General features: G+C 52.8%; 42 protein-coding genes and 3 pseudogenes (1 of these 45 running past the window's edge). 14 read left to right on the top strand and 31 right to left on the bottom strand.

Annotated elements, in window-relative coordinates; all coding sequences use genetic code 11:
- A pseudogene (locus H0248_RS11615) lies at positions 1–264 on the top strand (cell envelope biogenesis protein OmpA); the annotation flags it as partial.
- Positions 265–417: 153 nt separating this feature from the next.
- On the opposite strand, the gene H0248_RS11610 reads toward H0248_RS11615, so the two are convergent.
- From H0248_RS11610 to H0248_RS11600, 3 genes are all read right to left on the bottom strand, one after another.
- Positions 418–882 carry a GyrI-like domain-containing protein gene (locus H0248_RS11610; RefSeq protein ID WP_180786052.1) on the bottom strand — a complete coding sequence of 155 codons (465 nt, stop codon included), beginning with the start codon at positions 880–882 and terminating at the stop codon, positions 418–420.
- 232 nt (positions 883–1,114) lie between these two features.
- Positions 1,115–1,444, bottom strand: a complete 330-nt coding sequence (locus H0248_RS11605) for a DHCW motif cupin fold protein (RefSeq protein ID WP_180786051.1) — start codon at positions 1,442–1,444, stop codon at positions 1,115–1,117.
- Between the two features lie 71 nt (positions 1,445–1,515).
- Positions 1,516–2,052 (bottom strand): rhodanese family protein, encoded by a 537-nt coding sequence (locus H0248_RS11600; RefSeq protein WP_275898518.1) that lies wholly within the window; start codon positions 2,050–2,052, stop codon positions 1,516–1,518.
- A 405-nt stretch (positions 2,053–2,457) separates the two neighbouring features.
- On the opposite strand from H0248_RS11600, the gene H0248_RS11595 reads away from it, so the two are divergent.
- On the top strand, positions 2,458–3,858 hold the full coding sequence (locus H0248_RS11595; protein WP_180786049.1) for an EmmdR/YeeO family multidrug/toxin efflux MATE transporter: 1,401 nt from the start codon (positions 2,458–2,460) through the stop codon (positions 3,856–3,858).
- A 44-nt stretch (positions 3,859–3,902) separates the two neighbouring features.
- Here H0248_RS11595 and H0248_RS11590 read toward each other — a convergent pair whose 3' ends face one another.
- Positions 3,903–5,087, bottom strand: a complete 1,185-nt coding sequence (locus H0248_RS11590) for an MFS transporter (RefSeq protein ID WP_180786048.1) — start codon at positions 5,085–5,087, stop codon at positions 3,903–3,905.
- Between the two features lie 344 nt (positions 5,088–5,431).
- Positions 5,432–5,947, bottom strand: coding sequence for an outer membrane protein OmpX (ompX, locus tag H0248_RS11585; protein ID WP_180786047.1), 516 nt, complete (start codon positions 5,945–5,947; stop codon positions 5,432–5,434).
- Positions 5,948–6,323: 376 nt separating this feature from the next.
- On the opposite strand from ompX, the gene rhtA reads away from it, so the two are divergent.
- Complete coding sequence (gene rhtA, locus H0248_RS11580) at positions 6,324–7,211, top strand: threonine/homoserine exporter RhtA (protein ID WP_180786046.1); 888 nt, start codon at positions 6,324–6,326, stop codon at positions 7,209–7,211.
- Here the strand turns inward: rhtA and H0248_RS11575 are convergent.
- On the bottom strand, positions 7,199–7,750 hold the full coding sequence (locus H0248_RS11575; protein ID WP_180786045.1) for an adenylate kinase: 552 nt from the start codon (positions 7,748–7,750) through the stop codon (positions 7,199–7,201). The genes rhtA and H0248_RS11575 overlap by 13 nt on opposite strands.
- A 341-nt stretch (positions 7,751–8,091) precedes the next feature.
- Here H0248_RS11575 and dps point away from each other — a divergent pair, with 341 nt between their 5' ends.
- The 4 genes from dps to glnQ all read left to right on the top strand — a co-directional run bounded on the left by dps (position 8,092) and on the right by glnQ (position 11,145).
- Entirely contained in the window at positions 8,092–8,595 is a 504-nt protein-coding gene (gene dps / locus H0248_RS11570) for a DNA starvation/stationary phase protection protein Dps (RefSeq protein ID WP_180786044.1), read from the top strand.
- 398 nt (positions 8,596–8,993) lie between these two features.
- Entirely contained in the window at positions 8,994–9,740 is a 747-nt protein-coding gene (gene glnH, locus H0248_RS11565; RefSeq protein ID WP_010294862.1) for a glutamine ABC transporter substrate-binding protein GlnH, read from the top strand.
- A 26-nt stretch (positions 9,741–9,766) separates the two neighbouring features.
- Positions 9,767–10,426 (top strand): glutamine ABC transporter permease GlnP, encoded by a 660-nt coding sequence (glnP, locus tag H0248_RS11560; RefSeq protein WP_010294864.1) that lies wholly within the window; start codon positions 9,767–9,769, stop codon positions 10,424–10,426.
- Positions 10,423–11,145: a glutamine ABC transporter ATP-binding protein GlnQ gene (glnQ, locus tag H0248_RS11555; protein WP_014914973.1), complete on the top strand. Its 723-nt coding sequence runs from the start codon at positions 10,423–10,425 to the stop codon at positions 11,143–11,145. Before glnP ends, glnQ begins: the two co-directional genes overlap by 4 nt.
- Before the next feature lie 51 nt (positions 11,146–11,196).
- Here the strand turns inward: glnQ and H0248_RS11550 are convergent, their stop codons facing one another.
- Together H0248_RS11550 and ybiB are read right to left on the bottom strand one after the other, a co-directional pair.
- On the bottom strand, positions 11,197–13,065 hold the full coding sequence (locus tag H0248_RS11550) for a M3 family metallopeptidase (RefSeq protein ID WP_180786043.1): 1,869 nt from the start codon (positions 13,063–13,065) through the stop codon (positions 11,197–11,199).
- 86 nt (positions 13,066–13,151) lie between these two features.
- Entirely contained in the window at positions 13,152–14,120 is a 969-nt protein-coding gene (ybiB, locus tag H0248_RS11545; RefSeq protein ID WP_180786042.1) for a DNA-binding protein YbiB, read from the bottom strand.
- A gap of 332 nt (positions 14,121–14,452) precedes the next feature.
- Between ybiB and H0248_RS11540 the strand changes: the two are divergent.
- Positions 14,453–14,941 (top strand): annotated as a pseudogene (locus H0248_RS11540) (IS5 family transposase); the annotation flags it as partial.
- Positions 14,942–14,956: 15 nt separating this feature from the next.
- Here the strand turns inward: H0248_RS11540 and H0248_RS11535 are convergent.
- The 6 genes from H0248_RS11535 to dinG form a co-directional block, all read right to left on the bottom strand.
- Complete coding sequence (locus H0248_RS11535; RefSeq protein ID WP_180786041.1) at positions 14,957–16,324, bottom strand: TolC family outer membrane protein; 1,368 nt, start codon at positions 16,322–16,324, stop codon at positions 14,957–14,959.
- A gap of 2 nt (positions 16,325–16,326) precedes the next feature.
- On the bottom strand, positions 16,327–17,655 hold the full coding sequence (locus tag H0248_RS11530; RefSeq protein ID WP_180786040.1) for an HlyD family type I secretion periplasmic adaptor subunit: 1,329 nt from the start codon (positions 17,653–17,655) through the stop codon (positions 16,327–16,329).
- 27 nt (positions 17,656–17,682) lie between these two features.
- Positions 17,683–19,410: a type I secretion system permease/ATPase gene (locus H0248_RS11525; RefSeq protein WP_180786039.1), complete on the bottom strand. Its 1,728-nt coding sequence runs from the start codon at positions 19,408–19,410 to the stop codon at positions 17,683–17,685.
- A gap of 17 nt (positions 19,411–19,427) precedes the next feature.
- The gene (locus tag H0248_RS11520; protein ID WP_180786038.1) at positions 19,428–19,739 is read right to left on the bottom strand and encodes a protease inhibitor Inh/omp19 family protein; all 312 of its coding nucleotides are present in this window, start codon (positions 19,737–19,739) and stop codon (positions 19,428–19,430) included.
- A 107-nt stretch (positions 19,740–19,846) separates the two neighbouring features.
- On the bottom strand, positions 19,847–21,277 hold the full coding sequence (locus tag H0248_RS11515) for a serralysin family metalloprotease (RefSeq protein WP_180786037.1): 1,431 nt from the start codon (positions 21,275–21,277) through the stop codon (positions 19,847–19,849).
- Between the two features lie 563 nt (positions 21,278–21,840).
- Complete coding sequence (gene dinG / locus H0248_RS11510; protein ID WP_180786036.1) at positions 21,841–23,940, bottom strand: ATP-dependent DNA helicase DinG; 2,100 nt, start codon at positions 23,938–23,940, stop codon at positions 21,841–21,843.
- A 182-nt stretch (positions 23,941–24,122) separates the two neighbouring features.
- On the opposite strand from dinG, the gene H0248_RS11505 reads away from it, so the two are divergent.
- From H0248_RS11505 to H0248_RS22620, 3 genes are all read left to right on the top strand, one after another.
- Positions 24,123–24,968, top strand: a complete 846-nt coding sequence (locus H0248_RS11505; protein ID WP_180786035.1) for an AraC family transcriptional regulator — start codon at positions 24,123–24,125, stop codon at positions 24,966–24,968.
- A gap of 52 nt (positions 24,969–25,020) precedes the next feature.
- Positions 25,021–25,668: a LysE family translocator gene (locus H0248_RS11500; protein ID WP_180786034.1), complete on the top strand. Its 648-nt coding sequence runs from the start codon at positions 25,021–25,023 to the stop codon at positions 25,666–25,668.
- A gap of 106 nt (positions 25,669–25,774) precedes the next feature.
- Complete coding sequence (locus H0248_RS22620; RefSeq protein WP_039291214.1) at positions 25,775–25,882, top strand: membrane protein; 108 nt, start codon at positions 25,775–25,777, stop codon at positions 25,880–25,882.
- Between the two features lie 74 nt (positions 25,883–25,956).
- Here the strand turns inward: H0248_RS22620 and idi are convergent, their stop codons facing one another.
- The gene (idi, locus tag H0248_RS11495) at positions 25,957–26,496 is read right to left on the bottom strand and encodes an isopentenyl-diphosphate Delta-isomerase (RefSeq protein ID WP_180786033.1); all 540 of its coding nucleotides are present in this window, start codon (positions 26,494–26,496) and stop codon (positions 25,957–25,959) included.
- A gap of 105 nt (positions 26,497–26,601) precedes the next feature.
- A complete protein-coding gene (gene bglX / locus H0248_RS11490; RefSeq protein WP_180786032.1) occupies positions 26,602–28,908 on the bottom strand; it encodes a beta-glucosidase BglX in 2,307 nt (768 codons plus the stop codon).
- 397 nt (positions 28,909–29,305) lie between these two features.
- On the opposite strand from bglX, the gene H0248_RS11485 reads away from it, so the two are divergent.
- Complete coding sequence (locus tag H0248_RS11485; protein WP_180786031.1) at positions 29,306–29,992, top strand: glutathione S-transferase family protein; 687 nt, start codon at positions 29,306–29,308, stop codon at positions 29,990–29,992.
- A gap of 77 nt (positions 29,993–30,069) precedes the next feature.
- Here H0248_RS11485 and pbpG read toward each other — a convergent pair whose 3' ends face one another.
- The 8 genes from pbpG to dusC all read right to left on the bottom strand — a co-directional run bounded on the left by pbpG (position 30,070) and on the right by dusC (position 37,133).
- Positions 30,070–31,017 (bottom strand): D-alanyl-D-alanine endopeptidase, encoded by a 948-nt coding sequence (gene pbpG / locus H0248_RS11480; protein ID WP_180786030.1) that lies wholly within the window; start codon positions 31,015–31,017, stop codon positions 30,070–30,072.
- Between the two features lie 149 nt (positions 31,018–31,166).
- Positions 31,167–31,676, bottom strand: a complete 510-nt coding sequence (locus tag H0248_RS11475; RefSeq protein ID WP_180786029.1) for a DUF6622 family protein — start codon at positions 31,674–31,676, stop codon at positions 31,167–31,169.
- Between the two features lie 61 nt (positions 31,677–31,737).
- On the bottom strand, positions 31,738–32,094 hold the full coding sequence (locus H0248_RS11470; protein ID WP_180786028.1) for an FMN-binding protein: 357 nt from the start codon (positions 32,092–32,094) through the stop codon (positions 31,738–31,740).
- Positions 32,095–32,154: 60 nt separating this feature from the next.
- The gene (gene cyaB, locus H0248_RS11465; RefSeq protein WP_180786027.1) at positions 32,155–32,697 is read right to left on the bottom strand and encodes a class IV adenylate cyclase; all 543 of its coding nucleotides are present in this window, start codon (positions 32,695–32,697) and stop codon (positions 32,155–32,157) included.
- Positions 32,698–33,095: 398 nt separating this feature from the next.
- The gene (locus H0248_RS11460) at positions 33,096–33,644 is read right to left on the bottom strand and encodes a hypothetical protein (RefSeq protein ID WP_180786098.1); all 549 of its coding nucleotides are present in this window, start codon (positions 33,642–33,644) and stop codon (positions 33,096–33,098) included.
- A gap of 16 nt (positions 33,645–33,660) precedes the next feature.
- Positions 33,661–34,608 (bottom strand): homocysteine S-methyltransferase, encoded by a 948-nt coding sequence (gene mmuM, locus H0248_RS11455; protein ID WP_180786026.1) that lies wholly within the window; start codon positions 34,606–34,608, stop codon positions 33,661–33,663.
- Positions 34,601–36,013, bottom strand: coding sequence for an S-methylmethionine permease (gene mmuP, locus H0248_RS11450; protein ID WP_180786025.1), 1,413 nt, complete (start codon positions 36,011–36,013; stop codon positions 34,601–34,603). The genes mmuM and mmuP overlap by 8 nt, the downstream gene beginning before the upstream one ends.
- Before the next feature lie 187 nt (positions 36,014–36,200).
- The gene (gene dusC, locus H0248_RS11445; RefSeq protein ID WP_180786024.1) at positions 36,201–37,133 is read right to left on the bottom strand and encodes a tRNA dihydrouridine(16) synthase DusC; all 933 of its coding nucleotides are present in this window, start codon (positions 37,131–37,133) and stop codon (positions 36,201–36,203) included.
- A gap of 372 nt (positions 37,134–37,505) precedes the next feature.
- Between dusC and pepT the strand changes: the two genes are divergently transcribed.
- The gene (pepT, locus tag H0248_RS11440) at positions 37,506–38,735 is read left to right on the top strand and encodes a peptidase T (RefSeq protein ID WP_180786023.1); all 1,230 of its coding nucleotides are present in this window, start codon (positions 37,506–37,508) and stop codon (positions 38,733–38,735) included.
- 82 nt (positions 38,736–38,817) lie between these two features.
- Here the strand turns inward: pepT and H0248_RS11435 are convergent, their stop codons facing one another.
- Positions 38,818–39,690, bottom strand: coding sequence for a helix-turn-helix domain-containing protein (locus H0248_RS11435; protein WP_180786022.1), 873 nt, complete (start codon positions 39,688–39,690; stop codon positions 38,818–38,820).
- Positions 39,691–39,805: 115 nt separating this feature from the next.
- Here H0248_RS11435 and H0248_RS11430 point away from each other — a divergent pair, with 115 nt between their 5' ends.
- Positions 39,806–40,705, top strand: a complete 900-nt coding sequence (locus tag H0248_RS11430; protein ID WP_180786021.1) for a DMT family transporter — start codon at positions 39,806–39,808, stop codon at positions 40,703–40,705.
- A 38-nt stretch (positions 40,706–40,743) separates the two neighbouring features.
- On the opposite strand, the pseudogene rhlE reads toward H0248_RS11430, so the two are convergent.
- The 6 genes and pseudogenes from rhlE to H0248_RS11400 all read right to left on the bottom strand — a co-directional run.
- Positions 40,744–42,193 (bottom strand): annotated as a pseudogene (gene rhlE, locus H0248_RS11425) (ATP-dependent RNA helicase RhlE).
- Positions 42,194–42,613: 420 nt separating this feature from the next.
- Positions 42,614–43,426 carry an IucA/IucC family C-terminal-domain containing protein gene (locus H0248_RS11420; RefSeq protein WP_180786020.1) on the bottom strand — a complete coding sequence of 271 codons (813 nt, stop codon included), beginning with the start codon at positions 43,424–43,426 and terminating at the stop codon, positions 42,614–42,616.
- Positions 43,416–44,267: an ABC transporter ATP-binding protein gene (locus tag H0248_RS11415; RefSeq protein ID WP_180786019.1), complete on the bottom strand. Its 852-nt coding sequence runs from the start codon at positions 44,265–44,267 to the stop codon at positions 43,416–43,418. Before H0248_RS11415 ends, H0248_RS11420 begins: the two co-directional genes overlap by 11 nt.
- Before the next feature lie 12 nt (positions 44,268–44,279).
- The gene (locus tag H0248_RS11410; RefSeq protein ID WP_180786018.1) at positions 44,280–45,311 is read right to left on the bottom strand and encodes a FecCD family ABC transporter permease; all 1,032 of its coding nucleotides are present in this window, start codon (positions 45,309–45,311) and stop codon (positions 44,280–44,282) included.
- Positions 45,304–46,293 carry a FecCD family ABC transporter permease gene (locus H0248_RS11405; protein ID WP_180786017.1) on the bottom strand — a complete coding sequence of 330 codons (990 nt, stop codon included), beginning with the start codon at positions 46,291–46,293 and terminating at the stop codon, positions 45,304–45,306. Before H0248_RS11405 ends, H0248_RS11410 begins: the two co-directional genes overlap by 8 nt.
- Positions 46,290–46,924: the 3' portion of an ABC transporter substrate-binding protein gene (locus H0248_RS11400; RefSeq protein ID WP_180786016.1), read on the bottom strand. It continues 385 nt past the right edge of the window; only the last 635 of its 1,020 coding nucleotides appear in the window; its start codon lies beyond the right edge, outside the window; it ends in the stop codon at positions 46,290–46,292. The genes H0248_RS11405 and H0248_RS11400 overlap by 4 nt, the downstream gene beginning before the upstream one ends.

Genomic DNA, 46,924 nt, shown 5'->3' with positions numbered 1-46,924 from the left:
AGCAAAGTGGAATCCCGCCCTGACATTACTGGTGCGGTAGGTGTCAAAATTATCAGTAAAGACAATACTGCCTCGTATATTCCCTTCTCTACCGATGATTCGCTGAAAGCCATCGCACTATCGTTGCAAGGTGATTTCAATTGCGATGATGAAAAGGATATTAATGTTTTAGCCACACGAAAATCTGACGGGGTTCAGTTAAACATCATCAAACAACAGAATGGGACTGTCATTAAGACTATCGATAACTCACTGATTAAGTGATGCATTACAACAGGCATTCATTGAGTGCCTGTGATAATGATAAATACCCTCACCATGCCAAGGTATACCATAATGTAATCTTTCACGGCGTATTAACAGTAACAATGCAGCTGCTCCGATATTTTATTTTTAAATCAATCTCAATAAACGAGCTTAATTCACTGTTTCAACAGACTGCCATATTTCAATTTCCCAATTACCGTTGCTTCCGTCGCACAAATAATTTTCATAACATATGTCGCCCGCCGGTCGATATCCTTGTGCATGAATGGCTTTATAAAAGTCATCCCAGGCTTTCGCAAAATCCCCCTTCTCCACAATGGTGTGCGTTACGGCATAAAGCCCACCGGGAATGATTTCCCTGCGTATTTCTGTCCCTTCCGGCAGCGTTGGCGGCATCTCTTTGCACGTAATCGCCACATCCGCCCGTAATTCATCCGGTTCTACTTTGCTGGGATCATCCCAGTAGAACGCCAAAGATTTATCGATGGAGAGATGATGCTCCCTTGCCCACGATAGTATTTCATCAAATCCTTGCGGTATTTTTTCGTAATAGGGACCGACGACCCGAAGACTCAACACTTCCATAGATTCTGCAAGTTCAATTCTGATAGACATGCTCATACACTCCTGATTCATGTAGATAATAAACTCGGCACCATTAACCATACTTAGTGTATGGTTATATACCAATATCGGCAACAGGCTTAGAGGCGAATTTCTTTCGTCTCTATCAACGGATTGAACATTTCTACACAGATTTTTTCCTGGCTTCGACGAACGCGACCCCAGATAGGATGAGCTAACTAATCAAGGGCTAATCCCCATACTCCAGATTAGCCCTCTGGCATCAATCCACAACAAACAGCTTCGCGCCCGTCTCGGTGTAGGAGCGATGAGCTTCCGCGTTATCCGCAACCTGATAGCTCATTCCCGGTTTGAGGACAAAAACACGGCCATCATCTAATTCCGTATGAAGTTCACCTTCAAGGCACAGCAGAATATGCCCTTTAGAGCACCAGTGATCGGCCAGATAGCCTGGCGTGTACTCAACAATACGAACCCGAATATCATCAAAACGCTGTGTTCGCCAGTAGGCGATCCCCGTCTCTCCCCTGTGCTCGGTGGGCTCTATTTGCGACCAGTCAGTCGTACCAAACGGAATGTTTTTCATATCCATATTACTGCCCCTATTCTTTAACGTTATCGGTTAACACTCCGCTTACTCTTCTGGCAAGCCATCCCAGCACATCAGCGTTTGGCGCCACAGTTCCACGGCATTTTCATCAACAGTCTTGCCATGCCACAAAAACCCGTGATCCCTGCAAACAGCAGCCCTGCTCCTACAAAACCAGAAAGCAGGAAGAAAGCGCTGTTTACGCTGTAACCCAGTAATACACCACCCAGAATAAAGACGCCAGCGACGATTTGAACCTGCCGCATGAGTTCAATCGGCTGCTTACGATTCACTTCCGTTGGAAATCCTGCCTTTTTCCATGCGGTCATTCCCCCTTCCAGAAGAAATACCGTTGCGGGTGAAACTGTCTGTGCCAGCAAGTCAGCATTCTGTTCCGAGCGCATGCCAGACAAACAATGGAAAATCACAACCTGTCCTTCTTTGTTATCATCAGGAAGGACATACCCAGCAGAGGAATTCAGCGGGTGCAACCTTGCCTGTGCGATGTGCTCGCGGGCATATTCTTCCGGCTGGCGAATATCAATGAGCACCGCACCTTCATCTAACAATTTACGAGCCTGAGCGGGGGAGATAGCAAGTGGCGTTGGCATGATCATAATCCTCTTTTTGAGCCGCTGAACCCCGTCATCATGCATCGTTCAGCGTAGTATTCAGTCAGCAAGGAAGGTGATATCGCTGATTGTTTGCGTGTCACCGTTAATTTAGATAAATCTAATTAAGTAAAATCTAAATTAAATAATGGGCACGTGCAACAACTTTCCGCGCGCAGAAAGCAATCCAGACTGGACATCGATTTAGCGGCTGATACTCTATAAACAGAAACGCTATTTTAAAAAACAGTCATGCTGCCGCGATCGTACAAAATGGATCGACAACAGTATGGATAAGTCACTGTATGCATAAGTACCGTGCAAAAATACTGCTATTTGCGAGCCACCCTGTGGCTCTGTTTACCGTGCCGACTGGGAAACTTGAGATACCGCTAAGATCGTTTCATGAAAAAATTAAAAGACACAGACTGGTATAAAAAGCGTTACTCCAACCGCGTTCTCTTCTGGAGAGAAATCTCACCGCTCGCCTTCCCCATCTTTATTGAAGGTCTTTGCGTCGTGTTGATGGGGGTTTTCAGCACCTTCCTGGTCAGTTGGCTAGGGAAAGAGGCCATGGCAGCCGTCGGCTTGGCTGATAGCTTCAATATGGTTATCATCGCGTTCTTTACCGCCGTCGCATTAGGGACCGCCGTTGTTGTCGCGTTCAGCCTAGGACAGCGCAACAGAAAGCAGGCACGATCGGCCGCTCGCCAATCGATGTCATTACTGGTTCTGTCATCCTTTCTGTTGGTCGCTCTGGTTGAATTCGCCGGCTCAGCGATTATCGATCTGATCGCAGGACAGGCCGACGTACAGGTTAAAGCACTTGCCCTCACGTTCCTTCGCTGGACGGTATGGGGATATCCTGCTGTCGCCATCGCGCTGGTAGGCTGTGGCGCGTTGCGGGGCGCGGGTAATACCAAGTTGCCAATGGTCATCAACATTGGGATGAATATTCTCAATATTGGCATCAGTAGCCTACTGATTTACGGGGCATTTTCCTGGGATGGCCTTGGCTTTGTTGGCGCGGGAATTGGTATTACCATTTCACGCTATATCGGCGCGGTATTCGTGATTCTGACGCTAATGCACGGTTTTAACGGTGCGCTGCGCATTCCCTTCAAGTCTTACTTTGCGCCTTTCACCCTGTCGATCCTTTATGAAGTACTCAGTATCGGTATTCCCGCCAGCATTGAATCCGTGATGTTTAACATCGGCAAGCTGATCACCCAGCGTTTTGTGGCAGATATGGGAACCGAGGTCATTGCCGGAAACTTTATTGCTTTCTCCATCTCAACGCTGATCAACCTTCCCGGCAATTCACTCGGTGCGGCCGCCACCATTATCGTTGGCACACGGCTGGGGAAAGGCCAAATCATGCAGTCCACCCGCCAGTTGAAGCACATCTTCTGGCTGTCCAATATCGGGCTGTGCGTACTTGCCGTCCTATCGGTGCCCAGTGCCAGCTTTTTGGCATCGTTTTACACCAATGAGACGGAAGTTATCGAAGTGGCAAAACATCTCTTGTGGCTCAACGCACTATTTATGCCGATCTGGGCGGCGTCCTGGGTGCTTCCTGCTGGTCTAAAAGGCGCGAAAGACGCCAGCTACACCATGTGGGTAGCAATGGCTGGCATGTGGGGATGTCGGGTCATCGCAGGATATATCCTCGGCGTGATGCTCGGTTTTGGCGTGATCGGCGTGTGGATGGGGATGTTCTTTGACTGGATTGTACGCGGGTTCTTCTATTACCGCCGCCTGATGAGCGGACGCTGGCTATGGCGCTATCGCCCACCAACAAATTGATGATAGCGAGCGGGTTTCCGCTCGCTGACAACACAACAAACCGCTTAGCGACTCGGGCTCTTCACCGGAGCAAAACGGGTCGCCATGAGAATCAAGACGACCNNAATCAAGACGACCACACCAACAGTCATGATCATCCAGGCCTGTTCCAGACCCGCCGTATGCTGACGAATGAAACCGGCCAGCAAAGGCATCAGGCTGGCGAGGATGTAGCCGCCGCCCTGCACAAAGCCCATCAGTGAACCGGTTTTATGTGATTCTGTCACCTGATCCAACGCCACAATCAGCGACAGCGGGAACAGCGCACCAATGCCAACGCCCAGCATGATAATGATGGGATACGTAAACGTTAACGGCGCCACAATCAACCCAATCATTCCCACCAGCATCACGGTCAGAACAGGAAGCAACAGCTTGCGTCGATCGGGAAAACGGTTGATGAACGTTGATACCAGCAGGCCGGAAATTACTTCCGTCAGCGTTAATCCACCCAACATCAGGCCGCTTTGCGTCGCATCCAACCCCAGTTGAATGTAATACGGCGGCAGCCATGCCAGTACCAGCGTATACGCCCCCGTACCAATGCCGAAGAACACCATCAGCAGCCAGTCCATTCCGCTTCGGCGCGTTGCTAGAACAGCCACCGCATCCTGTTTCACGGTATACACTTTAGGGATACACCGCCAGGCCACCACAGCCACCAGCGCCACCATTCCCCAGCAGGCCAGCGCACTTTGCCAGCCCCACACATTTGCCAGCGGAGAAACCGATGAAGCCGCAAACGCCGCACCGGTCATAATCGCCGTGGTATAAAAGCCCATGAGGAGACTGCTGTGGCGACCAAAATGGAGCTTGATAAACGACGGCACCAGCGCCTGAATCAAGGCAATTCCGATTCCGGCAAGCGCAGCGCTAACCAGCAGCGCAATACCGCTATTCAGCCACCAGCGAGCACTGCACGCCAAGGCAATGACCACAATGCCCAGCGTGATTCCCCGATATTCACCAAGACGCGCCTGCAACTGACCGCCATATAACGCACACCACCCCATAGCGAACACCGGGAGCGTGGTTAACATTCCCGCCATGCTGTCATCCAGGCCCGTTGCAGCCTGAATCTGATTCAGCAATGGGCCAATCCCCGCCAGAACAGGACGTAAATTCAGCCCCAGCAGGATAATTGTGAAGAACAGAAAAGCCCGCGTGCGGACCGTTGATGTCACTGCCATGTATAACCTCAATAGCTTGAGTAAATCACTACGACTTGATGAACATTATCTTCACATAAAGAATCTTAACGTCAAGATAAAATCTTATGACAGACCGATACTGCATGAATTTGATCAATGCCGATAAGCACATTCGGATATCAACCGGCTGGAAAGTGACTGGATAAATGACTGATGAAACTCATCGCTGATTTAGACAAACAGCTATGAAAAACGTCGCTTGCAACAGTCCGCAGAGTGGTGGGCAGGAAGCTCGCCATAAAAAAATCCGCCCTAAAAAGAGCGGATTCTTCCGGCATATCTAACAACCAACACTGAGGGTAAACATCCCCTACAGAGTTAGATTAGAAGCGGTAACCTACGCCAACAGCCCAAGCACCTACGTCAACACTGCGGATACGGCTTTGTTCGTAACCCACATCCAGAGCAACGTCCTGCATTGGGTTGAACTGGACACCCGCACCATAGGTGAAGCCGTAATCGTCGTTGCTGTTGTTGTCCAGGCCGTTGGTCGCGTTATTTGTTACTTTACCGTGGCTGAGACCAACAACACCGTACAGGCTTGCCCAGTCATTCAAACGGTAAGCAGGACCCGCAGTGAAGCCCATGTATTGGCCTTTATTGTAGTCGCTGCCATCGCTACCATTTTTTTCCAGGTAGGTGAATGAACCAATAACGCCCAGTGGGTTATTATCTTGTTCGTAACGATATTTCAGGTTAAAGCCTTTAACTTTATTTTTTACGCCCTGAGCATCACCTTGAGCATAACCTGCAGTTACAGTACTTTCACCAGCAAATGCAGAACCTGCGCCAACGGCTAATACACAAGCCAGAGCGGAAAGACACGCGATTTTTTTCATATTTACAGCCTCGAATTTATTTTATGAAAGACTAACTAACGCAGTAAATATAACAAATAAATTCGGGGATTACCGCCCTATAAATATTTATCAATTAGGCTTTAGATGTAACAAATATTGTCAGTAGCAACCTATAGTACTAATTATATTGATTTTTTTATTGTGACAATTAGATTAAAAATAAATTCATCACAACGCAGTAAAACAGATAATTCCGAATTTCTCGCTCAGTTTGTACGCTAATTCCATTGAACAAAAATACATCAATTAAATGATGCGTAAATAAAGGTCAATAAAAGTCAACTCATACCAGACAAATTGTTTACAATTGGATATAATAGCAACGGAATGTTATACCTGTTTTAAGGCCAAAAGAATGACCTTATTTTCCCATCGCTCATCATCATTTATCCCTGTATTGCTCATCATTATCTCGATGCTTTCTATCCAAAGCGGTGCCGCTCTGGCCAAAAGTTTGTTTCCACTTATTGGCGCCACTGGCGTCACGGCACTGCGTCTGGGAATTGGTACGATCATCCTGTGCATCATCTTCAAACCGTGGCGTATGCGATTTAGCAGTAACCGCCTGCCGTTGCTGGTGTATGGCATGACACTGGGCGGGATGAACTTTCTGTTCTACCTGTCATTACAAACGGTGCCGCTTGGCATTGCTGTCGCACTGGAATTCACCGGCCCGCTTGCCGTTGCTATGTTAGCCTCACGCAGGCCGATTGATTTTCTGTGGGTTTTTCTGGCTGTTGTCGGGCTATGGTTCTTATTGCCGCTGGGACACAATATCGGCAATGTTGACTTAACGGGTGCGGCTTGCGCTGTCGGTGCAGGTGCCTGTTGGGCACTTTATATTCTGTTTGGGCAAAAAGCGGGAGCAAACCACGGACCAGGAACCGTCGCTATCGGCTCCTGCATTGCTGCGCTGATCTTCTGCCCTATTGGTGCGTATTACGCTGAGAGCACGCTATTCTCGCTCTCGATACTCCCGCTCGGTATTGCCGTCGCCATTCTGTCCACCGCACTACCCTATTCTCTGGAAATGGTGGCATTAACCCGTCTGCCCGCCAGAACATTCAGCACGCTGATGAGTATGGAACCCGCTATTGCCGCCCTCTCTGGGATTCTTTTTCTCGGCGAACATTTATCGTTCATACAATGGATGGCGCTGATCTCTATTATCATCGCGTCAATCGGCGCAACGCTGACAATAAAACCTGCAGATGGCACCAAAGCAAAGACTCAAGCCAAATAAGTGTGTATTTCCTTGGGAAAGTGTTGCAGAAAATTTTTACATTCCCGAGGAGAACGCAACGTAATAAAGCGGATATGGCGATAGTGAGGATCGGCTAAATCCGCCAAATACCGTTTCCGGTTTCTTGAATAGGTTTTTATTGTCCAGAGGATAATTGAATCCCGACTAAGGAAACTGCGGAGAAAAGACTCTTTATTACCCGTGCCGCTCCAGAGTTCCTCTTTACGCCATGCCCGAAGAAAGGCACGCCGTACCGCCTGAAAAAGCGTACGGCTAAAACTGTAATCGACCCAAATCACGACATCAACATTGCGCCATTTGATGTCACGCGTGCGATTATAGTTACCATCCAACACCCAGTTTTCAGGCTCTAGCGCGTTTTCAAGTCGTTGAAAAAAATCGGCATCCGTCCGTTCTTGCCAGTCTTTGAGCCAAAAAAGAGCATCCATTTCAATGTACGGTATAGCCAGCTTTTCCGACAAACAGCGAGCAAGCGTCGATTTGCCACTTCCACTGGTGCCAATAATATTCACTCTCATTCACCACGACTCCTTTTACTCGCACACGCTATATTTTAAGAGAGAAACGACGCTGTCATTCTATTTAAGCAATAGCGGAGAATAATAACTATTTTCACCTAACCAGCAATGACATTTATCAATATATGATATTATGTTTCAGTGGTAATTAAAATATTACCCTGACATCGCCGCAGGCACATTATTGATATCAGATAAACCCTGACTACAAATACCCACACCGTCGTTATGCTATAGCTATCCATTTGATAGGTGATTCTTTTCAATATTAATTTTTATCACTGCTATAATTAATCACATTGAACAGCAAGACTATCAATAATTAAAGAGAGGATACTATTATGCCTACCGCTAAACTCGTGAAATCAGCCCCGTCCGCATTGCTTTACACTCGCAATGATTTGGATGATAGCGTTAAGACCTCGACGATCGCGCTGTTAAACCAACTGGTTGTTGATTTCATCGACCTGTCGTTGATTACCAAACAGGCGCACTGGAACATGCGCGGTGCAAACTTTATCGCCGTCCATGAAATGTTGGATGGCTTCCGCACCTCGATTATTGACCATCAGGATACCATCGCCGAGCGCGTGGTGCAGATAGGCGGTGTGGCGCTGGGTACGGTGCAAATCGTGGGTAAACAAACCTCGCTGAAAAGCTACCCAACCAACATCCATAGCGTTCAGGATCATCTTAAAGCGCTGGCCGAACGCTATGCGATTGTTGCTAACAACGTACGCAAAGCCATTGGTAAAACGGAAGATGAGGCCTCTGCAGATATTCTAACCGCCGCATCACGCGATCTGGATCAGTTCCTGTGGTTCATTGAATCAAACATCGAATAATCAACATCTCGTCTCGTAAACGCGTTCAAGGCTGCTTAAGCAGCCTTTTCTCTGACAGTCTCCCCACTCAAGCCGCCCTCTTTTCTGGCATAACCGCACAAACCACACGTTTTATCCATTAAGACGCTCAAAAAATTAGCTTTTGCCCGTATTAATTGGCCATAACGCGAATCAACGGTTGTTTCCCTTCTGTAAATCAGTTAATCATAACAGCGCCTTGCCTGAGCGAATCGGAGGTGAAAATTTCACCGCTGGCAGGGCAATAAATAAAGCAACAGGTTAAGCACTACGCAGGGTAACTGACTCAGGTTTCACTTTCGTATGATGTACTATGCTTAAACGTGCTTAAAACACCTGTAAAACAAAAAGCTCCCACAACTGCTAATAGGAAGGATTTGATGAAATCACTACTTAAGGCCTCTTTGGCTGCACTGACGCTGATGATGAGCGTATCTAGCTATGCTGCTGAGAAAGAACTGATTGTCGCTACAGACACCGCTTTCGTCCCTTTTGAATTCAAACAAGGCGACAAGTACGTCGGTTTTGACATCGACCTCTGGGATGCTATAGCTAAACAGCTCAACCTGAAGTACACCCTGAAGCCAATGGACTTCGGCGGCATTATTCCTGCACTGCAAACCCGTAACATCGATCTGGCACTCGCAGGCATTACGATTACTGAAGAGCGCAAAAAAGCAATCGATTTCTCTGACGGCTATTACAACAGCGGCCTGCTGGTAATGGTCAAAGCAGACAACAACGACATCAAAGGCGAGCAGGATTTGGCAGGTAAAGTGCTGGCAGTGAAGAGCGGCACGGGTTCCGTTGATTACGCGAAAGCCAATATCAAAACCAAAGATCTGCGCCAGTTCCCGAACATCGACAACGCCTACATGGAACTGGGCACCAACCGTGCTGACGCTGTGCTGCACGATACACCAAATATTCTCTACTTCATCAAAACCGCAGGCAACGGCCAGTTTAAAGCGGTAGGTGATTCCATTAAAGCCCAGCAATACGGCATCGCGTTCCCGAAAGGCAGCAACGAGTTGCGTGAAAAAGTGAATGGCGCCCTGAAAACACTGCGTGAAAACGGCACTTATGCTGAGATCTACAAGAAGTGGTTTGGCGTAGAACCTAAGTAATTGCCGATTTAATCTGGAGATATTCCATGCAGTTTGACTGGAGCGCCATTTGGCCTTCTCTGCCCCTCCTGATGGAAGGGGCAAAAATGACGTTGTTGATTTCTGTTCTGGGTCTGCTTGGCGGCCTGGTGATTGGCGTGGTCGCGGGTTTTGCCCGCGCCTACGGCGGCTGGTTTTCCAGCCGCATTTCGCTCGTTTTTATTGAAATTATTCGTGGCACCCCAATCGTTGTGCAGGTGATGTTTATTTACTTCGCCTTGCCAATGATTTTCACGTCCGTACGCATCGACCCTTTTGCCGCCGCCGTCGTCACCATCATGATTAACTCTGGTGCTTACATCGCGGAAATCACCCGTGGTTCGGTATTGTCGATTCATAACGGTTTCCGTGAAGCGGGTCTGGCGCTTGGGCTGTCTCGCAGCGCGACGTTACGCCATGTGATTGCCCCACTCGCCCTGCGTCGCATGCTGCCGCCGCTGGGTAACCAGTGGATTATCAGCATCAAAGATACGTCACTGTTTATTGTCATCGGCGTGGCTGAACTCACACGTTCAGGTCAGGAAATCATCGCGGGCAACTTCCGTGCGCTGGAAATCTGGACTGCGGTTGCCATTATTTACCTGTGCATCACGCTGATCCTCAGCTTTATTCTGCGTCGTCTGGAAAGAAGACTTAAGATTATATGATTGAATTTAAAAACGTATCCAAACACTTTGGCAAGACACAGGTCTTACACAATATCGATCTCACCATCGGTCAGGGTGAAGTTGTGGTCATCATCGGGCCTTCGGGTTCGGGTAAATCCACGCTGCTGCGCTGCATCAACAAGCTGGAAGAAATTACCAGCGGTGAATTAGTTGTTGATGGCCTGAAAGTGAACGACCCGCGCGTTGACGAGCGTTTAATCCGTCAGGAAGCCGGGATGGTATTCCAGCAGTTTTATCTGTTCCCACATCTTACCGCGCTGGAAAACGTCGCGTTCGGCCCTATTCGGGTTCGCGGCGCAAGTAAAGCCGATGCCGAGAAGCTGGCGCTGGAATTACTGGCGAAAGTGGGTCTGTCAGAACGCGCGCATCATTACCCTTCCGAGCTTTCCGGCGGTCAACAGCAGCGTGTCGCTATCGCCCGTGCGTTAGCGGTTAAACCGAAGCTGATGCTGTTTGATGAGCCGACATCGGCACTCGACCCGGAACTGCGTCATGAAGTGCTAACCGTCATGAAAGATCTGGCCGAAGAAGGCATGACGATGGTCATCGTCACTCACGAAGTGGGCTTTGCCCATAAAGTGGCTTCACGCCTGATCTTTATTGATAAAGGCCGCATCGCAGAAGATGGCGACCCGGAAACGCTGATTACGAATCCACCCAGCGACCGTCTGCGTGAATTCCTGCAACACGTATCTTGATCAACAAGGGGGCTTTCGCCCCCTTTCTCTTACTTGTGATGCCAGCGAACGTTATGCCTGCGAACGCGGATATTCTCGTTCAATAAACGCCGCAAAATCCTGGCACATCTCCTCGTCGCTCTGTTCATTATCCGCCAGCACGCGGCTACCATCGACCACACGAATACGCGCAGACAGATCGAAATCCGCAGCAGGCTGAGGACGAACTGCCGCCTTCGCCATCATTTCTTCTGCCTGTTGCCAGGCTTCATCGACCGTTAGATTACAGGCCTGCGCCAGATAAGCGGGGTTGAAGCCCTCACCGGTCAGGCTACGCAGTGTATCGTCGTGACTTACGCTATTGCCCGGATGCCAATAGTGTTGTGCCAAATCAGGGCCGATAGCCGGGTTATCCGTCAGGTAACCGTCACGTTGCAGGAAATAGCTGCGCGTCTGCTCCACCGCCATCAATGCCAGCAGGTATCCCTGATAAGAACACGCCGACTCCATAGACAGCAGATGAGGGATCGCCAGCGTCGGGCGCGGGCTACCGCTAATGCCCAAAATACGCTGCTCGGTGTCGCGCGCCAGTTTCGTCATCGCTTCTGGTGTACGCGCTTCGTCGTCCCACGAATAGAGTTGCCACTCAAAATACGGCACCAGCAGGATGTGTCGCTCACTAAAAGCTCGCATTGGCTGCTGCGTGCTGATATCCGCACGGATTAATTCATCAGGAATCATCTCTCCCTGCGCATTCTTTGCATAGCGTTTTAACCAGTCGGCATCGCCCAGCAGACTGTCGCAGAACATGGACTGCGTTTCTGCATAAGCCATTGAGGTTGGTGGGAATTCCTGTGAAAAGCAGGGGGCGTTCTGCCGAATATTGGCAAAATGCGCGGCGTGCCCACCTTCATGAAACAGCGTATTAATGCCGCTGGCACCGCTGCCAATTTGATCCGGTTTTGCCAGACTGGTGAAATTAATCCGTGCCGGAACCCATTTCCCTTCCTGCACAAACGGCGGCACCGGGCCATGCATAAAGCCGTTCTCGTATTTACCTTTACGCACCAGCAAATCGAGCTGCATTTCTGCACCGTTAAACCCAATACGCAGACGCTTAAAGCTGTTGATCCAACGCTCCAGCGATGCAGAGAAAGGGAAATAGGGATCGAGCTGGCGCGTCACATCGCCCGCGCTGGCATAGCGAATATTCCACGGCTGCAGAGCCTCTTCGCCCTTTTCATCCGCCAGATTTTTTAGACTACGAGTATTCGCTTCACGCGTTTGTTCTTCAAAAGGATCGAGGATGGCAAAAAGCTGTTCAGGCGTCATCCGCTCCGTCTTGTTGACCTTATAGTCAAAATAGTTGCGGTAGCCCATCTGACGGGCAAAACGGTTACGCAGTGAAATCAGCTCAGGGAAGCCATTCTGCAACAGCCACTGTTCAAGATCGCGCAGCGCCTGCTGGGAACTTTGACGATAGGCTTCGGTATCATTGGTCGTCTGATTGGTCAGCAGTTCTCCGAGCGAGGCGGAAACACGCTCACCTTTGGCATCCAGATGTGTCATTTCATAGGATTTACGCTTGGCGTATAGCGCACTTTCGGCGGTGATAATCTCATCCATCAGCGCCTGAGCCTGCGGATCTTCAATCACATTGCAGTCGAAAAACCGATACCAGCCTTGCAAACCATGCGACAGCACCTGCTGTTGCTCATCACGCGGACTGTTTTCCAGTGTCGCAAGATGGGTTCTTAGCTCAGCCAGACGCTGCGGCTGCGAAATAAAACGCTTATACGCACTTTCTGCGGCAGAGAAACGCTCGGACACGTCATCGTTGCCCGTTCCCATATACAGTTGCCAAAACAGTTCTTCTTTCGCCTGATGAACCGCAAGATAGTCGCGATTCAAGGCGTTAAAATAGTCCGCTACCTGTTGCATGCTATTCCTTCTCTCTTCAAATGGCAGCCGCCTGGCTGCGTGAAGTGGCGCGGTAAACCGCGTCCGAATTCGCTCCGGCAAACCAATCAGCCAAGGCGTTTCTTAATCGTGGCGACAGCCTGTTCCATTGTCGCCGCTTCACCGGCGGCAACCAGACAGCACGCCAGTTGCAGACGGATCGCCTGCGGTATGGCAATTTCACCCGTCAGGCACTGTACAGTCCAGCGCGCGGTGGTGGCGGCATCCTTCGCAATCGGCAATGCATCGGGTGCGACGCTGATCTCCTGCCGAAGCTGCAGCACGTTGGTATTTTGCTGATGGATAAAATGAATTTCCGGGCAGCGCTGCGGGTTGGCGTAAACCTCCCCTTCCGTGCCATGCATCAGAAGTGCGCGCCCGTTGATGCCATTAAAAAACGTCCCCACGCGGGAAACGTATTCAGGATGGGAAACGCTGGCAACGCGCAGCGCGTCGCTTTCACCAAACGGTGTCGCCACCTTAGCCAGCGTGTGGCTACTATTACGCACCCCCATCCGCCAGCGCAGTTGTAACTGGCGATCGATGGCCGGGCACAGCGTCGAGACAGGGATAAAGACCGGGCTGCCGTTATCAAGCTCCTGCTGCGCCTGCTCGGCATTCTCCGTAATCGTCACGCCGAGGTTACGCAAAATTTCTGCGCTGGTTACGCGGGTAGGATCGTCGCTGACGCCGTGAACCACGACCGGAAAACCCAGTTTTGCCAACAGCAGCGCCAACAGTGGCGTCAGGTTTGCCTGCTTCCGCGCCCCGTTATAGCTTGGAAGCACGATAGGCATAGGAAAGTCCTTAGGCGGGGTCAGGCGCAACACATGCTCGTTCATCGCCTGATAAAAACCCAACATCTCGGCTTCCGATTCACCTTTGATGCGAAACGCAATCAGCAGCCCACCGAGCTCCAGCTCCGGCACGTCACCGCGCAGCATCGCGCTATACAGTTCATAAGCCGTTGCCTGATCGACATCACGCGCATGATTTTTCCCGCGCCCCACTTCTTTGATAATTTTGGTGTAATCCATGCTGGCCTCTTATTTTCGGCGACACAGTAAAGAACTTATCAATGAAAATAACATGTTTGGTGGGGTTCTGGTGATTCTGGCGCAAAGGAAATTGCTATCGTGCTGTACATGAGTCGGTGATAGGAACACCATTCCTCCTACTTGCGGGAAAGTATTTATAAATAGTTTTCTCTGATTCACCGACGACATTCGCCACTTGATCATCCTTTGCAACCCAGCCCGCTATGAATTATTCCCACTGGCGTATCCTCAAAAATCATCTCTCGCTCTACTCGAATTAGCGATTTTTTCTGTAACTCGGTATTTTGAACGGTTGTAGATATACTCCAAATAATTCTGGACTGGGTCGCTCTCGCGGCGGCTTTGACACCAAAATCCATCTGGCGACAGATGGCACAGGATTACCGCTGAGTTTTTGCCTGAGCGGTGGACAAGCCCACGAAAGCCGATATGCGGAAACCTTGCTTAACCGAGTCGGGGTTATCCGAAAAAGCGGGAACCTGAAATCACGTCCGAAAGCAGTACTGGCGGATAAGGGTTACTCCAGTAGACGTATTCGCATTTATTTGAAAATAAAAGGAATAAAAGCGGTTATTCCGTTTAAATCAAATGAGAAAGCCAGTCAGGACGGACGTCGGCCCCTCAATACGAGTCTGTACAAAAAACGCAATGTCGTGGAGCGTTGCTTTGCGATATTGAAAGAAAATCGTCGTATCGCGACACGCTCGGAAAAAACAGCCAGAAACGACCTGAGTATGCTAAAACTGGGGGCGATCAGGCTATTTTTGATAGCGGTTGTTAAGTTAAGGGACACACCCTAGTGTCTGCTGGTTTTGTTATTGGCTAATGGCTCTGTTATTGGCAAATGACGTTGTTGCAGGCTGAAACCAGGCCGCCAGTTCCAGAATATCTTTCTCGTTCAGCGTACCTGCGGTATAGCGCAGTAATAGCCATGCCTGAAGCCAGCTGTATTTCGCTTCCGCCAGCTCTCGTCGGGCGTTATACCAATCCTGTTCTGCCAGCAGAATATCCAGATTGATACGTTCTCCGCCTGCAACACTCAACCGCGTGGCGTTGACCGCTTCTTGCGCCGACGAGGCCGTCATTTGCCAGGCCTTAATTTTCGCCGACCCGTTGTTATACAGGTTGTAGTACTTTTTCAATTCCGCCAGCGTTTTCTTGGTTTGATCGTCCAGTTCCGCCTGACTTTGCTGATATTCCGCCGCCGCCTGTCGCATAGATGCGGAGACAGAGCCACCCGCGTAAAGCGGGACATTTAGCTGCAAACCGATACTCTGTGTGTCGTATTTCTGGTTGTAGTTGTATTCACTTTCCGAACGGCTATTGCGCGACGATGCCACCAGCGACAGCGTGGGTAAATGCCCAGCGCGGCTGCGTTCGATTTCATAGCGGCTGACCGCCAGCCCTTCGCGCTGCGTCGCCAGTTTGGCATTGTGCTGCACGGCAAGATCGCGCCACTGTGCCAGCGTCTGCTTGCCTGCTTCCGCAGACGGCAGTTGAGTGAGCGCCAAAGGAGACAGCGTCGTGATATCCAGCGCCGTCCCCGTCATATTTTCCAGATCGGTGATCGCGGCATCCAGATTATCCTGCTGCTCAATACGCTGCGCTTCGATCAGCGTAAAACGCGCCTCCGTTTCCCGCACATCCGTTAGCGTACCTTCACCCGCCAGCAGCAGGCGTTTATTCAGCGCCAGCTGTTCCTGATACGCCCGCTGCTGCGCATCCAGCAGTTGCAGCTTTTCCTGCGCCAGCAGCGCACTGCTCCAGGCTTGATATAACCGCACCATCAAATCCTGACTGCGATCGCGAAAACGTTGATCGGCCATCAGCGTGCGGGCAACCCCCTGCTGATAACGCGCCCAAGCAGCATAGTCCAGCAGAGGCTGACGCAGCGATAACGTCGACGTGTAGCTGTTGTAATCGCGTTTTAGCGTGTTATTGCTGAGGCTATCCGTTTGGGTGACTTTGGAATGACTGCTATTGGCGCTATAGCCGTACTGGAGATTGGGAAGCAGATTGGCACGCCCGATGGTCTCCTCTTCCTGACCCGCCGCGCGCTCAAAACCCGCAGCACGAAATTGCGCATCATTACGCAGCGCCAGTTCCCAGGCATCAAGCAGCCCTAATGCGTTAGCGCCCGAAGAAAGCAGCCCAAATAGCACGATTATCGCGATCCTTTGCATGATTATTCTTCCGTTAATGCCAGATGCAGGCGATCCATTAAAGGCTTAAAGAGATAATTGACGAACGACCGCTCTCCGGTACGAACAAACCCTTGAACCGGCATACCGGGCTTAACTTCCAGCCCCTCCAGCGCACGTTTCCCGGACTCATCCACCTGAACGCGCAGACTGTAATAAGGGGAACCGTCTCGCTCATCCAGCAGGCGGTCGGCGGACAGCAGCTCGACGGTACCCGCCACACGCGGCGTCGTGCTCTGGTTAAACGCGACGAACTGAAGCTCGACGGATAGTCCCGGCCAGACCTTATCCACCAGTTCAACGGGCAGACGCGCATCCACTAAGAGAGGCTGATCGTCCGGCACAATCTCCAGAAGCGTCTGCCCCGGCGCAATCACTCCGCCTTCCGTAAACACTTTCAGCCCAACCACCGTACCGGAAACAGGTGCGCGCATCTGAATATTCGCCAGATTGAAATCGGCCTTTTCCTTTTTGCTACCTACATCGCTCAGCAGCGCCCGCACGTCCGCCAGCTCGCTGTTCACTTCCTTGTCGTATTCCTGTTGACGCTGGGCGATCAGCAGCGTTTGTTGTTCAATATCACGACGAGTACGATTAATATCCCCCGCCAGTTGGGCGATATCGCCGTTAAGCTGCGCCAGCAGACGTTCGTTCTCCAGCATTTTGTTGCGCGGGACATAGTTTTCCGCCGCCAGTGAACGCAGCCCCTGCAGCTGTTGTTCCAACGTCTCCCGCTGTTTCTGCTTGCTGGACATCACCTGACGCTGGGCGCTGAGCGACGCCTCCATCCCCGCGATACTTGAGCGCATTCCTTCCGCTTCCAGCTTGAGCGACTGCTGACGGCTGCGCAGTAAATCACGCTGTAATGCCGTAATCACACTCATCCCCGGCTTCCCCGCTAGCGGTTGCAGGCGAGGCGTCATCACCATGTCGCTCAGGCGCTGCTGCTCGGCAAGCAGCCGACCTTCACGCGCCACCAGCTGTAAGTACTGACCATCCAGCCCTTCACTCGCCGAACGCGCATCGACCTCATTCAGCGTTAGCAGAATCTGGCCGGCCTCAACCCTGTCGCCATCTTTCACCTGGATTTTATCGACAATGCCGCCCTGACTGTGCTGCACAACCTTGCGGTTGCCAGAAATCACGACGCTGCCATTGACCATGACGCCCTTGTCTAGCGGTGCAAACAGTGCCCACAGGAGAAAACCGCCGAACCCAGCGAGCACCAGCAGCCACCCCAAACGCACGGCACGTTTTTCATCACGCCGCGCCGTCTGGTTCATACTCTCTTCACTTATTTCTGATGCGGACATGTCTTTCCCTGTATTCGTCATTCCCTGTTACGGCTGGACAGCGGCGGCAGGTGTCATTTGTGCTTGATTGGCGGCACGACGCGGCTGCAATTCGTTCAGAATGTCGCGCGCTGGCCCAAAGCGCTGTTGCTTACCCTGATTGAGCACCAGAATTTTATGCGCCAGCGTGGTTAATGCAGGACGATGTGTAATCAGTATCACCGTCGCTCCCCGCTTCTGAAGATGCGAGATCGCCTGTGCCAGCGCCATTTCGCCTTCGTTATCGAGGCTGGAATTTGGCTCATCGAGTACCAGCAGGCAGGGATCGCCATACACCGCACGTGCCAGAGCGATACGCTGCCGTTGCCCACCCGACAGCCCGTTGCCATCAGCGCCAAGCGGCGTGTCATATCCCTGCGGTTGGCTAAGAATCATTTCGTGAACGCCAGCCAGCTTCGCCGCTGCGACAATCTTTTCCGCATCATGCTCGCCAAAGCGGGAAATATTCTCCGCCAGCGTGCCTTTAAACAGCTGCACATCCTGTGGCAGATAGCCCATTGCTGGGCCAAATGCCGTTTTATCTACCTGACTGAGATCGGCACCATCCAGTCGAACCTTGCCACGCGTCGGTGTTTGCGTCGCAACCAGCAGACGTGCCAGCGTAGATTTACCTGAACCCGATGCGCCCAAAATCGCCAGCGTTTCGCCTGCATGAAGCGAGAAATGGATATCCTGCAATCTTGATGCCCCTTGCGGCGTCTGCAATAACACATGCTCGACGCTGAGCTGACCAACCGGTGCGGGCAGCGCCATCGCCTCCGCTTTGGGTGGATAAGCCGTCATGATTCGGCTGAGTCGATACCAGGCCTGCCGTGCGCTGCTCAGCGGCTTCCAGATACCGATAAACTGATCGATAGGGCTCAACACGCGCCCAACAAGAATTGACCCCGCAATCATCATCCCCGGTGTGATTTCGCCCTTAATCGCTAACATCGCCCCCACGCCGAGCATCAGCGATTGCAGAAAAATGCGCGCATGTTTTGATGCTGCCCCGACAACGGCGGCCCGCTCACTTGCCAGATTTTGCAGCGTAATAAAACGGTAGTGTTGCCCCAGCCAACGGCGGCGCAAATGAGGCAGCATCCCCATCGATTCAATGACTTCGGCATTACGCAGTTGCGTATCCGCAAGATGTGTCGCCTGTAACGCTTCATGGTTTGCCTCTTCTAAAGGCGACGTGGTGAGATGCTGATTCAGCCATGCCAGCAGCACCAGCACCACCGTTCCTCCCAGCGCCAGAAAGCCGAGAACCGGATGGATCAGGAACAGCACCAGTAAAAAGAAGGGAAACCAGGGAATATCGAAGAAGGCAAATAGCGAGTTGCCCGTAATAAACTGCCGCAGTAGCGTGAGATCGTTCAGCGCTTGACCGGCTTTGGCCTCGCCGGCTTCCAGATTGCGCTCAAATGCGGCGTTGAAGACCTGCTGGTTCAGCTGTAAATCGATACGAGTACCGAGCCTTACGACCACCAGGCTTCGCACCCATTCGAGTGCCGCCATGAATATCCCCAGACCAGCAATCAGCAGGGTGAGCATCAGCAACGTGGTGCCATTCCCCGAAGCCAGTACGCGATCGTAAACCTGCAGCATATAAATCGAAGGCGACAGCATCAGTAGATTCACGATGGCGCTGAAAATCCCAATGCTCCAAAAGCTGCGCCGGAAAGGACGCAGTATACTCAACAACGAACGTTCCTTATTTGCTAGTTGACTCACTGCGTTTGCCTCTCCTGTCAGAGCTGTTTATACAACGTACGTGCACTGCCATCAGGCAATATCAGCGTATAGCCCTCTTTTTCCTTGCTAAAGAACGCCACAGACTGGCCCTGCTCTTTCGTCAGCGTGATACCGTCCGGCGTCGGCCGCCATCCCGCAGGCACATCCGGCAGCAGCGCTTTTAAACACGGCGCGTCGCCTTCAAAGCGCCAGGTGTTATCCACTAACGGCGTATTGTGCAGCACGACCTCGCACTGCTGTTCCCCGCCACGCAATTGCCATACGCCGCTTAGCTCACTTGCTGAAGGCAACTTCAAACTACTCGCCATACATCCTCCGCTTATTACACTTAACAGCGCCGCGATGATTAACTTTTTCATAGTGGCCCCAAGTCGATAACAGAAAAGGACGGGGGGGTTACCCCGTCCTTGCTACATCACACGATAAAATCGGTTGCCGCAGAAGGCTGACCAACAATATGCACAACAAAGTCTGGCGTGGTCTGATCCGCAAAATTCAGCCACAAATCGGTGGTATTGCTACCTGCATCCCAGTTAAGCAGAGCTTCATTGCCACGTCCGGTGAAGGACTCGACAAACTGCAAATCACCTTTTTGATTCAATGCTGACAGATCGATTTTATCGATGCCGCGTTGGAAATCCGTGATGGTGTCATAACCTGTCTTATAGGAAGAATCGCTCGCGCTGGCATAGACAAAAATATCTTTGCCCGCACCGCCCGTCAGCGTATCAGCACCGCTGCCGCCGTAAATAACGTCATCGCCTGCACCACCGTTCAGAATATTATTTGCATCGTTGCCGATAATAATATCGTTGCCGGAGCCGCCAATCGCGTTTTCGATCGTAACACCGTGGGCGATAGAGACGTTACCTTTCAGGCCGCCAACATCAGAGAACCCGCCTTCATTCAGGTTGATACGCTGATCGTTTCTGTAACCAGAGAAATCAAACGTATCGTTACCACCTGCATCCCAAACGGAGAAAATCAGTTTTTGGCTATTGCTGGTGGTGGCATAGAAATCACGCCCCGTATTGGAGTTGAAGCCGTATACCGTATCACCCGTACGCGTGTTCATGTTTGCGCCGTACAGATACTGGATTGCCGTGATGTCATCAATCAGCGGGCCCGCAGCATAGTGCCCCTGGAAATCGCCACCGGTGTTTTGCTCACTCCAGTAGCTCATCAGGCTGAACTGGCGCGTATCTTCCGCATAGGTCACATCGCGGTAGGTCGGGTTGCCTTCGCCCGCATTGTAAGAACCCGGGTGATTCAGACCCAGCGCATGACCGATTTCATGCGTCAGCGTCTGTTTGCCGTATTCCGTTGCCGGATTACGCACCGTGTCGGAGTTGTAGTTAAACCAGGCACTGCCCGCTGCCGAGTGATTACCCGGCATATAAGCGTAAGCCTGAGTATCGTAGTCCATCTGACCGCTTGAATCACGGGTGTAGTTACCAAACGTGATGGTAGCTTTTTGGGTAGGGCTAACCTGAGTAAACGTGAGATTGGCCACATCTGACCACGATTGCAGAGACAGTTTGGCTTGTTGTTCTTGGGCTGCACTGAATTTCACAAAACCCTGATCGCCAGAAGGAATAGACTTCACGCTCTGTAAGAACGAATAGGTCAAACTAGCGGATTTGCCGAATACGTTCGTGCCATTCCAGGTCAGACCGTCACGGACAATTTCCTTCGCTGCCAGATCGCTTGTGAACGAGGGTTTGCCATTAAGCTGTCCATCACCACGGGAGTGGTAATTATACAGATCGTACACATCACTATATCCCGTACCCGCTGCGTGCAATGCCGATTCAGCGGTATCCTTATCTTCATCTCGTAAAGCCATCTTTTCTTCTCCATAAGTCTGATCGGGATGATCAGAATCCTAAATCCCTTCATGCAATCGAGGTATTGCATGTACCGCGCATAGCCGCGGTCTACTCGTCTCCTGGGTAGATAAATCTCACTAAAAATGTTGATATCCAAAAAATGCATATAAATAAAAAATTATCTCTATAAGGAAATAATTAAGAAAGAGCGCCAATTATTTTCGTTATTATTAAATGATAAATAATAAAGTCACGGTGACTAATTTTTATTATTGGTATTGATGTGGACCGCAAGAGGAACAGATGCCGAGCGGCATTCATTTTTAAACAGAAAGGAAATTTTACTCACTGCGTTAATTTTCATCATGATACCTGTCCCTGGTTGATAAAAACCGCGCTACGTAATCACATACTTTGTCACACGTATTAACGGCATCCTTGCTGTTCCGAGACAAATCTAACAAATAAGAATAAAAAAATATAGCGCTAAATAGGGACTAATTACCCCCTTATTCGGGGGACGGATATACCCGTCATACTTCAAGTTACCTGTGCGTTGGCCGCTTTCTAGAGGAATTTGTTATGGCATGTCCCGTTGTTCAATCGGGAAGACGGGCAGCGCGGCCAGCAGCTGTGCGCCATAGCCTTTGGTCAACAGGCGCCGATCGTAAATAACGATTTCACCAAAGCAGTCATGGCTACGAATAAGGCGTCCAACCTGCTGGATGAGGTTAAACGAAGCACTGGGCAAACTTTGTACGATAAACGGATGCCGCTTGAGGCTTTTTAACCATTCGCCTTCCGTCAGAATGACCGGACTGTCGATAGGCGGGAACGCGATTTTATGGATATGCACCTGAGAAAGGAGCTCCCCTTTCAGATCCAATCCTTCCGCAAAGGACTGCAAACCAATCAGCACGCTGGTCTGGCCTTCCTGTACCCGCTGACGATGTAGCTCAACCAACCTGTAGCGCGGCTTATCTCCCTGAACCAGCAGCATCAGGCGTAAATCGGTCACCTGCGTCAGAAAGAGCTGCATCGCACGCTGGCTGGCAAACAGCATCAGTATCCCTTTATGCTTATCCTGTTTTAGCTCCGCTCGGAAAAATTTTGCCATTTCAGCAATATGCTGCGCCTCAGATTCCATCAGCGGTTCATAACGCATTTTGGGTATCACCAAACGCCCCTGCTCGCGATGGTTGAACGGCGAATCCAGCGCAATGAAGGTGTCCCCTTCCTGCTCGCTCAGGCCAGAAAGCTCCTGTATGCGCGCAAAACTGTTCAGCGAGCGCAGCGTGGCCGAGGTCATCACAACGTGCGAGATCTTTCCCCACAGCAGCCTTTCAAGTTGATCGCAGACGCGAATACCCGCACAGTGCAGGTGAAGATGCGGCTGGTTATCACGCATTTCACGCGTGATCCATTTGGAGACTGGCGCGTTCGACGATTTCTCCATCGCCGCCAGCCGCCACAGCTTGCTCATGGACTCAAGATAACCCTGTTGGCGACTCATTTTCAGCAGTGCCTGATAGACCCTCACCACGTCATGCTTGCCGGTTTTCTCGCTGAGATCGTTAAGCATATACTCCGCCAGCGCCCGCAGCGTGTCGGTCAATTTGAACAACCGCACGCAGAGTTCACGCATTTCATCCGGCATTTTGCCCATCGCAAAACGGTACTCGGTTTCCTGCCCGTCATGCGGAAGAAATAACCCGCACATTTGCGAGAAAGACAGCACGCACTCGCGGATCTCCTCACAGTGGCTGGTTAACCGCTCGCTGTTAGCGAGTCGCGGCGGTGACTTAGGGGCAAATTGCGCCATGCACTGGCCGACAAGCTGCACCAGTTGTTCCAGTTGCGCCATCATATAAGCCGGATGAATGTCGCCAGACATCTCCAGCGTATCGCGGGCAACGTCGGGAATGTGGTGTCCTTCGTCGAGCACCAGCAGGAGATTCTTAGGAGGAGGCAGTACCGATTCGCTTTCCATCGCCGCCATCACCAGCGCATGGTTGGTGACGACCACATCGGCCTGTTCGATCTCACGCCGTGCGGTGAAGAATGGGCACTCGCGGTAGTAATGGCAGTTATGCGCGAGACAGTTCGCTTTGTCGGTACTCAGCTTCTGCCACAGGCTATCGTCAATTGAATCCTGATAATGATCGCGCAGCCCATCCCAGGCATGACCTTGCAGCGCTTTTTCAAGCCGCACACAGGTGCGTTTTTCCTCCTTGCTGGCGGACATAAGTTCATCATCCAGAAAGAGCGGTAAATCCCCCTGCGCATCGGGATCGGTTGCCAACATCGCCAGATTACGTGGGCAAATATAACGACGACGGCCAAATGCAGCGGTAAATGTCAGTTCGGGAATAAACTTCTGCAACAGCGGCAAGTCTTTGCTGTAAATCTGATCCTGCAACGCCACATTCGCGGTGCTAACCACCAGCGTTTTGTCCTCCGCACGCCCTACCGCAATACCCGGAATCAGGTAAGAAAGCGTTTTCCCGACGCCGGTTGGCGCTTCAATAGCCAAATGGCGCGGGTAATCACCCGCCAGCGTTTTCGCCACTTCGGCAATCATCTGTCGCTGGGGAACGCGGGAAATAAAATCCGGGATTTGCTCTTGCAGGGCCTTATACCATTGGCCAATCTGCAATTTTATTGCGGGGGACAGCGTCATGCATACTCTGTATCTGGGTAATCTGACCGCCATTGTCCCACAGACGCCCAGCGACGTCAGCCGATATCACGTTCGCGACCATTCCGACCTCGACAATCGTCTGCCCAGCGATTAGGGTTAACTATTATTTTTATCAAACACGTATTTTTATCAACCACGGTCTTTATCGCGAGCGGTACATTATGTCTTCAGTCCACGCCATTAACCAATCATACTGGTTTTCGCCACGACTACCGCATGTTGAAAGCCGCAGCACGCGCAACAGCAGCCACGCCTATAAAACACACAGCCATGCACAATTTTCGATTGGCGCGATAGAACACGGCGAAGCGCTTTGCCATTACCGCAACGAAATGCATCACTTGCAGGTTGGCGATCTGATCTTCATCGATCCTCAACAGCCGCACAGCTGTAACCCGCTGCTCGGAAAAACACGCAGTTATCACATGCTTTATCTGGATACCGCATGGTGTCTCGATCAGATCGCGGATCACTGTGGTTATCAGGCGGAGACCTTGCGTTGCAACTGCGTTGTTCTGCGCGATCCCGCGCTGTTTATACGTTATCAGCACGTGATTGCCCTGCTGTATCGGGGGGACATTGCATCGGCAGATAACCAGCTCAAAGCGATGCTGGAGCCCATTTGGCGACAATATTGCCAGCCTGCGCCGTCCTGTTTGACCGCCTTACCCCATCATGCTTCGCAAACTACGACGCGACATGTACGCGAGCGTTTGCTGAATAATTTGCAAGAATCGCCCTCACTGGAAACGCTGGCGGAGGAGCTGAACCTCCGACGTGAAACCATCGTGCGACAGTTTCGTCACGATACTGGCATTACACCGATGGCCTTCCTGAATAATGCCCGCATTGAATATGCCAAATCGCTACTGAAACAGGGCACGCCGCTGGTGGATGCCAGCTATCAAAGTGGCTTCTGCGATCAGAGCCACTTCCACAAAACGTTTGTGCAATACACCGCCGCGACACCGGGTCAATACGCGCGATCAATATTTGACAATAAATAGCCGAACACCTTGTCTAGACTGGCCTCGATTATTTATCGAGGTCAGAAATATCATGTTTATCAATCCCCTTTTTTCCGCCGATTCGCTCTTCCCCACCCACTTTCCTGCTCTGGCGCTGGCACATTTTGTGGCGCTACTGAGCCCCGGCCCAGACTTCTTTCTACTGACAGCCTATGCCATTCGCTACCGACTGCGCGGCAGTGCGGGAATTTGTCTGGGTATTGCGCTGAGCAACGGCGTTTACATTCTGCTAGCGGCAATCGGCTGGGCAGGCATTCAACATTCGCCCACGCTGTTTACTCTCATCGAATTAGCCGGGGCGGTTTATCTGCTCTGGATTGGCTATCAGTTAGTGAAAAGTCGCTCTGTGCTATCGCTACAGGCGGAACAGCAGTCCGATCGCTGCCCGACGCTGCGTAAACAAATCCTGCTAGGGCTCGGTTCGGCGCTGTTGAACCCCAAAAACATGCTGTTCTACATCAGCCTGATGACCAGTATTCTTGGGCAGCATGTGACACCTACGCAGCAAGTCGTCAGCGGTAGCTGGATGTTTTCTGTCGTGCTGGTGTGGGATTTGTTGATCGCCGCGCTGATCGCTCGCCCGCTGATTCAGCAGCGTTTAACCCGCTGGCTTAGCCCGATTGAGCGCGGAGCAGGCGTCATTCTGATGTTTTTCGGTCTGCTGTTGTTATTTCGGTAAATGTTATTTCGGTAATGAGGGGCATTTAAAAAGCAAGGCGCGTTTCGGCCTTGTTTCATGGGCGGAAGGCTTTATAATTCGAGGCAATTAACAAAAGGATAACCTGATGACTCTTCAAAAAATCGGCATTATCAGTCTGTTTGCCCTGTTAGCCTTAGGTGGCATGTCCGGCATGATGCTCGTGGGCTACATTATTATCGAGCACGCGGGCTGAGGCTGTCGACCCACAGCGCCCGCCGACTGCACGAACGGTGCCGCACGGAAACGCGGCAATCAGCATCGCTTTAATTAATTTAGTTGTTCAGACTGAAATGTCTGCCAGTACTCAGGAATACGTGCGAAGGTCAGTTGGAACCAGGCCGTAAATTGTTCGGGCATCGTCGCCATCTGCTGGGCAATCTCGTCTATCGACTGGTATACGTAGCTCGACACTTCATCAGGATTCATCTGCGGGACGTCGTCCGTCACGCCAAAATACACATGCCCGAGCTCATGCTCAATCAGCCCGTTATCCAGCGGCAAACGATAGGTCAGCGTGAACATTGGCGTCAGCGCACAGCGTAGCCCCATTTCTTCATACAAGCGGCGATGTGCTGCCTGCAACGTCTCTTCACCGGGCGCTGGATGGCTACAGCAGGTATTACTCCATAAGCCGCCGCTGTGGTATTTCTCCTCTGCGCGCTGCTGCAATAACAACTGCTGGCGAGAGTTGAAAACATAAACGGTAATCGCACGATGTAATGCTCCTTTTACATGCGCTTCCTGCTTTTCCATTACGCCCGTTGGCCTGTCATTTTCATCAACCAGCACCACTTCAGTCAACGGCATACCCTTCTCCTGCAAAACCTGATTCTCCGGCAATGATACTGTATTACGGTCATCACAATTCGTCTNNTCTCGCCGCCGGAGTTTTCGGCGGCGAGACAAACATCATTATAGCAGGGTGAAGCTGTCGCTCTTCACACGCTGTGAATCCAGACCAATCATCACGTCGAATTTGCCGGGTTCCACCACCTGCTGCATGCGGGCATTGTAGAACTTCAGCGCGTCCTGATCGAGCGTGAAGGTGACCGTGCGGGATTCTCCCGGCTGTAGCATCACTTTCTCAAAGCCACGCAGCTCCTTCAGCGGACGGCTGATAGAAGCCACTACATCATGGAGATACAGCTGTACTACCGTTTCCCCTGCGCGGCTGCCGGTGTTTTTCACCGTTACGCTGGCGTTGATCGTCCCGTTACGCTTCATGGTCTGGCTGGACAAACGCACGTCTGACACGCTGAAGGTGGTGTAGCTCAGGCCGTAACCGAACGGATAGAGTGGCCCGTTGGCCTCATCGTAGTAGTGAGACGTATATTTGCCTGGATTTTCCGGCGTGTAAGGACGGCCTGACGGCAGATGATTGTAATAAATCGGGATCTGGCCGACGGAACGTGGGAAGGACATCGGCAGCTTGCCGGACGGGTTATAGTCACCAAACAGCACATCGGCGATCGCATTGCCCCCTTCCGTACCGCTGAACCAGGTTTCCAGTAACGCATCGGCCTGCTGATCTTCACGCACCAGCGCCAGAGGGCGTCCATTCATCAGCACCAAAACCAGCGGTTTACCCGTGGCTTTCAGCGCGGCAATCAGGTCACGCTGACCTTGCGGCAGGTCGATGTTCGAACGGCTGGACGCTTCATGCGCCATCCCAGCGGCTTCGCCGACCACTGCGACGACGACATCTGCCTTATTCGCTGCTGCCACGGCTTCATCGATCATCACCTGCGGCGGACGTTTATCCACCTGAACGGCATCTTCATACTGATTCAGGAAATCGATAATGCCTTTGTGATTACTGACGTTGGCACCTTTGGCATACAGAATAGTGGCTTTATCGCCGACGGCATTCTTCAGACCCTGATAAACGGTAATCGTCTGTTTCGCTACGCCAGCGGCAGACCAGCTTCCCATCGTATCGCGCTGGCTATCAGCCAATGGCCCCACAACGGCAATAGTGCCTTCTTTCTTCAACGGCAGCGTTTGCAGGCGGTTTTTCAACAGCACCAGACTCTTACGCGCCACGTCACGCGCATCCAGACGATGTAAGCGACTTTCCGCATTCGTATCTACCGGATCGGAACCGACTGGCCCCAAGTGACGATACGGATCTTCAAACAGCCCCATATCATATTTCACGTTCAGCACCTGACGGCAGGCATCGTCAATCTCCTGCACGCTCACCGCGCCGCTTTTCACCAGCTCAGGCAGATAGCGCACGAAATACTCGTCGCTCATGCTCATACCGATACCGGATTTAACTGCCAGACGCGATGCATCACGCGGATCGCTGGCTACGCCATGCTTAATCAGCTCTTTAATCGCGCCGTGATCGGTAATGGTGATGCCTTTGAAATTCCACTGATCGCGCAGAACGTCTTTCAGCAACCAACTGTTGGAGGTCGCTGGTGTACCGTTGATTGAGTTCAGCGCGACCATCACGCCGCTGCTGCCCGCGTCAATCGCTGCTTTGTAAGGCGGCATATAATCCTGAAACATGCGCTGAGGGCTCATGTCCACGGTGTTATAGTCACGTCCGCCTTCCACCGCACCGTAGAGTGCGTAGTGTTTTACGCTGGTCATCAACGAGTGGCGTCCGGTTACGTCATCGCCCTGAAAGGATTTGACCACCACACCAGCAATTTTGCTGGTCAACCAGGTATCTTCACCGAAGCCTTCCGACACACGACCCCAGCGCGGATCGCGGGTGATATCCACCATCGGCGCCCAGGTCATGTTCAGACCGTCTTCCGTAGCTTCATACGCCGCTACACGCGCACTTTTCGCAATCGCGTCCATATCCCAACTGGAGGCCAATCCCAGTGCGATAGGGAAAATGGTGCGCTGGCCGTGTACCACGTCGTAGGCAAAAAACAGAGGAATCTTCAGGCGGCTCAGTTGCATCACCTGATCTTGCATCACACGAATGTCCGGGCGGGTCACCGTATTAAAAATCGCGCCAACCTGGCCGTTTCGGATCATTTCCCGAATGGCTTCTTTCGGGTTATCCGTCCCGACGCTGATTAATCGGAGCTGACCGATTTTCTCTTCCAGCGTCATTTTTTTCAGCAGATCCGTGACAAACGCATCACGTTGCTGATGTGAAGCCGATAGTGAGGCCGGCGCAGACGTCAACTCCTGCGCAAACGCCGGATTACAAGCAAGTCCAATTGCTATAGTCAGTGAAGTAAGCCATTTCATTCGTTATAAAGACCCAGTCAATCCAGGCGTCAGAGCAGAATAGAATAAGGCGCTGAAGCACAAGACAGGTTGAAGATTCCGACGGTCACATCCCTTCTCTGACAAGGCGAAAAACACCTTCTCCTGCCTTAAGCGAATAAGGCTTCCCGATAGTGGTTGCCGCACCGACGCACTCAAATGCACAGCGCGTAATATAGTGCATTTATTGAGGTTTCATTTAATAAAAACTGCAAGAATAATGCTAAACGGTACGCATAATTCACATTCCCCGCCTTCCGTTTGCACCAACATCCTGACAGCGATGCACAAAACCGATAGATGAGCCGCGGCAAGGAGGATGATTTCTCCTACCTTTCGTGCTAATCCTAAGGCTTCGTTAACACAAGGAGTATCAGACATGTATCAGTTGTATATCGCCAATAAAAACTATTCGTCCTGGTCACTGCGTCCGTGGGTGCTGTTGAAAGCACTGTCGATTCCTTTCGAAGAGAAGCTGGTTGCCTTTGCGCCGGGCATGTCACAGCCGGCATTTAAGGCCTTTTCTCCGACAGCAAAAGTTCCCTGCCTGATCGATGGCGAGACCACCGTATGGGATTCATTGGCGATTACCGAATATCTGGCTGAACAACATCCCAGCGTCTGGCCTGCTGATGCCAAAACCCGCGCCTGGGCACGCTGTGCCGCTGCCGAAATGCATTCTGGCTTTACCGCACTGCGTAACACCTGCTCCATGAGTTGCGGCGTGCGCGTCAAAATGAACGACATATCGCCTGACCTCAGCAATGACATTACTCGCCTCTGCGAACTGTGGCAGGAAGGGCTAACGCGCTTTGGCGGACCGTTTCTGGCAGGAAAACAGTTTTCGGCCGTGGACGCCTTCTTTGCACCGGTTGTCTTCCGTATCAAAACCTACCAGCTTCCCGTTTCGCCGGAAGCCACTGCCTATTGCGACCATCTGCTAGCGCAGCCCGCTATGCAGCGTTGGCTACAGGACGCATTAGCGGAAACCTGGCGTGAAGCGGCGCATGATGATGAAGTGAAAAAAGCGGGTGAAGTGATAGAAGATTTTCGCGCTCAAGCGTGACAGCTCGGCACAGGCGGTGGCTCGCTCGGCCACCGTCAAGACATCCCCTTCCAAACCATCAGGAAGGGGAGTACTGATTATTCTGTTTCGATACTCGCCATGCTCTGCGGTTGGCGGGAAGCCAGTGATTTTTGTTTCTTATAGCTCAACGCGGCGGCAGGCACCTCGCTGACCTTACCGGTTTCCATCCACTTGCGCAGGCGGTTAGCATCCGCAAAGTGTGTGTATTTACCGAAGGCATCCAACACCACCAGCGCAACAGGCCGCTGGTTAATCACCGTGCGCATCACCAGACAGTGTCCCGCCTGATTCGTGAAGCCCGTTTTGGTGAGCTGAATGCTCCAGTCCGCTTTATAGACCAGATGGTTGGTGTTTCTGAACGGCTGGCTGTACGCCGGGTGGGAGAACGTCGCGGTCTTCTCCTGTGTGGTACTCAGTTGGCCCAGCAGCGGATATTGCTTGCTGGCAATCAAGAGTTTGGTGAGATCGCGGGCCGTCGATACATTATTGATAGACAGCCCGGTCGGCTCCACATAGCGCGTGTGGGCCATACCCAACGCACGGGCTTTGGCATTCATCGCGCGGATAAACGCCTGATAGCCGCCCGGATAGTGGTGCGCCAGACTGGCCGCCGCGCGGTTTTCTGATGACATCAGCGCCAATAGCAGCATGTCGCGACGGCTTATCTCACTGTTCAGACGAACGCGCGAGTAGACCCCTTTCATTTCTTTTGTCTGGCTGATATCGACAGAGATAATTTCATCCAGCGGTTGATTGGCATCCAGCACCACCAGCGCCGTCATCAGTTTCGTCACCGACGCAATCGGCACCACCACATCAGGATTACTGGAATAAAGGATGTGGTTATCACGCAGATCCACCACCATGGCGCTACCGGAAGCAATTTCCTGATGTGCAGTGCCAGCGGAGTACGTCGGTACTTTCGCTACAGCCTGAGGCAACATCACAGCATGGGTTGATAACACCAACAGGCCAAAAAGAGAAAGCTTAAAATTTTTAGTCATTCTGCAATAACTTAAACAGTATTCTGTTAAATGAAAGGGATGGGCAGCGGCATTATAATTTACCGCCCTTCCCTGCGCACTCATGCAGTAGAAAAGCTTTGTGACAAATGTTGACAGACGGTTTGAGCAACCCACTGTTTTTTATCGTGTTACGTCAGAGACAGTCTTATTTTTCGCATGTGGTTGAGCAAACGCAGGCTGACGCCGCTGAATATCCCTGCGGTAATCCCACTTGCCGCGCCGGACAGCAGGCAGAACGCGGGGTCATGTACCAACGCCGGAAACCGAGCCAGTTGGACGGAAAAATAGAAACGAGAACAAAACGTCAGCATCATTAAGCCCAACGGCCACCACGAGCCGGTGCGTTGAAAACAGCGCGACTCCGGCAGATAAGCACCTGACGTCTTCCCCCAAGTCCACCCACTCCCCAACCCAATAATCAACGCCAGTAGAAATCCGCACGCGGCAGCAAGCGGGAGCTGCAGTGTATGGAAAATTGCGCTGATACCCCACGCCATAAAAATCATCGGCACAACTAACATCCGTACCAACGATTGCTGCCGCGGCTGGCTGGCTTTTATACCGGCATAAATCAGATAACCCAAAACGATCCACACCCAATAAGGCGTGTGACGCAAAATAATCAGCAAGTTTTCCACAGCAGTACAACTCCTTCATCACTCAGGCCGTCATCAACGGTGTAGCCAAAAAACCGGTGAACTACGGCGTGACCTTGGCCTGTTCCAGCGCCTGTTTCACCGCATTAATCACGCCCTGACTCGATAACGTTGCCCCCGTTACCGCATCCACCTTGTTAATATCTTGCTTCTCAATGAGTTCCGGCACAATCTGATCCGTCGCGCTCAGCATCATCGCTTCGGTATCGCCATGCTTCAGCACTTCAGCATTCGCGATCTTCCCGTCTTTAATGCTGACCGTGACCTCAACGTCTGCCGCCTTCCCCTGCGCTTTACCGATGTAGGCACCGTCTTTATAGTGCACCACATCGCTACCATGAACGGACAGAGAGAATGCCATCACTAACGTAGTCAGCGCCGCCGAAATAGATTTTTTCATCATTTCCCCGTGTACAAATAGAACAATAAAAACAACATTTCAATAACCAAAAAAGAACAATCAATTAAAGCCTAATAATTGATAATAAGATTTCGTTTCAATATTATCCAATGGCAATTGAAGCCGTAACGCACACTCTATACACCGTTCTCTGAGTGCTTTCAACTCGGTCTCATCATCGGTCATTACCGATATTTCCACGAAATAACCCAGTGATTCAATATAATCGAGCGTAATATGGAAGGCGTTTAAAAAGTAGATGCTGCGGATTTTATGAATTTCAAAAAGAGGTCGATACCCCAACGTCTGTAACATGCTGTCGGTTTTTTCAAAGTCCTCCACGTTAACCGCTTCACAGCGATCAATGCCAGGTCCTTTCACGATCCAGAGCTTAATGCCCGATGGCTCCATGCGGCGCACCCGCATTTTGATATTTTGCTGTTGCAGGCGATTCTCTGCATCATCGTAATAAACATCATGTTCTTTATTTTCAAAGACGAAAGCCTCGGGATGAAGGCTAAAAAGCGTATTCCTGAAAACGGCTATATCGTCGATGCGAAATTTAAGTTCAACTTCATATTTCCCTGTGAAATGTTCAACCATGTTCTTTCCCCTCACTGGATTCCCTGAAATAACATTGACTCTCCGCCACATCATTCAGCGTGTTATTACGCTGCAATACGGAAATTCAAGATAATAATGGTTCAGTCATCCGCAAAATAGATCATACAGGTAACATAATATGACCCAACGGCCGTCCTCTCATCCTCCTTGATTAACACCCCACATCCTGTCACATCCTGGTACTTCGATAGCATAACCTTGATAATCACCCCGCGTTATTACCTTACAACGTCAGATATCCCGATCGCAATTTCCTGACAACGACTATCTGTAGATGAATACTATCGACGCTTTCCCAGCAAAAAAAGACGGTCAACGACCTTGCTGGACGTTGACCGCCGTTAATAGTAGCTGAGAAGGGAAAAACCGCTAGTTCTTCACGCCGCAACTGCTGGTAATCGCAAAATCAATGCAAAATCGAAGCGATGATGATGCATAAACTCACGCAAAATCAGCAATCGGGCGGAGAAGGCATTCTCTAGCGGAATTCCCTCCCAGGTCGCGGGGCTTCCCAGCATGACGCGCTCCAGACGTTTAAATGTCCGCTCCATGTCATCCTGCGGCAATCGCCAACCTGCATCCTCTTCTTCTGCTCCCGAAATCTGAGCAATAGTGACCAAGGCAGGGTCGAAAGAAAACAGAACGGAATCCGCAGGAATATCGTGGCGAATGCGCGTCACTTCATCCTCTACCGCCATGATCGCCCGCTCCATTTCGTCCGGTGTTGGAGGAAGATGCCTGAAAAACACCGCCGCCGTTTTGTCAAAACCGATGGTCAATTGCAGGGTTGCCGACGGTTGTGATGACGCCCCACAGACAACCGTCGTCTGCTGCTCGCCAATGTACAACACCGTTACCGGCACACCCGACGCTACGCGCTGTCTGGCAAGCGAGTACGTCTGTTGCAGATTCACATCATTTTCCATCACGGCATCCCCTTATTTAGTGCTGCCCCTCATGCTGGCAGCGGCATGCAATATCGGCGATATCCGCAGGTGTGGTGCGGCAACAGCCGCCAATCAGCCGTGCGCCAGCTGCTTGCCACGCGGGCAAATACGCGGTCAACGAGCAGGCGTCATCATGAACGCTGCTCCAGGTTTTCGTTACCGCATCATACTGCTCGCCGGAATTGGGATAAACCACCAACGGCAACTCCGTCAGCGAGGACAGGTGCGTCAGCGCGGGTGTCACGTTTTCCAGCGCGATGCAGTTGATACCCACAGCGACCACCTGCGAACAGGCGTTGACTCGCGCCAGCACCGTGCGCAATGGCGTGCCGTCGCTGAGGTGCTCGCTGTCACGCAGCGTGAAAGAGAACCAGGCCTGCGCCTGAGGGAACTCGGCCAGTAACGCAATCAATGCCTCTATTTCAGCAAAAGACGGCAGCGTCTCGCAAGCCAGCAGATCGGCACCTGCCTCGTGCAGCGCCGCGATACGCGGCCGATGAAACACCATCATCTCGGCCTGCGGCAGTTGGTAATCACCACGATACTCCGAACCATCCGCCAGATAGGCACCGTACGGCCCTACCGATCCCGCCACCAACAGCGTTCCAGCCTGCAGATTATCGCGACGGTAATCATCTCGCGCCTGCGCCGCCAGCTGTACGCTCTTAGCAATCAGTGCCAGTGATTCCGCTTCGCTATACCCGCGCGCCTTAAACCCTTGCGGTGTCGCCTGATAGCTGGCGGTAATCGCACACTGTGCCCCCGCCTTGAAATAATCGAGATGCACCTGATAAATCAGCGCCGGGTTTTCAACCAGCACTTTCGCCGACCACAGCGGATCCGTTAAATCACAGCCGCGCGCTTCCAGTTCGGTCGCCAACGCGCCGTCCAGTACAATCGTTGAGGCCGTCGCCAGCATTTCGGTAACCGTATTTTTACGCAATGTCTTCCGCTCCCGTTAACCTACGTTTCTTCATTGACTGCGTGAAATAATAAGCACCATAGCACAGTGCGACAAACGGAATTCCACACCACAGTGCAATCCGCTGGCTTGGGTCAAACGCCAGCCCGACGCAGGCTAGCAGACACAATAGGAAGCCAAGAATCGGCGTGATGGGGAACCAAGGGGCGTGATATTGCAGCTCCGAAAGCGGTTTTCCCGAGCGGACATGGTGACGGCGGAACATATAGTGCGAGGCACAGATACTCAACCACACCGCCACTACAGCAAAGCCAGAGATCGCGGACAGCGCCACATAGACGGTATCCGGCGCGACCACGCTGGAAAACAGCGCCAGCAACCCGCCCAGCATACTGACGGAAATAGCAAAAAGCGGAATGCCACGGCGCGTCAGACGAGAAAAACGGCGCGGCAGCGTACCTTCGTTGGACAGCGACCACAGCATACGCCCAGAGGCATACAGCCCCGAGTTAGCGGCAGACAGGATCGCCGTCAAAATCACGAAATTAAAAATGTCGGCGGCGTAAGGAATACCAATCTTTTCAAACACCAGCACAAACGGGCTTTTAGCGATACCGGCCTCTTCCATTGGAATGATCGCCGCCAGTACCAGCACCGTGCCCAGAAAGAAGATCACCAGTCGCGCAACGGTAGTACGAATCGCCATCGGCACGACCTTCTGCGGATTCTCGGTTTCTCCAGCCGCGATGCCGATCAGCTCCGTACCGGAGAAGGCGAAGTTTACCGCCACCATCGTCATCAGGATCGGCAGGCCGCCGTGTGGGAACCAGCCAGACACGGTAATGTTCTGGAAGAACGGTGCGGGTGAACCGTCCTGCATCGGAATAAAACCAAACATCGCGCCAGCGCCGAGCACGATAAAAGCGAGAATCGTGACGACTTTAACGATAGAGAACCAGAATTCCCCTTCGGCAAAGAAGCGGGACGACACGATATTCAGCAAATAGATCAGCACACAAAACAGTAAACACCAGGTCCAGACCGGCACCTGCGGGAACCAATACTGCATGCAAAAACCGGCGGCGGTCAGGCTGGATCCCAGTGCAACCGTCCACGTCAGCCAATACAGCCACGCCACGGTATAACCTGTAGCGGGGCTGAGATAGCGCGACGCATACACATGGAACGCGCCGGTTTCCGGCATCGCGACGGACAGCTCACCCAGACTCAGCATCACCAGATACACCACCAGCGCGCCGATCAGATACGCCAAGAGCGTCCCCGCCGCGCCCGTCGTGGAAATAATGTAGCCCGTATTAAAAAACAGACCGGTGCCGATGACGCCACCGAGCGAGAGCATCACCAAATGGCGAGCTTTCATGGTGCGCTTAAACTGCCCTTCCGTGCCTGATGCGTGTTGTTCCATGGTGACCCTTCATTATAGACGTCTAAACTTCCAGATAGATGGAGTGTTATACCGCCAACCGATTCGTAAAGTAAAGTACAGGCCAGCGGGAGAGTGATGAGATGCGTTAAATCTGAACAGCATGATGGAAACACGAAGCGTAGGAAGGCAGATGTAAGAAAGCAGATAATGAGGAAACGGTGAGTCTCTATGGCTCACCAATCACGCGTGCAATATCCGTTGAGGTCTTCAGGGTGCGGATCTCACTGAATAACTCGGTGGCGTCGTCGTACTCTTTACGCAAATAGCCGAGCCACTGTTTGATGCGCGCGACGTGATACAGTCCCGTGTCGCCCTGCTTTTCCAACTGCACATATTTTTGTAACAGCAGCATGACTTCCGGCCACGGCATACGCGGTTCGTTATACTTGATCACGCGGCTCAGGTTCGGCACATTCAGCGCGCCACGCCCGATCATCACCGCATCGCAGCCCGTTGTCGCCATACAGTCCTGTGCGCTCTGCCAGTCCCAGATTTCGCCGTTGGCAATCACCGGAATCCGCAATCGCTGACGGATTTCCCCTATTGCCTGCCAGTTAATGCATTCGGCTTTATAACCATCTTCCTTCGTTCGCCCATGCACGGCCAGTTCAGTTGCACCCGCCTGCTGCACCGCGTCGGCAATCTCAAACTGGCGAGCGCCGGAATCCCAGCCCAGACGGATTTTCACCGTGACTGGCAAATGCGCAGGCACCGCCTCACGCATCGCTTTTGCGCCCCGATAAATCAGCTCGGGATCTTTTAACAGCGTCGCCCCGCCCCCACTGCCGTTCACCAGTTTCGACGGGCAACCGCAGTTAAGATCGACACCATATGAGCCCAGTTCTACCGCCCGCGCCGCATTTTCCGCCAGCCACTGGGGATATTGTCCCAGTAACTGTACGCGCACCAGAGTACCTGATAGCGTGCGGCTGGCATGGTGTAGCTCCGGGCAAAGGCGATAAAAGGATTTAACCGGCAGACACTGATCCACCACGCGTAAAAATTCGGTGATGCACAGGTCATAATCATTTACTTCAGTCAGCAGTTCTCGCACTAATGAGTCGAGAACCCCTTCCATCGGGGCAAGCAGAACACGCATAACGCTACTCGGTAACCATTCGATCGTTAATCACAGCCATTCAGGCCAAAAAAAGCAGGCAATCTTAGGGGGTATTGTACGGGGAACGCAACGGGAAAGATAACGCTGGGCAGGCCATGAGGTAACCTCGGCCGCTGAGGCGACCGCCAGCGTCAATCGTATTCCTGCTTTTTTCATTCCAGTTCTCGCTTGTTGTGTTATTCGTGTCCCATTGTTGTGTTATTCGTATCCCATTTAGTGTATTTGCTTTCTGACGTCCCCTGCCTGAAAGAGAAAAGCCATGACAATAAAATGACCAATAAAACCACCGAATGAAATAATTTTTACGTTAGGATAACAATCCTAGCTATTACTGAATGAAAAGGATTCGTTATGACAGACAGTCTGGCTCATCAGCTCAGCACGCGTTTTTATCGTTACCTCGCCGTCACCAGCCAAAGCGATGCCAGTTCGACAACGTTGCCCAGCACGCCGGAACAGCATGAGATGGCGCGACTGCTGGCGGACGAACTGCGAACACTGGGCCTACAGAATGTGGTGATTGATGAGCACGCCACCGTGACAGCAGTGAAGCCGGGTAACTGTCCGTCCGCACCGCGCATCGGTTTTATTACGCATATCGATACGGTTGACGTCGGCCTGTCGCCGCATATTCACCCGCAAACGCTGCGTTTTACCGGTGAAGATCTGTGTCTGAATGCCGAACATAACATCTGGCTACGCACGGCGGAACACCCGGAAATTCTGCCGTATGTTGGGCAGGACATTATTTTTAGCGACGCTACCAGCGTACTCGGCGCGGACAACAAGGCCGCCGTTACCGTGGTCATGACGCTCATGGAGAACCTGACTGACGCGACGCCGCATGGCGATATTGTGGTGGCCTTCGTACCGGATGAAGAAATTGGGCTGCGTGGGGCGAAAGCGCTCGATCTCAAACGCTTCGATGTTGATTTTGCCTACACCATCGACTGCTGCGAGCTGGGTGAAGTGGTGTATGAGAATTTCAATGCAGCTTCCGCGGAAATTCGCTTTACCGGTGTGCCCGCGCACCCGATGTCGGCGAAAGGCGTGCTGGTTAACCCGTTGCTCATGGCGCATGACTTTATCAGCCAGTTCGATCGCCAGCAGACGCCGGAGCACACGGAAGGACGCGAAGGCTATGTCTGGTTTAACGATCTGACGGCGAACGCTAATGAAGCGAAGCTCAAAGCGTCTATCCGCGATTTTGATTTAGCCACGTTTGAACAGCGGAAGCAGCAGATTGCCGCAATCGCAGAGAAGATTGCCGCGCAGTACCCGACTGGCAACGTGACCTACACCCTCACCGATATCTACAGCAATATCAGCAACGCCATCACCGACGATCGCCGCGCCATCGACCTACTGTTTGCCGCACTGGACACGCTGGACATTGAACCCAAAGTGACGCCAATGCGCGGTGGCACGGACGGCGCGGCGCTGTCTGCCAAAGGGTTGCTGACGCCAAACTTCTTCACCGGCGCGCACAATTTCCATTCGCGCTTTGAGTTTCTTCCTGTGCCGTCATTTGTGAAATCGTATGAAGTTGCGCTGAATTTATGCCTGCTGGCAGCGAAATAATCGCGTCCAGAAAAGCGTGAGGCGGACACTCGTCCGCCTCAATAACGCCTCACTGACTGTTTGCCCGTCTACATTTTCCGCTCTACTTCTGCGCCAGCCTCAGCGCCGACGGCGTCAGACCGTATTCCTTTTTGAATTGGTGGCTTAGGTGGCTGGCGGAGCTGAACCCGCAGGCCAGCGCGATGTCCGTGATCGGCTGCGTACCGTGACGCACGAGCGCTTCCGCGCGAGCCAGCCGCTGTTTCAGCACATACTGATGCGGTGCCATTCCCACACTCTGGCGAAACATGCGTGCGAAGTGAAACTCGCTAAGCCCCGCCTCCGCCGCCAGCGTCTGTAGCGTCAGCGGCTGATCGAGATGTGCCTCAATGTGCATCTTGCTGCGCTGTAGTACCGAGGGTGCCAATCCGCCGCGCACCGTCGGCAATTCCCACTGCAACTGGGTGTAGCCACGCAGCACCTGAATCATCAACAGCGTTGCGGCGCTACTCAGCACAAGCTGGTTTGCCGAGTCGTCCCAGCGATTGCTGAGCAGAAATTGCCGATACAGCGAGGTAATCAACGGATCGCTACCAAATATCCGCTCTTCCGTGCAGATTGATGCTGGGCTGCGATCCCAGGTTTGCTCGGCCAACTGCCGCAGGTGCGCATCGTCAAAATACAGGTGCACAAAATCAAGGTCGCCACGAATGTCCCAGGTCGATGAGCTCTGTTTCGGCATCAAGCAGAAACGATCCGGCCCGCCGCCGTTATGCCAGCCGTCCGCCGTTTTATGATAGCTCTCATAGCCACCGGCGGTATAAAGGCTGAGCGTATGGTGTTCGGTGTTTTCCATCGTGACGCGATCGTGACGGTTAAACCATGCGGCCAGCCGCACGCCGGAGGTCAGCTCGACGGTGTCGCGCAGCTCGGTTTTATGATGCAGCATGGTATCGAACGCTTTATAACGATGCATTGCTGCCTCCGTTTTTCACTTAACCGCAAGATTCTGTTATTCACCGCAAGGTGCTGAAAGCCCGCGACAAACGCACGCGTCATACTACCGCTATGCACTCATGCGGAATCATTCAATGAATACCTTACTCTATTTTTCTGTCGTCCTGATTTGGGGCACAACCTGGATCGCGATTAGCCTGCAACACGGCGAGGTCGCTGCCGAAATCTCCGTTTTCTGGCGCTTTGCGCTGGCATCGGCCATCTTGCTGACGTTTCTGGCCCTGACGCGCCGCCTGCGTCCGCTTTCGTCACGCGCTCACCTGCTGTGTATGGTACAAGGGCTATGCGTATTCGGCGTCAACTTTCTCTGTTTTTACCACGCCATCGCCTGGATTTCGAGCGGATTGGAATCCATCATTTTTTCGATGGCGGTACTGTTTAACGCCTTTAATAGCCGTATTTTCTTCGGCCAGCCGTTAACACGCAACGTGGCGATCGCCACACCGCTCGGGCTGATCGGCATCGTCGCGCTATTCTGGCATGACCTGATGCAAATCGACGCGCAGCCCTATCTGCTGTGGGGCGTGGGATTGAGCATTCTGGGCACCTACTGCTTCTCGCTCGGCAATATGATTAGCGCCCAGCACCAGCGACAGGGTCGCGACATACTGACGACCAACGGTTGGGGCATGGGATATGGTGCGCTATGGATGGGATTGTTCAGCCTGATTCAAGGGTATAACTTCGCACCGGAGTACAGCGCCAGCTATCTGGGTTCCCTGTTCTATCTGGCTATCTTTGGTTCGATCATCGGCTTCGGTGCCTACTTCAGCCTGATCGGTCGCATCGGTGCCAGTCAGGCAGCGTATACCACGCTGCTCTTTCCGCTGGTGGCACTGTCGATTTCGACACTATTTGAAGACTACCAGTGGCGGCCCAACGCGCTTATCGGCCTGTTGCTGATTCTGGCGGGCAACGCGGTGATGTTCTACCGTCCACGCCATCCGACCATACAACCTGCCACGGCGAAATAACGCGATAAAAAAAGGGAGCCAATGGCTCCCTCTCGATTTTACTTGTCCGCGGGCTTACTGCTATTTTGCGGACGCGGCGCGCGGTGCGCGGCGTTGGCCTTCACCACTACTCTTGCCGCCATTCCCTTTTCCGCCAGTACCCCACGGGCTATCGCTATTACCGCCCGCTTTACGCGGCTGGCGATTGCCATCGGCCGGACGGCGTTCGCCCTGACCTTGGCTACGCTCAGACTGACTGCGTGGCGCACCAGACTGTGCGCGAGGAGAGGCGTTACGCGCACCACCGCCGCCACCGCCACGGTTGCCCTGACGGCCATTCACAATCGGCTCGGCCTTGATGGACGGATCCGGCTCGTAGCCTTCGATAGCGATACGTGGAATCTCACGTTTCAACAGACGCTCGATGTCACGCAGCAGTTTGTGCTCATCCACACAGACCAGTGACAGCGCTTCACCCGTCGCTTCCGCACGACCGGTACGACCGATACGGTGAACGTAATCTTCCGGCACGTTTGGCAGCTCATAGTTCACCACGTGCGGCAGTTGGTCGATATCCAGACCACGGGCGGCGATATCCGTCGCCACCAGCACACGAATGCTGCCGTCTTTAAAGTTTGCCAGCGCACGCGTACGCGCGCCCTGACTTTTATTACCGTGGATAGCGGCAGCGGTAATACCGTCTTTTTCCAGCAGCTCAGCAAGGTGGTTAGCACCATGCTTGGTGCGGGTAAAGACCAGCACCTGCTGCCAATTATTTTCACCAATCAGCTGTGACAACAGTTCACGCTTTCGACGCTTATCAACAAAATGCACGTGCTGCGTAACCAGTTCAGACGGCGTATTACGACGCACGACTTCAACCGAGGCAGGATTCGTCAGCAGCTTGTTCGCCAGCGCTTTGATCTCATCAGAGAAGGTCGCGGAGAACAGCAGGTTTTGACGTTTAGCAGGCAGCTTCGCCAGCACTCGGCGAATGTCGTGAATGAAGCCCATATCCAACATACGATCCGCTTCATCCAGCACCAGAATCTCAATCTGTGACAGGTCAACGGCGCGCTGATGCTCCAGATCGAGCAGACGTCCCGGTGTTGCCACCAGAATATCTACGCCACCGCGCAGTTTCATCATCTGTGGGTTAATGCTCACGCCACCGAATACGACCAGTGAACGCAGGCTCAGATACTTGCTGTAAGCCTTCACATTTTCATCAATCTGCGCAGCCAACTCACGGGTTGGTGTCAGGATCAGCGCGCGTACCGGACGGCGACCTTTCCCTTTATGCTGCGCTTCACGGCTGTTCAGCAGTTGCAATAACGGCAGCGTAAAGCCTGCTGTTTTACCCGTACCGGTTTGTGCGCTGGCCATTAAATCACGCCCTTCCAGCACGACAGGAATCGCCTGACGCTGAACAGGAGTAGGATCGCGATAACCCTGCTCATCAATCGCACGCAGAATATCGGCACTCAGGCCGAGAGAATCAAATGACATAAAAAGAACAACTCCAGATCCGCTCTGACCGGACAGCAGCCGGTGTAGTTTTCAGAGGGTCAGTAAGACGGGTTTGCTGGGCCACTATTTACGTAACAACTTACGTAACACTTCACGTAACAACGACATACGCAACAACCACGGTGAACGAGCACAACTACGGTGCATGACTGCGGACGATTGTAGCAGAGATTCTATCCCCGTCATACTTCAAGCTGCATGTGCGTTGGCTTCTCTTAAATACTCGGCCCGTCGTGGGCCTCGCCCTAAAGGGCCGCTGCAAGCAGCGTTCAAATCTGCTCCCGGCAGATTTGTCACCCCAGTCACTTACTGGTGTAAGCTCCTGGGGATTCCCGCGTTTGCCGCCTGCCTGCAACTCGAATTATTTAGGGTATAACTACGAGAGGATTTTTATCTGCATCAGCCCGTTTTTCTGGCGGGGCGCAGTAAGGGGCAATTTTGACAGTATTCCTGCGGCTGCGATGCCTTGTAATAAAAACAGCAGGTGCGGCGAAAGCGCACGTCACGAAAGCTAACCGAACGCCCCGCGACGGGAACCCGCGTTTTCGCACGAAAGAACGGTTTCAGCGGATTATCATCACCGCCAAAACGTTCGCCGGGCGCAGCCAGCAAGGCATCAAAGTCCTGCTGTACCTGCTGTGCCAGCGTCATTCCCGGCGAGCACTCCGCCACCGGATCATCCCACTCAATGCGCTGTTCGTATAATGAAAATACCCGTACCGCAACGTTTTCCCACAGAATGCGCAGCGGCGCGCCCGACACCGTCGACAGCGTATGCAGGATCGGCGACAGGTGTTGAGCAAACAGCGTGTCGAACAGGCTATCTCGCCACGCGTCTCGTTGCCCCAATTCCGGCTGGGAGGCGGTGAGATCGTAAAGCGGCATGGTCGATGTCCACAGGCGAGCGTGTCCGAATTCCAGCACGCTGTTATCCAGCGTCATGTTCAGCCCTTTGTTATACACCGACATGGCGTACAGGCTGGCGGCCGTGGTTAAGAAGCCAATCCGCTTCGCCAACAGCGAAGCGGTAATTTTGATTGATGGCGACAGCAGCGGCGGCGTCAGCGTTTCCAGCAGCCAGCGGCAATAGTCTGGATCTAACACCCTACGGCTTGGGCAGCTATCCTGCCCTGTCCGCTGTGCAGCATCCGTTAATTGCAGCGTGCCGGAGAGCATCGCCCACTGCGGTGCCGTCAGGCGATTAGCCGACATCGGCCGTTGTCTCCGCCGCTTCACGCCCAAACGGAATACACAGCGGCGTACCGAAGAACGGATCGTCAATAATGCGACAGTTCAAGTTAAACACCGTCTTTACCGTGGCTTCTGTGAGAATGTCGCGCGGGTTGCCCTGCGCAAATACCGTCCGGTTATGTACGGCCACCATGTGATGCGCGTAGCGACACGCCAGATTCAGATCATGCAGCACCATCACGATGGTTTTGTGCTGCTGCGCGTTCAACTCCCGTAGCAAATCCAGCACCTCCATCTGATGCGCCAGATCGAGATAGGTCGTCGGTTCATCCAGCAGAACGATGTCGGTATCCTGCGCCAGCGTCATCGCGATCCAGACGCGCTGGCGCTGCCCGCCGGACAGCGAATCCACCGCGCGATCCTTTAACGCCAGCACGCCGGTGCTGCGCAACGCCTGAAGCACTTTTTCTTCATCCGTGGCCGACCACTGTTTCAACCATGACTGATGCGGGTAGCGCCCCATCTTCACCAGTTGATAGACCGTCAGGCCTTCCGGCGCGGTCGGCGTTTGCGGAAGAATCGCCAGTGACTTCGCCACCTCAATGGTGGATTGCCGATGAATATCCGCCCCGTTAACAATAATCGTCCCGCTCGTGGGCTTCAGCAGGCGGGCAAACGACTTCAGTAACGTGCTCTTGCCGCAGCCGTTACTGCCCACCAGCACCGAGATTTTCCCGGCTGGCAGCGTGATATCGAGCGCATCAATCACGACCTGTTTTTCGTAACTCAGCGTCAGCGACTGGCTGGCAATCGCCTCGCGGTCAGTTGGGGGGATGCGTGTTGGCTGCACATTCTCTGGCATAATCTTGCAATCTCAATAACGTTGCCGAAGCAATAAATAGATAAAGAAAGGCGTCCCGAGCACGGAGATAAAAATACCGGCAGGCAGATCCAGCGGCAAGAACGCCGTGCGGCCAATCAAATCGGCCACCATCACCAATAAACCGCCCGTCAGCGCCGACACCAGCGCCAGTCCGGGGAATGAACGGCTCGCCAGCTTTTTCGCAATATGCGGAGCCAGCAGACCGACAAAGGCCATCGCGCCTGCATAGGCAATCGCCGCCCCAGCCAGCGCGACGCTCAGCGCCAGCAGTGCAAGCCGGATGCTTCCGACAGATTGCCCAACGCCGCAAGCCAGCGCGTCATCCAACTCATGCACGTTAACGTGCCGCGCCAGCCCCACTAAAAACGGTGCACCGAGCAGCAACCAACCCGCTAGCTCAGACACATGCTGCCACTGCGCGCCATAAATACTGCCCGTCAGCCACACATAGGCCGTCAACGTGGTGCCTATCGGGCTAAACACCAGCATCATCGTGACCGCCGCGCCCATAATGGCGGACAGCCCAACGCCAACCAGCACCAGACGCAGCGGCGATGCGCCCTGCTTCCAGGCCAGCAGATAAATGGCGACCGCCGTCACCCACGCCCCACCCATTGCTGCCAGCGGCAGCCAGCGCTGGCTTATCGCCGTCGCTAGGAACGAGAGGAAGAACACCGCCGCCGCCGATGCACCACTGGTAATCCCCAGAATATCCGGCGAGGCCAACGGATTGCGCACAATGCTTTGCAGAATCAGACCGGATATCGCCAGCGCGCCGCCCACCAACAGCGCCAGCAGCGCGCGCGGTAAACGCAGGTCATTGACGATAAAATGCACGCCGCTGTCTGCTTTTCCCAGCAGCGCCGACATCACCTGCGCGGGAGACAGCACCACCTGCCCTAATGACAGCGACAGGAACACGACGGCTAGCAACACCAGCAGGAGCGACAACGCCACCGCAGACGTGCGGCGATCAATCTGGCGCGAGACCATTCCCACGCGCACGGTATACACCTTACCCATACCGCATCCCCCTTCTCGCCAGATAAATGAAGAAAGGCGCGCCCAGCAGCGCGGTCATCGCCCCGACGGGTACTTCCTGCGGTACGATCAGCAGACGCGAGGCGACATCAGCCAGCAGCAGCAGCGTGGCACCGAAAATCGCACAGCTGGGCAACAGCCAGCGGTGATCGGCAGACAGCACGCGACGCACAATATGCGGTACGATCAGCCCGACAAAACCGATATTTCCGGCTATCGCCACCGCACCACCCGCCAGCCCAATCACGCACAACCCGGATAGCGCACGCACCAACGCGGTTCGCTGCCCCAATCCTTTAGCGATCTCGTCGCCCGCCACCAGAATATTCAGGTGACGCGCCAGCAGCAGCGCGAGGAATAGCGCGATAACAAAGTACGGCAGGAGCGGTAACAGCATCGATAGGCTGCGGCCAGACACCGAACCAGCCAGCCAGAACAGCATGCTGTCCAGCCCGTCTTGATTGATCACCAGCAGCGCTTGCGTAAACGCAATAAACAGCGCGCTAATCGCGGCACCGGCCAGCACAATGCGTAAGTGGCTGGAACGCGCATTGCCCAGCGTTCCCAGCACATACACCATGACGCCAGCCACAGCCGCACCCAGATAGGCCGTCCACGCCAGCGCGATCTGCGAGGAAAAGGTAAACACCGAAAACAGCAGGACGATGGCAAACATGGCTCCCGCGTTAATTCCGAATATCCCCGGCGACGCCAGCGGGTTACGCGTGAGCGCCTGCATTAACGCCCCGGCAACGGCAAGGCTGGCACCGACGACGATGGCAATCACCGTCCGCGACAGGCGTGTCGTTAGCACCAGTATGTGATCGATCTGCTGCGGATCGTAATGGAACAGTGAATTGAACACGGCTCCCAACGAAATGGTGATTTGCCCCAGCATCAGGCTGGCGACGATACTCAGCAGCAGCAATACGACACCCGCTGCCGTCACGATGCCTTGTCTCATCGCGTATGACTCTCCTCTGCAACATCGCTTTTTTTATCAGCAAATTCGGTCTTGCCAGCAAACTGCCTTTCGATATCGTCCAGCATCTGATTCGCACCCCAAATACCGCCAGACAGGCTCCAGGCGACGTTATCCACCGGATAAACCTGTTGCTGCTGGGGCGCATGCAGCCGCTGCCAGAGCGGGTGAGCCTGCCAGTCCCGATAGTTCTGCGCCACGGCGGGTTTGCCTGAGCGGAGCAAAACAAAGAACAGATCGGCATCCACTACCGGGATGCTCTCTTTGCTGGTGAGCTTTTGCATCACGCCTGACGTATAGCTCTCCGGCCGCGACCAGACAAAGCCGATTTCCGACAGCACCGATCCGGCAAAGCTGGCGGGCAAATAGGTACGCATGTGATCTTCACGGAATTCGAGAATGGACACACTGAGCGGCCAGCGTTCAGCGAATCGCGCTTTCAGCCGGTCACGCAGCGCATCCACGCGCTGATTCCAGTGGGATAAAATCTCGTTCGCTTTTTCTTCCTTGTTCAGCGCCACCCCCATCATCTGCACCGTTTCTTTAAATTCAGACACCCTGTCCAGCGCAATCGTCGGCGCGATCTGCGACAGCAGACCGTAGATTTTCTCAT

Origin of the sequence: Pectobacterium brasiliense, from assembly GCF_013449685.1 — a bacterium.
GTDB classification, from domain to species: Bacteria; Pseudomonadota; Gammaproteobacteria; order Enterobacterales; family Enterobacteriaceae; genus Pectobacterium; species Pectobacterium brasiliense_A.
Note: the sequence above shows the minus strand (reverse complement) of the source record. Positions and strands in the feature narration are given on the sequence as shown.

Bases quoted from the DNA above. Each gene is read 5' to 3' on its own strand.
- H0248_RS11610 (WP_180786052.1), bottom strand. From the start codon at position 882: ATGTCTATCAGAATTGAACTTGCAGAATCTATGGAAGTGTTGAGTCTT.
- H0248_RS11605 (WP_180786051.1), bottom strand. From the start codon at position 1,444: ATGGATATGAAAAACATTCCGTTTGGTACGACTGACTGGTCGCAAATA.
- H0248_RS11600 (WP_275898518.1), bottom strand. From the start codon at position 2,052: ATGCCAACGCCACTTGCTATCTCCCCCGCTCAGGCTCGTAAATTGTTA.
- H0248_RS11595 (WP_180786049.1), top strand. From the start codon at position 2,458: ATGAAAAAATTAAAAGACACAGACTGGTATAAAAAGCGTTACTCCAAC.
- ompX (WP_180786047.1), bottom strand. From the start codon at position 5,947: ATGAAAAAAATCGCGTGTCTTTCCGCTCTGGCTTGTGTATTAGCCGTT.
- rhtA (WP_180786046.1), top strand. From the start codon at position 6,324: ATGACCTTATTTTCCCATCGCTCATCATCATTTATCCCTGTATTGCTC.
- H0248_RS11575 (WP_180786045.1), bottom strand. From the start codon at position 7,750: ATGAGAGTGAATATTATTGGCACCAGTGGAAGTGGCAAATCGACGCTT.
- dps (WP_180786044.1), top strand. From the start codon at position 8,092: ATGCCTACCGCTAAACTCGTGAAATCAGCCCCGTCCGCATTGCTTTAC.
- glnH (WP_010294862.1), top strand. From the start codon at position 8,994: ATGAAATCACTACTTAAGGCCTCTTTGGCTGCACTGACGCTGATGATG.
- glnP (WP_010294864.1), top strand. From the start codon at position 9,767: ATGCAGTTTGACTGGAGCGCCATTTGGCCTTCTCTGCCCCTCCTGATG.
- glnQ (WP_014914973.1), top strand. From the start codon at position 10,423: ATGATTGAATTTAAAAACGTATCCAAACACTTTGGCAAGACACAGGTC.
- H0248_RS11550 (WP_180786043.1), bottom strand. From the start codon at position 13,065: ATGCAACAGGTAGCGGACTATTTTAACGCCTTGAATCGCGACTATCTT.
- ybiB (WP_180786042.1), bottom strand. From the start codon at position 14,120: ATGGATTACACCAAAATTATCAAAGAAGTGGGGCGCGGGAAAAATCAT.
- H0248_RS11535 (WP_180786041.1), bottom strand. From the start codon at position 16,324: ATGCAAAGGATCGCGATAATCGTGCTATTTGGGCTGCTTTCTTCGGGC.
- H0248_RS11530 (WP_180786040.1), bottom strand. From the start codon at position 17,655: ATGTCCGCATCAGAAATAAGTGAAGAGAGTATGAACCAGACGGCGCGG.
- H0248_RS11520 (WP_180786038.1), bottom strand. From the start codon at position 19,739: ATGGCGAGTAGTTTGAAGTTGCCTTCAGCAAGTGAGCTAAGCGGCGTA.
- H0248_RS11515 (WP_180786037.1), bottom strand. From the start codon at position 21,277: ATGGCTTTACGAGATGAAGATAAGGATACCGCTGAATCGGCATTGCAC.
- dinG (WP_180786036.1), bottom strand. From the start codon at position 23,940: ATGACGCTGTCCCCCGCAATAAAATTGCAGATTGGCCAATGGTATAAG.
- H0248_RS11505 (WP_180786035.1), top strand. From the start codon at position 24,123: ATGTCTTCAGTCCACGCCATTAACCAATCATACTGGTTTTCGCCACGA.
- H0248_RS11500 (WP_180786034.1), top strand. From the start codon at position 25,021: ATGTTTATCAATCCCCTTTTTTCCGCCGATTCGCTCTTCCCCACCCAC.
- H0248_RS22620 (WP_039291214.1), top strand. From the start codon at position 25,775: ATGACTCTTCAAAAAATCGGCATTATCAGTCTGTTTGCCCTGTTAGCC.
- idi (WP_180786033.1), bottom strand. From the start codon at position 26,496: ATGCCGTTGACTGAAGTGGTGCTGGTTGATGAAAATGACAGGCCAACG.
- bglX (WP_180786032.1), bottom strand. From the start codon at position 28,908: ATGAAATGGCTTACTTCACTGACTATAGCAATTGGACTTGCTTGTAAT.
- H0248_RS11485 (WP_180786031.1), top strand. From the start codon at position 29,306: ATGTATCAGTTGTATATCGCCAATAAAAACTATTCGTCCTGGTCACTG.
- pbpG (WP_180786030.1), bottom strand. From the start codon at position 31,017: ATGACTAAAAATTTTAAGCTTTCTCTTTTTGGCCTGTTGGTGTTATCA.
- H0248_RS11470 (WP_180786028.1), bottom strand. From the start codon at position 32,094: ATGAAAAAATCTATTTCGGCGGCGCTGACTACGTTAGTGATGGCATTC.
- cyaB (WP_180786027.1), bottom strand. From the start codon at position 32,697: ATGGTTGAACATTTCACAGGGAAATATGAAGTTGAACTTAAATTTCGC.
- H0248_RS11460 (WP_180786098.1), bottom strand. From the start codon at position 33,644: ATGGAAAATGATGTGAATCTGCAACAGACGTACTCGCTTGCCAGACAG.
- mmuP (WP_180786025.1), bottom strand. From the start codon at position 36,013: ATGGAACAACACGCATCAGGCACGGAAGGGCAGTTTAAGCGCACCATG.
- dusC (WP_180786024.1), bottom strand. From the start codon at position 37,133: ATGCGTGTTCTGCTTGCCCCGATGGAAGGGGTTCTCGACTCATTAGTG.
- pepT (WP_180786023.1), top strand. From the start codon at position 37,506: ATGACAGACAGTCTGGCTCATCAGCTCAGCACGCGTTTTTATCGTTAC.
- H0248_RS11435 (WP_180786022.1), bottom strand. From the start codon at position 39,690: ATGCATCGTTATAAAGCGTTCGATACCATGCTGCATCATAAAACCGAG.
- H0248_RS11430 (WP_180786021.1), top strand. From the start codon at position 39,806: ATGAATACCTTACTCTATTTTTCTGTCGTCCTGATTTGGGGCACAACC.
- H0248_RS11420 (WP_180786020.1), bottom strand. From the start codon at position 43,426: ATGTCGGCTAATCGCCTGACGGCACCGCAGTGGGCGATGCTCTCCGGC.
- H0248_RS11415 (WP_180786019.1), bottom strand. From the start codon at position 44,267: ATGCCAGAGAATGTGCAGCCAACACGCATCCCCCCAACTGACCGCGAG.
- H0248_RS11410 (WP_180786018.1), bottom strand. From the start codon at position 45,311: ATGGGTAAGGTGTATACCGTGCGCGTGGGAATGGTCTCGCGCCAGATT.
- H0248_RS11405 (WP_180786017.1), bottom strand. From the start codon at position 46,293: ATGAGACAAGGCATCGTGACGGCAGCGGGTGTCGTATTGCTGCTGCTG.